This is a genomic window from Acinetobacter sp. YH12231 (genome assembly GCF_013417755.1).
Classification (GTDB): domain Bacteria; phylum Pseudomonadota; class Gammaproteobacteria; order Pseudomonadales; family Moraxellaceae; genus Acinetobacter; species Acinetobacter amyesii.
Genome location: NZ_VPDJ01000024.1, coordinates 1 through 42220 on the forward strand (window position 1 = coordinate 1; position 42220 = coordinate 42220).

36 protein-coding genes and 5 pseudogenes are annotated in these 42220 nt (G+C 40.8%); 23 read left to right on the top strand and 18 right to left on the bottom strand.

Annotation, left to right across the window (positions count from 1 at the left end):
* The first annotated feature begins 406 nt into the window (after window positions 1-406).
* The gene (locus FTV11_RS13900) at window positions 407-1495 is read left to right on the top strand and encodes an aldehyde reductase (RefSeq protein WP_257223262.1); all 1089 of its coding nucleotides are present in this window, start codon (window positions 407-409) and stop codon (window positions 1493-1495) included.
* Window positions 1496-1561: 66 nt separating this feature from the next.
* On the opposite strand, the pseudogene FTV11_RS13905 reads toward FTV11_RS13900, so the two are convergent.
* Together FTV11_RS13905 and omp38 are read right to left on the bottom strand one after the other, a co-directional pair.
* Window positions 1562-3684 (bottom strand): annotated as a pseudogene (locus tag FTV11_RS13905) (TonB-dependent receptor).
* A gap of 433 nt (window positions 3685-4117) precedes the next feature.
* Window positions 4118-5170, bottom strand: coding sequence for an outer membrane protein Omp38 (gene omp38 / locus FTV11_RS13910; RefSeq protein WP_180026712.1), 1053 nt, complete (start codon window positions 5168-5170; stop codon window positions 4118-4120).
* Between the two features lie 378 nt (window positions 5171-5548).
* On the opposite strand from omp38, the gene FTV11_RS13915 reads away from it, so the two are divergent.
* The 3 genes and pseudogenes from FTV11_RS13915 to FTV11_RS13925 all read left to right on the top strand — a co-directional run bounded on the left by FTV11_RS13915 (window position 5549) and on the right by FTV11_RS13925 (window position 8016).
* Window positions 5549-6070 carry a GspH/FimT family protein gene (locus FTV11_RS13915; protein ID WP_180026711.1) on the top strand — a complete coding sequence of 174 codons (522 nt, stop codon included), beginning with the start codon at window positions 5549-5551 and terminating at the stop codon, window positions 6068-6070.
* A gap of 113 nt (window positions 6071-6183) precedes the next feature.
* On the top strand, window positions 6184-7359 hold the full coding sequence (locus tag FTV11_RS13920; protein ID WP_180026710.1) for a thiolase family protein: 1176 nt from the start codon (window positions 6184-6186) through the stop codon (window positions 7357-7359).
* Between the two features lie 207 nt (window positions 7360-7566).
* A pseudogene (locus FTV11_RS13925) lies at window positions 7567-8016 on the top strand (VOC family protein).
* 69 nt (window positions 8017-8085) lie between these two features.
* On the opposite strand, the gene FTV11_RS13930 reads toward FTV11_RS13925, so the two are convergent.
* From FTV11_RS13930 to FTV11_RS13950, 5 genes are all read right to left on the bottom strand, one after another.
* Entirely contained in the window at window positions 8086-8571 is a 486-nt protein-coding gene (locus tag FTV11_RS13930) for a DUF934 domain-containing protein (protein ID WP_168379542.1), read from the bottom strand.
* Entirely contained in the window at window positions 8564-10207 is a 1644-nt protein-coding gene (locus FTV11_RS13935) for a nitrite/sulfite reductase (RefSeq protein ID WP_180074190.1), read from the bottom strand. Before FTV11_RS13935 ends, FTV11_RS13930 begins: the two co-directional genes overlap by 8 nt.
* Before the next feature lie 265 nt (window positions 10208-10472).
* Window positions 10473-12878, bottom strand: coding sequence for a glucose/quinate/shikimate family membrane-bound PQQ-dependent dehydrogenase (locus FTV11_RS13940; RefSeq protein WP_180074191.1), 2406 nt, complete (start codon window positions 12876-12878; stop codon window positions 10473-10475).
* Between the two features lie 170 nt (window positions 12879-13048).
* On the bottom strand, window positions 13049-14287 hold the full coding sequence (locus FTV11_RS13945) for a carbohydrate porin (RefSeq protein ID WP_257222677.1): 1239 nt from the start codon (window positions 14285-14287) through the stop codon (window positions 13049-13051).
* 216 nt (window positions 14288-14503) lie between these two features.
* Window positions 14504-15625: a CaiB/BaiF CoA-transferase family protein gene (locus tag FTV11_RS13950; RefSeq protein ID WP_180055237.1), complete on the bottom strand. Its 1122-nt coding sequence runs from the start codon at window positions 15623-15625 to the stop codon at window positions 14504-14506.
* A 210-nt stretch (window positions 15626-15835) separates the two neighbouring features.
* Here FTV11_RS13950 and FTV11_RS13955 point away from each other — a divergent pair, with 210 nt between their 5' ends.
* Window positions 15836-16846: an AraC family transcriptional regulator gene (locus FTV11_RS13955; RefSeq protein WP_078190094.1), complete on the top strand. Its 1011-nt coding sequence runs from the start codon at window positions 15836-15838 to the stop codon at window positions 16844-16846.
* Between the two features lie 49 nt (window positions 16847-16895).
* Here the strand turns inward: FTV11_RS13955 and FTV11_RS13960 are convergent, their stop codons facing one another.
* Window positions 16896-17165 carry a hypothetical protein gene (locus tag FTV11_RS13960; RefSeq protein WP_180022851.1) on the bottom strand — a complete coding sequence of 90 codons (270 nt, stop codon included), beginning with the start codon at window positions 17163-17165 and terminating at the stop codon, window positions 16896-16898.
* A gap of 206 nt (window positions 17166-17371) precedes the next feature.
* Between FTV11_RS13960 and FTV11_RS13965 the strand changes: the two genes are divergently transcribed.
* The 3 genes from FTV11_RS13965 to FTV11_RS13975 all read left to right on the top strand — a co-directional run bounded on the left by FTV11_RS13965 (window position 17372) and on the right by FTV11_RS13975 (window position 21540).
* Window positions 17372-18577: an acetyl-CoA C-acetyltransferase gene (locus FTV11_RS13965; RefSeq protein ID WP_180026706.1), complete on the top strand. Its 1206-nt coding sequence runs from the start codon at window positions 17372-17374 to the stop codon at window positions 18575-18577.
* 307 nt (window positions 18578-18884) lie between these two features.
* Window positions 18885-21017 carry a 3-hydroxyacyl-CoA dehydrogenase NAD-binding domain-containing protein gene (locus FTV11_RS13970; RefSeq protein ID WP_180026705.1) on the top strand — a complete coding sequence of 711 codons (2133 nt, stop codon included), beginning with the start codon at window positions 18885-18887 and terminating at the stop codon, window positions 21015-21017.
* A 184-nt stretch (window positions 21018-21201) separates the two neighbouring features.
* Complete coding sequence (locus FTV11_RS13975; protein ID WP_078190097.1) at window positions 21202-21540, top strand: hypothetical protein; 339 nt, start codon at window positions 21202-21204, stop codon at window positions 21538-21540.
* Between the two features lie 79 nt (window positions 21541-21619).
* Here the strand turns inward: FTV11_RS13975 and FTV11_RS13980 are convergent, their stop codons facing one another.
* Together FTV11_RS13980 and FTV11_RS13985 are read right to left on the bottom strand one after the other, a co-directional pair.
* Window positions 21620-22045 carry a GNAT family N-acetyltransferase gene (locus tag FTV11_RS13980; protein WP_257222638.1) on the bottom strand — a complete coding sequence of 142 codons (426 nt, stop codon included), beginning with the start codon at window positions 22043-22045 and terminating at the stop codon, window positions 21620-21622.
* An 11-nt stretch (window positions 22046-22056) separates the two neighbouring features.
* Window positions 22057-23280 (bottom strand): annotated as a pseudogene (locus tag FTV11_RS13985) (SAM-dependent methyltransferase).
* A 107-nt stretch (window positions 23281-23387) separates the two neighbouring features.
* On the opposite strand from FTV11_RS13985, the gene FTV11_RS13990 reads away from it, so the two are divergent.
* Together FTV11_RS13990 and FTV11_RS13995 are read left to right on the top strand one after the other, a co-directional pair.
* Window positions 23388-24029 carry a hemolysin III family protein gene (locus FTV11_RS13990; protein WP_180011623.1) on the top strand — a complete coding sequence of 214 codons (642 nt, stop codon included), beginning with the start codon at window positions 23388-23390 and terminating at the stop codon, window positions 24027-24029.
* A 145-nt stretch (window positions 24030-24174) separates the two neighbouring features.
* A complete protein-coding gene (locus FTV11_RS13995; protein ID WP_180026703.1) occupies window positions 24175-25488 on the top strand; it encodes an MFS transporter in 1314 nt (437 codons plus the stop codon).
* A gap of 300 nt (window positions 25489-25788) precedes the next feature.
* Here the strand turns inward: FTV11_RS13995 and FTV11_RS14000 are convergent, their stop codons facing one another.
* Complete coding sequence (locus tag FTV11_RS14000) at window positions 25789-26799, bottom strand: metallophosphoesterase (protein WP_180074192.1); 1011 nt, start codon at window positions 26797-26799, stop codon at window positions 25789-25791.
* A gap of 104 nt (window positions 26800-26903) precedes the next feature.
* Here FTV11_RS14000 and FTV11_RS14005 point away from each other — a divergent pair, with 104 nt between their 5' ends.
* Window positions 26904-28523 carry a phospholipase D family protein gene (locus FTV11_RS14005; RefSeq protein WP_257223263.1) on the top strand — a complete coding sequence of 540 codons (1620 nt, stop codon included), beginning with the start codon at window positions 26904-26906 and terminating at the stop codon, window positions 28521-28523.
* Window positions 28524-28571: 48 nt separating this feature from the next.
* Here the strand turns inward: FTV11_RS14005 and FTV11_RS14010 are convergent, their stop codons facing one another.
* Window positions 28572-29393 carry a 1-acyl-sn-glycerol-3-phosphate acyltransferase gene (locus tag FTV11_RS14010; RefSeq protein ID WP_180026730.1) on the bottom strand — a complete coding sequence of 274 codons (822 nt, stop codon included), beginning with the start codon at window positions 29391-29393 and terminating at the stop codon, window positions 28572-28574.
* Window positions 29394-29803: 410 nt separating this feature from the next.
* On the opposite strand from FTV11_RS14010, the gene hflX reads away from it, so the two are divergent.
* From hflX to FTV11_RS14040, 6 genes are all read left to right on the top strand, one after another.
* Window positions 29804-31138: a ribosome rescue GTPase HflX gene (hflX, locus tag FTV11_RS14015; protein ID WP_180026700.1), complete on the top strand. Its 1335-nt coding sequence runs from the start codon at window positions 29804-29806 to the stop codon at window positions 31136-31138.
* A 43-nt stretch (window positions 31139-31181) separates the two neighbouring features.
* On the top strand, window positions 31182-31553 hold the full coding sequence (locus FTV11_RS14020) for a hypothetical protein (RefSeq protein WP_180074194.1): 372 nt from the start codon (window positions 31182-31184) through the stop codon (window positions 31551-31553).
* An 11-nt stretch (window positions 31554-31564) separates the two neighbouring features.
* Window positions 31565-32239, top strand: a complete 675-nt coding sequence (locus tag FTV11_RS14025; protein WP_180074195.1) for an LrgB family protein — start codon at window positions 31565-31567, stop codon at window positions 32237-32239.
* A gap of 248 nt (window positions 32240-32487) precedes the next feature.
* Window positions 32488-32940, top strand: coding sequence for a DUF2147 domain-containing protein (locus FTV11_RS14030; protein WP_180055223.1), 453 nt, complete (start codon window positions 32488-32490; stop codon window positions 32938-32940).
* Window positions 32941-33000: 60 nt separating this feature from the next.
* Complete coding sequence (locus FTV11_RS14035) at window positions 33001-33450, top strand: DUF2147 domain-containing protein (RefSeq protein ID WP_168379558.1); 450 nt, start codon at window positions 33001-33003, stop codon at window positions 33448-33450.
* Between the two features lie 143 nt (window positions 33451-33593).
* Window positions 33594-34040 carry a DUF2147 domain-containing protein gene (locus FTV11_RS14040; protein ID WP_180005129.1) on the top strand — a complete coding sequence of 149 codons (447 nt, stop codon included), beginning with the start codon at window positions 33594-33596 and terminating at the stop codon, window positions 34038-34040.
* Between the two features lie 53 nt (window positions 34041-34093).
* Here the strand turns inward: FTV11_RS14040 and FTV11_RS14045 are convergent, their stop codons facing one another.
* From FTV11_RS14045 to pdxA, 4 genes are all read right to left on the bottom strand, one after another.
* Entirely contained in the window at window positions 34094-34939 is an 846-nt protein-coding gene (locus tag FTV11_RS14045; RefSeq protein WP_180050326.1) for a symmetrical bis(5'-nucleosyl)-tetraphosphatase, read from the bottom strand.
* A gap of 6 nt (window positions 34940-34945) precedes the next feature.
* Window positions 34946-35758 (bottom strand): 16S rRNA (adenine(1518)-N(6)/adenine(1519)-N(6))-dimethyltransferase RsmA, encoded by an 813-nt coding sequence (gene rsmA / locus FTV11_RS14050; protein WP_180011634.1) that lies wholly within the window; start codon window positions 35756-35758, stop codon window positions 34946-34948.
* A gap of 30 nt (window positions 35759-35788) precedes the next feature.
* A complete protein-coding gene (locus tag FTV11_RS14055) occupies window positions 35789-36598 on the bottom strand; it encodes a pilus assembly protein PilJ (protein WP_180026698.1) in 810 nt (269 codons plus the stop codon).
* Window positions 36599-36667: 69 nt separating this feature from the next.
* A complete protein-coding gene (gene pdxA / locus FTV11_RS14060; protein ID WP_180011638.1) occupies window positions 36668-37651 on the bottom strand; it encodes a 4-hydroxythreonine-4-phosphate dehydrogenase PdxA in 984 nt (327 codons plus the stop codon).
* 661 nt (window positions 37652-38312) lie between these two features.
* On the opposite strand from pdxA, the gene rplM reads away from it, so the two are divergent.
* Together rplM and rpsI are read left to right on the top strand one after the other, a co-directional pair.
* Window positions 38313-38741: a 50S ribosomal protein L13 gene (gene rplM / locus FTV11_RS14065; RefSeq protein WP_004722943.1), complete on the top strand. Its 429-nt coding sequence runs from the start codon at window positions 38313-38315 to the stop codon at window positions 38739-38741.
* 12 nt (window positions 38742-38753) lie between these two features.
* A complete protein-coding gene (gene rpsI / locus FTV11_RS14070) occupies window positions 38754-39140 on the top strand; it encodes a 30S ribosomal protein S9 (protein WP_078190115.1) in 387 nt (128 codons plus the stop codon).
* 62 nt (window positions 39141-39202) lie between these two features.
* Here the strand turns inward: rpsI and FTV11_RS14075 are convergent, their stop codons facing one another.
* Complete coding sequence (locus tag FTV11_RS14075) at window positions 39203-39448, bottom strand: hypothetical protein (RefSeq protein ID WP_180011640.1); 246 nt, start codon at window positions 39446-39448, stop codon at window positions 39203-39205.
* Window positions 39449-39612: 164 nt separating this feature from the next.
* Here FTV11_RS14075 and FTV11_RS14080 point away from each other — a divergent pair, with 164 nt between their 5' ends.
* The 3 genes from FTV11_RS14080 to FTV11_RS14090 are packed head-to-tail and all read left to right on the top strand — an operon-like array spanning window position 39613 to window position 41382.
* Window positions 39613-40266, top strand: coding sequence for a glutathione S-transferase N-terminal domain-containing protein (locus tag FTV11_RS14080; RefSeq protein ID WP_180026697.1), 654 nt, complete (start codon window positions 39613-39615; stop codon window positions 40264-40266).
* A 27-nt stretch (window positions 40267-40293) separates the two neighbouring features.
* Window positions 40294-40722, top strand: coding sequence for a ClpXP protease specificity-enhancing factor (locus tag FTV11_RS14085; RefSeq protein ID WP_180005136.1), 429 nt, complete (start codon window positions 40294-40296; stop codon window positions 40720-40722).
* Window positions 40723-40740: 18 nt separating this feature from the next.
* Window positions 40741-41382 (top strand): hypothetical protein, encoded by a 642-nt coding sequence (locus FTV11_RS14090; protein WP_180005137.1) that lies wholly within the window; start codon window positions 40741-40743, stop codon window positions 41380-41382.
* Between the two features lie 141 nt (window positions 41383-41523).
* Here the strand turns inward: FTV11_RS14090 and FTV11_RS14095 are convergent.
* A pseudogene (locus FTV11_RS14095) lies at window positions 41524-41864 on the bottom strand (IS3 family transposase); the annotation flags it as partial.
* A gap of 32 nt (window positions 41865-41896) precedes the next feature.
* Between FTV11_RS14095 and FTV11_RS17205 the strand changes: the two are divergent.
* Window positions 41897-42022: pseudogene (locus FTV11_RS17205) on the top strand (hypothetical protein); the annotation flags it as partial.
* Window positions 42023-42220 lie beyond the last annotated feature (198 nt).

The window sequence follows — 42220 nt, forward strand, 5'->3', positions numbered from 1 at the left end:
GCCGAGTCGTAAAGCTCAGAAAGCTGTTATTGAACAAAGATATTTAAATCCTGTTCTTGACTCTTGCAGTTAAAAACAGGACATTTTAAATGGTTTATCGCATAGACATTTTAATTGGTGAATAGCAGAAGAAGCTTAGACCGAAGATCTAGGCTTTAAATTAAAGCGTACTAGTTAGATATGACTCTTTGTCCATTTATTTGTGAGATTTTGCGTCCGTAATCATAAGAATATACATCTATCCAACATTCATCCCATATTCGCATTTTTAAAATCAATAAAAAATTACTTTTACAGCATTTAATGCATTCTCTGCTGAATTTAGAGCGTATTAAACCCAATCATCAACATATATTTTTTCAAATCAATCAAAGACAAAACCAAATATTCTCAATATGATAAAAAAATGCGTCAATTAAAGTTGAAGAATATGAATAGCAAGACAACAAGACAGATACTCGTCACAGGCGCGACAGGCTATATTGCCAGTTGGGTCATTAAAAACTTACTTGAATTAGAGCATACAGTACATGCCACTGTTCGCGATCTCAATAAAACATCAGGTTTTGCACACCTCGAAAAAATTGCAGCTGATACAACTGGCACTTTAAAACTGTTTCAAGCCAATTTATTGGATGAGGGTGCATTTGATTCAGCCATGCAAGGTTGTGACATTGTGATCCACATGGCATCTCCATTTGTAGTGACCAACTATAAAGACGCGATTAAAGATATTATTGAGCCGGCCATTTTAGGTACTGAAAATGTGCTCAACAGTGTCAATAAAACTGAATCAGTAAAACGTGTTGTCGTGACTTCAAGCATCGCATCAACCTATGGTGATGCCATTGATATTCTACAGACCGAGCATAATGAATTTGATGAGTCTCACTGGAATATCTCCAGTTCAGAAACTCATCAGCCTTATCCATATTCAAAAGTAATGGCAGAGCGCAAAGCGTGGGATATGCAAAAAGCACAAAACCGTTGGGATCTGGTTTGTGTCAATCCAGCATTGGTCATGGGGCCATCTTTAACTGCGTCAACACAGTCAGGAAGCGTTGAAGTGCTACAACAGTTTGCCAATGGTATAACTTTGGCCGGTGTTCCACCAATGTGGAATGGTATCGTCGATGTTCGCGATGTTGCCGATGCGCACGTACAAGCAGCTCTCAATCCCGCAGCAAGCGGACGTTATATTATTAGTGGTGGAACACTAAGCCTATTAGACATGGGCAAATTATTACGCGCACATTTTGGGAATAAATTTCCATTTCCGCGCAATACCTTACCGAAGTTTGCCTTTAAGACATTTGGCCCTCTTGCCGGCTTCCCACGTAAATTTGTTGAACTCAATATGGGTTACCCAATTTACTTTAATGCAGATAAGAGCAAGAAAGAATTAGGGATCGAATACCGTGATATTCAAAACAGTGTGGTTGAGCATTTCCAACAACTCCTCGATGATGGTGTGGTGAAGCAATATATGCCGTGAATCCCTCATCAACAAAAAAAGCCCCCTTAAATAGGTGGCTTTTTATATTAAAAAAACTAATCTAACTTAGAAATCAAAAGTCACACCAACTTTATAGGTACGGTCTGCACCAATCGTGGCAAAGTTTTCATTAAATACGCCCTCCCAATATTTTTTATTGGTCACATTGTCGACATTTGCCATAAATGTTGTAGATACACCACCTAAATTTGTTTTATAACGTGCACCTAAATCCACTGTCGTGAAATCAGGTAATTGTAAGGTATTTGCTGAATCAACATATTGTTCACCTACATAGTTTACTCGACCATTCACAGATAAACCGTCGAGTAAAGGTAACGCATAATCCAAACCAATTGTCGCTGTAAGATCTGGCATACCTAGAAGCTCATTGCCTTTATTGACTAATGCTTTGGTATATTCCGTATCAAGATAAGCCATGTTACCTAATATCGTTAAACCATCACGAACTTGTCCTGAGAAACTCCATTCAATGCCTCGAGCACGTGTTTCTGCACCATCAGTAGTCGCCCCATCAATTACCATAGTGTCAGGCTTTTTAATCTCATACAAAGCAAGTGTATTTAACCATGATCCATTTTGGTATTTAGCACCCACTTCATATTGTTCGGTTTTAAAAGGTGCAAAAGTTTTTCCAAAATTCAGATCACTTTCATCTGTAACTGTTTTACCTTGACTCAAACCCTCTACATAATTGGCATATAAAGAAAGATTTTCACCAAAAGGTTTAACTACAAGACCTAAACTAGGTGACCAAGCATTTTCTTCATAACGCCAATCAGCACTATTTTTACGTTGTGAACTAAAATTCTTCAAATCCATATCTTGGTAACGTAAACCGAGAATAAATTGAAGTTTGTCTTGAAGTAATGAAATTTGATCACTCAAAGTATAACTTGCAAACGTATTGTCATTTAATGGCATGACACTTGGTGCGACCGCCATTAATCCATTTTGACCGGGGTTATATAAGTTAGTTGAATATCCACTGGATGTAGCAGGGTTATGCTGATCTGTCTGAATATTAAGATAATCTGCTCGAAGACCTAATTTGTGTGAAACAATACCCGTATTAAATTTATAATCACCGCCAATATTTGCGGATGTATTTTTAAAGTGCGCGTATTGACCATAAGTCTGTGTAGTCGCATCACCTTGTTCATTATTCAGAACCATACGTGTGCCAAATACAAAGCCTTTATATTTTTTATCTGCATAACCAGCACCAGCAAAGATATTTGCATTCGGTGTTAATGCATATTTCGCTTTTAAACCAACAAACTTACTATCTATTTGAGTATCTGAATCATTAAAATAATTTAACCCACCTTCCGGTGCCGCAATCACTTTTTTAATCTTTGCAAACGAAACCATGGCTGGTGAACCATTTTCACGATCTTCATGTATTGCATAGGCATCAAAATTTACTTGTAATTGATCTGTAGTATAGTCTGCAGCAATTGAACCCAGTGCTTTAGTATCTTCTTCTCCATCAATATTACGTTTACCTTGGCCATAGACTAAATTCGTGCGAACACCAATTTTTTTTTTGTTCACCGAAACGGCGTGAAACATCAAGATGACTTTGGTAATAACCTTCATCTTCCAGAGTAGAAGTCAGTCTAGTTAAATCTTCATGTGCACGTTTAGGCGTAATATTAATCACACCACCAACCCCTCCATTAGGTGCCATCCCAGCGACCAAGGCATTTGGCCCCTTCAAGACCATTACAGCCTCTAAGGTTTCTGTGGGTACACGACTGACCGGTGCCATTCCGTATAAACCATCTAAAGCAATTTCATCACCATGCACACCAAATCCACGAATTTGGAAATTTTCATATAAATGCCCCCTGATTCGTGGTCATACGAATACTCGCATCATTTTTTAAAACTTGTGCTACAGTTGACGCTTGCTGTTCTTCAATCAGTTTTTCACTATATGCTGTTACGCTAAATGGCGTATCAACAATTTTTTGATTTCCCAAAGCACCTAGGTCTGTATTGGCTTTCAACTTACCATTTGCAAGTTGCTTTTCTGCAGGTACCTCAACCTCAATCGTCTCAAGTACCGTTGTATCCGCTGCAAACACAGATGTAGCCCCTCCAACACCGAGCAGCACCATAGTTATAGAACGTACTAAGTGTGTTTTTGCAAAATTATTCATCATTTCAAGATTAGTTTTACTTGAATAAGAATCATTATTATATTTAGAATAATTCTTAACTGCATCATGAATCCCGATGATTATATTTTTTTAATGAAAAATATAAATATTCATTTTTTATAAATTGTAGATAAGACAAATGTAAATAATTGTTTTTTTATTGCTTTTATAAAAAAATAAAAATACAACCTGGTTATGTTCAATTAAAGCTCTTAGGCAAACAGATGATTAATTAATATACAATAGTTTGAATTTTTACATGCTTAATTGCCACATGAATAGATAAATCCTTTTACATCCAACGATTATTTAAAAGTAAACAACGCTTTTGCGTTAGTGCCTTTTAGCCAAATTTAAATCTCCTTTTTTAAATTTTTAACAAAAAAAAGCGACTCAAAAGAGCCGCTTTTTTCTAACCGAAGTTAAACTCAAATTATTGAGCTTGACCAGGTTGAGCCACTACAGTACGGCTACCAGAAATCGTAGCGAATACGCGACGGTTCATAGCACGGCCTTCTTTAGTGTTGTTGTCAGCGATTGGTTGATCCCACGCGAAACCTTGAGTAGATAAACGAGCTGGGTCAACGTTGTATTCGTTAACAAGCGAAGATTTAACAGAGTTAGCACGAGCTAGTGATAAACGTTCGTTTAGAGCACGTGGACCAGTGTTATCTGTGTGACCTTCGATGTTCGCTGTAGCATTAGGGTATTCGCCTAATTTTTCAGCTACTTTAGCAATTTCAGGTTTGTATTGATCTTTGATGTTTGATTTGTTTGTATCAAAGAACACACGAAGTTCCATGTTAAGATCTTCAGTCAACTCTTGAGGAGCTGGAGCAACTGGAGCAACTGGAGTTACAGGAGCAACTTCAACTACAGGAGCAGCAGGTTTCAAGTGACCGCCAAGAACTACGTTAAGACCAGCCAAAGCTGTGTAGTTCCAGAAATCTTCATCGATGTTGTAAGTAGCACGAGCTTCAGTACGTAGAGATAAAGCATCGTTTAAGCGCCAGAAAGCACCTAGACCAGCGTTACCTAAAGTACCTTCTTCAGTAGTACCACGATCAGTACCGTTTACACCACGAGCAAGAGCTTCGTCAAATTTGTATTTATAGTGACCAGCACCTAACAATACATATGGCTTAACTTTGCTGTCATAGTTTTTAGTAATCAAATCAGAAGTAGCATAGAAGTTACCGTTGATTTGAGTTTGTTTGTATTCGCCGTGATCAACGTCTACATCACCTTTAACTTGGTTATATTCAGCTTCGAAACCTAACCATGGAGTTAATTCAACACCAAGTGCTGCACCAACAAACAAGTCGTCTTGTAGCTCTGGACCTTCAGTAAGGTTGCCACGGCTGTTGTTGTGTTGAGAATCTTGGAAAGTGTAACCAAGCATTAATGGAGTAACAGTTACGCCTGCGTTTGCAGCTGCTAAAGGAGCAGCTACGAGCATTGCTAATGCAATACGACTCATTTTCATGGATTTATCCTCCAGAGATAACAATTGTTGTTCAAGCTCAAGCCGAAAAATTGGCTATCCTGAGATAGGCTTTCTTAATACCCCAGTTTTTTTTTAAGCTATTTACGCTGAATCATACAAACACTTTATTCTTTTTCCAAGTGCTTGATTAATCTAATCAAGTAAATTATTGACAAAATTACTTACAATTTCCGTTGTAATTCGGTAAATTTTTACTCAATTTTGAGCAGTGAATCGCCTATTGTCACTTGCTATTTTCATTTTAACAGCTTTATCTAAAATTGAGTAATGAAATTCTATACTCAAAATTAATATCGCCATTAAAAACACATATAACACTAAACATATAAAAATAATATTAAATTTTGGATTAAATCAATGTCTTACAACAAAGAAACTGGCTTTACTTTATTTGAACTTTTAGTCTCAATTGCGATTATTGTCATTATCGTGACGATAGCTTTACCACATTTCAACAATTTAATGGCGCAGCGAGAAGCGAATAACATCAAATCGACTATTCAAAATCACAATGCATTCGCACGGGCTCATGCCACTATTTATCATTCCAATATTGTGATTTGTCCTAGTCTTGACTTTAAACTTTGCCAACCTAACAACTGGAACAGTGGTCTGATTATATTTATTGACAGTAATAAAAACCGTCAAGTTGATGCAAATGAAAAAATATTACTGCAAGACAAACTCAACTTAAAATATGGCGATCTGTCTTGGCGTGGGACTCTACACATTCCAAGTCTCACCTTTCAGGCTAGCTCCGGTTTACCCAATGGTTCAAATGGCAGTTTCTACTACTGTTCGAAATCAACGCTTCAACCGATCCGAGCAGTCTTAAGTCGAATGGGACATATCCGATTTGAAAACCCAACCAGTTGCTAATTTGAGAACCGGTGAGTCCAAAGCAGCCTTTTAAATTTGCTTTATTCCTGTTCAATTTTACTTATACTGCTGACGTATTCAAAAATTAATGTATAAGAAAATGGAGACATGTAATGACTGATATCGTCATCGTGAATGGTGCCCGTACAGCAATGGGTGGTTTTCAAGGGAGTTTAGCCGCTGTCACTGCACCAGAATTAGGCGCAGTTACGATTAAAGCAGCCATCGAACGCGCGGGTTTACAACCGACAGATGTTGAAGAAGTCATTATGGGCTGTGTGCTTCCGGCTGGCCTGAAACAAGGTCCTGCCCGTCAAGCGATGCGTAAAGCCGGTCTTCCAGATTCAACTGGTGCCGTAACCATCAACAAGCTGTGTGGTTCAGGTATGAAGGCCGTGATGCAAGCGGCAGATATGATTAAGGCAGGTTCGGCTCAAGTCGTGGTTGCAGGTGGTATGGAGTCAATGACCAATGCGCCGTATGTATTGACCAAAGCACGAGCTGGCTACCGTATGGGCCATGGTGATGTTAAAGATCATATGTTCTTAGATGGCCTAGAAGATGCAGAAACGGGCCGACTCATGGGGTCTTTTGCGCAGGATATGGCAAATACAAAAGGCTATACACGTGAACAAATGGATGACTTCGCCATTCGCTCGCTTAAACGTGCACAAACTGCAATTACTGAGGGTTATTTTGCTGACGAAATCGTGCCTGTCACTGTTTCGAGTCGTAAAGGTGATGTGATTATCGATAAAGACGAACAGCCTTTTAACGCTAATATCGAAAAAATTCCAACGTTACGCCCTGCTTTTGCTAAAGATGGAACGATTACCGCTGCCAATGCTAGTTCTATTTCTGATGGTGCGTCTGCTTTAGTTTTAACTTCAGCAGAGCAAGCTTCAGCAAAAGGTTTAAATCCGCTCGCGAAAATTGTGGCTTATGCATCAAATTCACAGCATCCTTCAGAATTTACTATTGCACCTGTAGGCGCAATTCAAAAAGTTCTAGATAAATCGGGTTGGAATGTTGCTGACGTAGATTTATGGGAAATCAATGAAGCCTTTGCTATGGTCACGATGTGCCCAATTGATGAATTTAAATTAGATGCTGAAAAAGTAAATATCAACGGCGGTGCTTGTGCACTAGGACATCCAGTTGGTTCTACCGGTTCACGCATTATTTTAACGTTGATCCATGCATTAAAACGTACAGGTGGTAAGCGTGGTATTGCAGCGCTATGTATCGGTGGTGGTGAAGCGACTGCTGTGGCGATTGAATTGCTTTAATCCTCTGCTGACTCCCTTCACAAAGGACGATTTAGAGGGAATATTCTTTAATCCTCCCCTAACCCCTCCTTTAATAAAGGAGGGAGACTGAAAATCCCTCTGTAAGAGGGATTTTTTATGCTTACATTTTAGACATAAATTGTTCCCATACTGCTCAGCAAGGGCTCATAAAAATAAATGTCGACATAATAAAAATGGATGACCTTTATGCAGCTCAATCAATACTTGAATTTTAAAGGCAATATCTAAGCAGCCTTTAATTTTTATCGCTCTGTACTTGGTGGAGAATTCCTCAATGTGATGCGTTATGGTGATATGCCTGCTGAGGAAGGCATTTCACTATCCGATGCAGATCAGCAAAAGATTATGCATATTTCCCTACCGATCAATGAATTTACCGTGCTGATGGCCTCAGATGTCAACGAACAATTCTGTGCGCAATCCAATCAACGCTTTACCTTAGGCAGCAATCATTATATTTCGATTAATTTAGACAGCAGTGAACAAGCTGAAGCCAAACGACTGTTTGATGGCTTGTCCAAAGGAGGCTCTATAGAAATGCCTCTCGAAAAGACCTTTTGGGGTGCGCTGTATGGCGCATTTACCGATCAGTTCGGTATTAAATGGATGGTCAATTGCCAGCTTGAAAACGAATAATCACTCATTAAAAGTATTTCGATAAATAAAAAAGCCTCCGAATGGAGGCTTTTTTATTTATCAAGGCACTTAAGCACCTGTTTGATAATGTGCTTGCGGTACAGCAGTTGAAGCTTGGTATGGATTGGTAAAATCACCTAAGCCAGCAGCAGCTTCAGCAATATCTTTACCTTCTTTCACTACAAAAGTATCGAAACCTGAACGCTTCATGTAGTTCAACACGTCTTTGAATACATCACCTGTCGCACGTAGTTCGCCTTGGAAACCTTGGCGACGTAACAATGCAGCAAATGAGTAACCTCGACCATCGTTAAAGCCGGCAAACTCGATAAAGATTGCATCCAACTGATCAAGCGGGAATTCATTGGTTTCAGGTGAAGCATCCACCGTTACAAAAAGTGCTTTTTTACCTGACACATTCGCAAGTTGATCTAACTGCTCAACCGTTAAAACTACGTCACCTTGTGGCAACACACCATCTTCACCAATCACTTGGTAAGTATTGTCTGCAATCGAGCCATCTTTAGAGAGGACTTGTAGTGCTGTATTAAGCATATGCACGCTCCTTAAATGGTTGGATGCCAACACGGCGGTAAGTATCAATAAACTCTTCGCCTTCAGCACGCAGGTCTAGATAAGTATTTAAGATCTCTTCGATGATGTCAGGTACAACTTCAGCTGCAAATGATGGGCCTAAGATGTCACCAATCGATGCATCATGGTTAGCATTACCCCCCAAAGTGATTTGATAAAACTCAGCACCCTTTTTGTCTACACCTAAAATACCGATGTTACCCACATGGTGGTGACCACACGCATTCATACAGCCAGAGATGTTTAGATCCAATTTACCCAAATTGTAAATGGTGTCTAAGTCATCAAAACGACGTGTAATGGCTTCAGAAATTGGAATCGATTTCGCATTTGCCAATGAACAGAAATCACCACCTGGGCAGCAAATGATGTCGGTTAAGAACCCAATATGCGCACGTGCAAGATTGTGTTGATCAAGGATTTTCCATAGATCAAACAAATCTTTTTGCGGTACATCTACAAGCGCAATGTTTTGCTCATGTGTGGTACGGAACTCACCAAAGGTATATTTGTCAGCCAAGTCAGCAATCAGGTTCATTTCTTCAACGGTCATATCGCCCGGTGCAATACCCGCACGTTTCAAAGAAATCGTAACGATGCGGTAACCTTTGACTTTATGTGCATTGGTGTTGATGTTGAACCATTGTTTAAATTTCGGCTCTGCGGCAAATTGCTCTGCGAAATCTTCATCTGCATAATCTTGGTAATCAAATGGTGTGAAGTTCTCATCCATTTTCGCCAAGGTATCAGCATCAATTTTTAAAGTTTTGATGGTATGTGCAAATTCAGCTTCCACTTTCTCTGCAAATACTTCTGGTGTTAATGCTTTCACCAAAATTTTGATACGTGCTTTATATTTGTTATCACGACGACCGTGTAAGTTGTATACACGAAGTACCGCTTCTAAATAAGCAATCAAATCTTCACGTGGCAAGAAGTCACGAATAAAGCTACCAATCACTGGGGTACGGCCTAAACCACCACCAACTTTGATTTTATAGCCAATCTCGCCTGCTTCATTTTTCACGATATACACACCGATATCATGGAAAGACGTTGCCGCACGATCAGTTTCTTCCAGTGCTGAAACTGCAATCTTGAACTTACGTGGCAAGAAAGCGAATTCTGGGTGGAAAGTTGACCATTGACGAATCAATTCACACGTTGGGCGTGGGTCAGCAATTTCACCCGCAACCACACCTGCATATTGGTCAGTGGTTGTGTTACGAATACAGTTACCCGAAGTTTGAATCGCATGCATTTGAACAGATGCGAGCTCTTGTAACATATCAGGCACATTTTCTAGTGCAGGCCAGTTAAACTGAATGTTTTGACGAGTAGATACGTGCGCATAACCACGGTCATAGTCCTGAGCCAATGACGCAATTTTACGTAATTGTTTAGAATTCATCAGGCCATAAGGTACTGCAATACGTAGCATCGGTGCATAACGTTGTACATAAAGGCCGTTTTGAAGACGCAGTGGACGGTATTCATCTTCCGTCAATTTACCTGCTAAATAACGTTCCGTTTGATCACGGAACTGTGCAACACGTTCATTAACCAGTTGCTGGTCAAAATCAGTATATAAATACATGGCGTACAGCTAGTAATTTCTATTATAACAATGCACAGCATAACGAGATTTTATCTATCAAGAAAATGCGTTTTTTACATATTTAATAGCGATTTTATTGATAAGACTGTCGCAATTTCACTGATATAGCGGATTTCGGTCCTTTACTTTTTATTTATTAATATATTGAATTATTTTTCTATTACTTAGCATAAATTTACATAAAGAATTTCAGCTAATAAAAAGCCCGATAAATCGGGCTTTTTATTTAGCGATGTAAAATCACTTATTTTTTATCTGGTAAAGCATACGCAACAAGGTAATCACCAAGTTTTGTACCAAATGAACCATGACCACCAGCCATGATCACAACATATTGTTTACCATTTGCTTCATAAGTCATTGGAGTCGCTTGACCACCTGCTGGTAGACGACCTTCCCACAAAGTATCACCATTCGTTACATTGATTGCACGGATATAGTTATCTTGTGTTGCGCCTACAAACATGACATTACCAGCAGTCGAGATTGATCCACCAAGACCCGGTACACCAATTTTCACAGCAGGTAATTGGAACAATTTCGGTAAACTATCACGAATTGTACCAATACGTTTTTTCCAGACCACTTCATGTGTATTTAAATCTACACCTGCAGTAAAGCCCCATGAAGGTTGTTTACAAGGTAAGCCAAGTGGTGACAAGAAGGCTTTGATTTCCACACCATAAGGTACGCCATACATCGGTTGCACGCCTTGTTCAGTACCCGCACCTTTCGCAGTTTGCTCACGGTTTGGATCTGTAGGAATCAACTTAGTCACAAATGGCAAGCCAATTGGGTTCATCACAGCAACTTGACGGTCTTGGTTCACCGACATACCACCCCATTCAAATACCCCAAGGTTACCTGGGAATACCAATGTGCCATTTTCAGAAGGTGGTGTATAAATACCGTCGTAGTTTAATGATTTGAAATACACACGACACATCAACTGGTCAAACATAGTGGCACCCCACATTTGTTTATCAGTCAATTTATCTTTTGGTGCTAAATCAAAATCAGAGAATGGTTGAGTTGCAGAATAATGCTCACCTTTAGTTTGTGGACCACGTTTTACAGTTTGTGGAACCGCTTTTTCAGTGATTGGCACAATCGCTTTACCGGTACGACGGTCAAGGACGAATGCATTACCTGTTTTGGTTAAGACATAGATCGCAGGAACAGTATTACCTGATTTATCTTTGATATCTGCCAATGAAGGTTGTGATGGTACATCCATATCCCACAAATCATGATGCGTGGTTTGGAAATTCCAAATTAATCTACCTGTTGATGCATTTAATGCCAACATTGAGTTTGCATAGCGTTCATCTAATGGCGTACGGTGACCACCAAAAATGTCTGGTGTGCCTACACCTGTTGGCACATAAACGATGTCAAGTTTTTCGTCATATGCTAAAGGTGCCCATGCATTCGGTGAGGCTACAGAGTATTTTTGACCTTCGCCTGGCATGGCATTTGGATCTTCCGCCCCTGTATCAAAGATCCACAATAATTCACCGGTATTGACATCATAACCACGGATGACACCAGATGGCTCTTTAGTCGAGAAGTTATCGGTAGTTGAACCGCCAATCACAATAGTTGTACCAGTAATCACTGGAGGTGAAGTTGGGATATAACCGCCCGGATACGGATAAGGCATATCTTTTTGTAGATCGACTTCGCCGTTATGACCAAAATCACTACATACTTTACCTGTGTCAGCATTGACTGCAACCAAACGACCATCATTTACAGGCAAGATCACTTTGCGCGGACATTCAGTTGAAGTCGAGCGTTTGTTCTCTAAGCTTTTTGCAAACTGAGTGGTATTTGCTGCGTCAAAATAAGACACACCACGACATGTTAAATGTTGATAGGTATTGTCCGCTTTAAGCTTAGGATCGAATGCCCATTTTTGTTTACCTGTCGCAGGATCAAGTGCAATTAAACGTTGGTGAGTTGTACACATAAACATGTCATTGCCGACTTTAATCGGAGTGACTTGGTTTGTGGTTTCACCTGAGTCATTTTCTGTTGGTAACTCACCTGTACGGAAAGTCCACGCTACTTCTAAATCTTTAACGTTGTCGCTATTGATTTGGGTGAGTGGAGAATAACGTACACCACCTTGTGTACGACCATAGGCAGGCCAATCTTCAGGAGCAATACCCTCAATCGCTTTGGCTGTTTGAGGTTGTGCATTTTTAATTTCACCGTGAATTTCTTGCGGATCATTAAAAATTGAATAGATCATCACGATAATCGCAATCACCAGTGTGCCTGATAATGTAATTTTCGCAGTTTTGCCATTTTCCATACCGCGTGTCACGGCAGGAATCAGTAACCAAAGGCCCAATAAGCCTAAAATATCAAAACGCGGTGCAAGTGCCCAAAAGTCAGAACCTGCCTCCCAAAGTCCCCAAATCACTGTACCCAGCATCAACGCTGCATAAATGTATAAAGAACTGTTTTGAATTTTTCTTAAGTATATTGCTGAAGCCAGCATTAACAGGCCGGCGATAATGTAGTACCAAGAACCGCCAAGGACTGCCAGCCAGATACCACCAATCAATAGAACTAAGGCGAAAATTGCCATCACAACGACGGTAAATGTTCGCATCCCAGTTCCAGTAGATGGGTTGCTCATGTTGACCACCTCTATTGTCGAATGTTGTATTTGGTGCGTGAAACACATTCAACACACCACCGTTTTTATGTCGCAAAGAGAAGTTGTTACAAAAACAATTCAAGGGAAAATATCGTAATTTTTCTCAGAATTACCGAATTGCTTTTATAAGAACTCTAATTTGACATCAATTAAAATGCTGTTTGAAATTTGATACCGCCGACCCACGCATTCTCACCATTTTTGTAAGCACCGACGTGACGGATATATTGAATATTTGGACGAATAGTCAGCCAGTTTGCTGCATGAATACCGTAGTAAATTTCTGCGTCATACTCTTCACTTTGTAGACCGCGTGCATCAACGCTGTTATTGGCAATATTGGCATCATTCACATCATCATTAATGCTGATACGACCTAAACCAATCGCAATTTCATCCTGAGGACGTGCATCAAATGCACCTTTGTAGACCAAGCCAATGTTTTGCATATCACTCACATTGTTGGTGTCTGAGTCATGCACAGTCACATTCACAAAACCGCTTAAGCCACGTGAGGCATCGTCTTTGTGTGCTGTCAGTTGTTGTTTCGCCACAATCCAACCACCTTGATGGTGATCTTTTTCATTTACTGGGCTATCAATGACATCGGCATCAGCGGTACTGTAGTAGTAACCTGCACGGTATTCACCCGGTAGCTTTTGTGTCCCCACTTTTGGAGTCCACACCACTTCAGCAGGAATAATCGCACCTTTAGAACCATCAGTACTCAAGTTCCAACCTTTACCACGTTTTAGATTTTCAGGGTTGTATTCATAAACCCCGACTTGTGCGTAGAGTTCAGGCTGAATGTTATATTTCACGCGAGCAGCCCATTGGCTAACTGGCCAGTTGTACCATTGGTCACCAACCCAGTTACCCACTTGTGAACCACAAAGTGCTAGGTTTTGAAAGTCACAGTCAAAGCTGTTGAAATCTTCACCTTCACCAAAACGACCGACTTTAATATCTAATTTTTGGTCTAAGAATTTTTTCTTGATCCAAAAATCAGTCAAACGCCAAGTTTGACCACGACCCCACACTTCTTGTGTTGCACTTAAATGACCATTTAATGCATCTGAAGTTTGAGACAATGAACGACCATTACGTTCAGTGATATTGATTTGTGCTTCGGTATCTTTCCAACCCGCAATTTTTTCTAAATCGAGATGTGCCCCGATCGCGAATTGGTCCGCATATTCAGTGCCATGACCAGAAGCATGCTTTGCATCTAACAAAGTGGCTAATTCGCCACCATAACTAAAACTAAAATCGTAACCTTTCTGTTGAAGCGCTGTTCGTTGACCGTTCCAATCACCGAACATCCATGGGCTTTCAGAACTGAAAGCATCTGCAGTAGTTGCCGCTTGGGTTGCTGAACCCGCAAGCATTATGCCGAGGCTAAGATATAAAGATCCAAGTTTACTCACAGCTATTTTCATTTGGAGACCTATATACCAATTGTGTTAATAGCTCATATAATACTCTCACATTTGTATAATTTATTTATTTTTTTGTTAACAACTCTCAATATTTACATAGATGTTTATCTAATTAAGAGATTTTAAAGGTTTTATTGTTTAACTTATCACCTTTTTTTATACCTTTCATAACCAATTATCCGCACCTAAAGTTTTACCCACATGGGTATAAATCAATGCTGATCTAGAAAATTTAATCGGACATGCCAGTTGAGTTTGTGTCATTGTGTCGCCTTCTTGTAGCGGAACTTCAACACACCAATGCCGCTCTTGGGCCAATTGTGAATTTAGAGCTTCGTCCAAACTTAAAACTGGTTCCACACAGACATCTTGAGAGGCAAAAATCTTTTTCCACTCAGCCCATGTTTTGGTTAGTATTTTTCGGGCAATAGCATGCTTAATTTCAGTCTGATCCTGTGGATCAAATGACATGCCTTGCGTCGCTAAAGCGGGTAAATCTAGAATTTGCGCTAATCCATGTAAAAACTGCGGCTCCAGACCACCAATTGACAGATAACGACCATCTTGGGTTCGATAATAGTCATAGAAACTGCCGCCATTCAGATGTGCCGTCTCTGCCGCGGTTACCGCATTGGCAGCCAATACGCCAGCTGCAGCCATATTGTTCAATGCGACAGCGCAATCGGTCATGGAAATATCAATATATTGTCCTAAACCGCTACGGTAACGCTCAATCACCGCAGCTAAGATGCCAGTAATTGCATGCATTGATCCGCCTGCTACATCGGCAATTTGAATCCCCATCGGTGGCGGGCCACTATCTTGGCGTCCGCTATGACCTGAAATGCCCGATAAAGCCAAGTAATTGATGTCATGCCCTGCACGGTCTTTGTAGTGCCCAGTTTGACCATAACCCGTAATCGAGCAGTAAATAAGACGCGGATTAATTTCGGCCAAATCTGCATAATCCAAACCCAAGCGTTGCATGACACCTGGACGAAATTGTTCTACCACAATATCAAAATCTGAAATTTTAGCTTTAATTAGTTCAATGCTTTTCGGGTCTTTTAAATCCAATGCGATGGATTGTTTATTGCGATTTAAATAACTATGCGCTGTGGCTTGCCCATTGGCATAAGGTGGCATCAAACGAACCAGATCGGGACGCGTCGGTGACTCAATATGCACAACTTCCGCACCCATATCAGCCAAATACAAGGTCGCAAATGGCCCTGGGAGTAATGTCGAAAAGTCGAGTACTTTCAATCCTTTTAAAGCAGCTTCCATGGATATTTTTCTCTAATTGTGTAGATTTTTTATCCATGGTAGAAATATAAAATGATTAAAACAATGTCATGTTCAGCCATTTACCTTGATAGTTTCGGCAATTTACCATGTAAAAATGGCAAAACCGCTGTTGTAAATTGCCATGATTTCTTTTTTTAGCGTCATTTAGGTCAAACATTTGTGAACATTAAAGAGACTGAAGGATTAAACATGAGTCGTGATACGATCAGTATCCATTTCGTCAACGCAGCCTTAACTGGTGTGAAACGTCTCGGCATGGATGTCGAAACTTTATTGTCTCATGTTGGCATTGAGGCTGAACTTCTACGCCAACCCAAAGCCCGTATTTCACCTGAACAATACACACGTTTTATTAAAATGTTGTGGATGGTGACCCAAGACGAACACGTCGGTTTTGATATTCAACCGCGCCGCTTGGGTACTTTTGCCATTATGTGCCAATTGATTATTCATGCAAAAACCCTTGGTGATGCACTTGAATTGTCTTCGCAGTTCTATAAACTGTTTGGTGATGAATGGTCTGTAACACTAGAACGTGATAAACATGAAGCACGTTTAGTCCCTCAAATTCCAAAATCTATGGACCCAGACCATTTCATTACTGAAAGTATGCTGATGATTTGGCATGGTCTCGCTTCTTGGTTGATTGAACGTCGTCTGCCTTTAGAACGCGTACACTTCGGTTATGAACGTCCTGAACATGCTGACGAATATGATGCCTTGTTTTTTGCACCTGTCATGCAGTTTGATACACCACGAACTGAGATTACGTTTGCAGCGGATTATTTAGATTTACCAATTCGTCAAAACGAAGAAACGCTTGAAGAATTCTTAAAAGCGGCTCCTGCACAGTTATTGGTTAAATTTAAAAATACCAATTCATTAACGTCTCGTATCCGTGATGTGCTGAAGAGTCAAATTGGCGAAGAAATGCCAACCTTGAACGATGTTGCTTCAATGCTGTATCTATCGCCGCAAACACTTCGTCGTCGTTTAGCCGCTGAAGGTAAGAGCTACCAAGGTGTGAAAGATGCCTTACGTCGTGATGCTGCAATTCACTTATTGCTTAATCCAGACTTAACGCTTGAAGATGTTGCACAGCAAGTCGGCTTCAGTGAAACCAGTACTTTCCACCGTGCCTTTAAAAAGTGGACCGGTGTAACACCAGGCCTATACCGCCAATTACATGGTTATCACTAAGCATCATTCAAAACTAGCATTCTCTAAAACCTGATCTCGATCAGGTTTTTTATTTCGGAAAATCTGCACGTTGTTTTTGACAAAGCAATGGATCGACGGGCGTGATCACGCGTTTGCCATCCTGTATCCGATACATTTCTGCCTTGGTTACATGATCATTTCGATCATACTCACAGGCTAAGCCGCCAGTCCCTTCATCTGAAGGATGAATGCCATAGATCATATAAATATAAAAACCGATCAAGCATACAAAACCTAAGCAGCCTGCAAAAACAAGCCAAGCCAGACCTTTCAACACTCGCTTCACATTTTTATGCATAAGCAGATCTTCAATATGTACTGAATCGATAGCAACTGATCTTAACCGATCCTCGCTTTCAATGTGCAGGTTGATTTTTATCTTATTCAGCAGCAAGCGTTGACCAAAAATATCAAACGACTCGCCCGTTCTCATCATTGCACCGGCTTGATTAATCCGTACACTCAAAAAACCAATAAAAATTTATAGATCATAGGGACAGGATTATGAGCGAGGCTTACATCATTGATGCCATTCGCACACCGCGCGGAAAAGGTAAAAAAGATGGTTCACTGCATGCCGTTAAACCCATCAGCCTACTGACCGGTTTATTGAACGAATTGCAAAACCGCCATCAATTTGACACCGCTGCAGTAGACGACATTGTACTGGGCTGTGTAACTCCAATTGGTGACCAAGGCGCAGACATTGCCAAAACCGCAGCCATTGCAGCAGGTTGGGACAATGATGTAGCAGGCGTTCAAATCAACCGTTTTTGTGCATCAGGTTTAGAAGCTGTGAATATGGCAGCGCAAAAGGTCCGCTCTGGCTGGGAAGACCTTGTGGTGGCTGGCGGTGTAGAGTCGATGTCTCGTGTGCCGATGGGCTCAGATGGCGGTCCTTGGGCGCTTGACCCTGAAACCAATATGGCCTGTGACTTTATTCCACAAGGCATTGGAGCCGATTTAATTGCCACCATTGACGGTTACAGCCGAGCAGATGTGGATGCCTTTGCAGCCAACTCTCAGCAAAAAGCCGCAGCAGCTCAAGCCAATGGTTATTTTGACCAATCTGTCGTTCCTGTTAAAGACAAAGCAGGCGTGACAGTTTTAGCCAAAGATGAATTTATTAAACCAACGACCACAGCAGAAGGCTTAGGCAAGCTCAACCCAAGTTTTGCCATGATGGGACAAATGGGCTTTGATGCCATTGCCTTGCAAAAATATCCTGAAGTCGGCGCAGTCAACCATGTACACCATGCAGGGAATTCATCGGGCATCGTTGATGGTGCTGCCGTAGTATTGCTTGCCTCTGAAAAAGCGATCAAAGAACAAGGCCTAAAACCGCGTGCCAAAGTGCTTGCCACTGCATTGGTGGGTGCAGACCCAACCATTATGCTGACTGGCCCTGCACCTGCTGCACGTAAAGCCTTAGCCAAAGCTAACTTAACCATTGATGATATTGACCTATTTGAAGTGAACGAAGCTTTTGCAGCAGTCGTGATGCGTTTTATTACCGAACTCAAGGTTGATCCTACCAAAGTCAATGTGAATGGCGGTGCAATTGCATTAGGACATCCGCTGGGTGCAACAGGCGCCATGATTTTAGGCACCCTGATGGATGAACTAGAACGCCAAGGTAAAAAACGCGGTTTAGCAACCTTGTGTGTGGGCGGTGGTATGGGCATCGCAACGATTATTGAGCTAGTTTAATTAACCGAACCGTACACAGCATTTGATACTTGGTATGTGTCATCCACAACCTGACCAAAAATTGAAAATAATGTTTCTGCGAACTTTTAGAAAAAAGACATTAGTTGACAGGTTTTGTGGATGACAAATGGTTTTGCCTACTTTTGCCGAAACAAAAGTAGGTCGAACCTGAATGAAGCTAAAGCACTGCTTTAGCTGAAATGAAAAAAACAGTAATAAACAAATTTGTAAAGACTCCGTAGTGACGATGAATAATTTAAATCTCAAAAATCACTAGCAAAGTCATAAAAATATTTGGATAAAATTTATGAGCGCAATTCAATTTGAAAAAAATGCCGACAATATCGTCATTTTAACTTTAGATTCTCCAAACCAATCTGCCAACACCATGAATGCAGACTTCCGCACGGCACTGGCTGAAACGGTAGACAAACTGCAAGCAGATGAAAATATTGTAGGGATTATTTTCCGTTCCGCAAAAAAAACCTTCTTTGCAGGCGGTGATTTAGACGAACTGATTCAAGCTACACCTGAGCATGCAACTGAATTCTTCAATATGATTGAAGAAATGAAAGCCAAACTGCGTTATATCGAAACACGCGGCATTCCTGTTGTTGCAGCCTTAAATGGCACAGCGCTGGGCGGTGGTTGGGAGTTAGCACTCGGTTGTCATTATCGAATCGCACTGAATGATGCTAAGGCGAAATTTGGCTTACCAGAAGTAACTTTAGGCTTACTACCGGGCGGTGGCGGTATTGTACGTATGGTACGTTTATTGGGTCTGCAAAATGCTTTTCCGCTCTTGATGGAAGGCAAACAAGTTGGTGTCGAAAAAGCCAAATCGCTCGGGCTGATTCAAGACACTGCAGATAGCCTTGAAGACCTGATGGACAAAGCGATTGCGTGGGTCAAAGCCAATCCAAAATCACAGCAGCCCTTTGATGTAAAAGGCTATAAAATTCCGGGCGGTACGCCATCGACTCCTGCTGTGGCGCAAATGCTCGCCATTGCCCCCGCTATGCTGCGTGACAAAACCAAGGGCTGTTACCCTGCGCCTGAAGCCATTATGTCGGCTGCTGTTGAAGGCGCTCAGGTCGATGTTGATACGGCGCTCACGATTGAATCACGTTACTTTACTTACCTTGCAACCGGTCAAATTTCTAAAAATATGATCGGCACCTTCTGGCATGGTCTCAACGCTATTAAGTCTGGTGCAAGCCGTCCAAAAGACGTCGCGAAATGGCAAGCCACCAAAGTTGGTATTTTAGGTGCAGGCATGATGGGTGCAGGCATCGCTTATGCCACAGCATCAAAAGGCATTGCAGTTGTACTCAAAGATGTTTCTGTTGAAGCTGCTGAAAAAGGCAAAGCCTATAGCCAAAAACTGCTAGATAAAAAAGTATCTCAAGGCCGTTTAAGTGCAGAAAAATGTGATCAAGTTTTAGGACTGATTCATGCCACTGCAGATGCTGCCGACTTACAAGGCTGCGACTTGATCATTGAAGCGGTATTTGAAAATGTCGAACTCAAAGCCAAAGTGACACAAGAAGCAGAAGCCTATTTGGCAGATGGCGGTATTTTTGCATCCAACACCTCAACCTTGCCGATTTCAGGCTTGGCCAATGCATCTCAAGATCAAGCTAAATTTATCGGTCTACATTTCTTTAGTCCTGTCGACAAAATGCAATTAGTGGAAATTATTAAAGGTAAAAACACTTCGGCTGAAACTTTGGCTAAAGCCTTTGACTTTGTGCAGCAAATTGGCAAAACGCCAATTGTAGTGAATGACAACCGTGGCTTCTTTACCAGCCGTGTCTTTGGCACCTTTGTGCAAGAAGGTTTACGTCTGCTGTCTGAAGGCGTACACCCTGCCCGCATTGAAATGGCTGCACTAAAAGCCGGCATGCCTGTAGGCCCATTGGCGATTCAAGATGAAGTGTCTTTAACGCTGTCTGAGCATGTTGCGGCCGAGACACGTAAAGCCTTGCAAGCCGAAGGCAAAGACCTACCACGTTCAGGTGCGGATGACGTTATTCAAACGATGATTCATGAGTTCGGACGTAAAGGTAAAGTAGCTGGTGCAGGTTTTTATGAATATCCTGAAGGCGGTAAAAAGCACCTTTGGGATGGCTTGAGCAAATGGCAGAAAGATAATGCTATTTCTGAACAGGAAATGATTGACCGCTTCCTGTTTGTACAGTCACTCGATACCTTACGCTGCCTAGAAGAAGGTGTTTTAGAATCGACTGTTGATGGCAATGTCGGATCAATCTTCGGGATTGGTTTTGCCCCTTGGACAGGTGGTGCACTTCAATTTTTAAACCAATATGGTTTGGAAAAAGCGCTATTACGTGCCAATACACTAGAAGCAAAATATGGCGAACGCTTCAAAGCACCGCAATTGCTGAAAGACAAAGTGGCGAAAGCTGAGCAGATTTAATTATTCATTTTGAGCATGCAAATTTTGCTGTTCAATCACATCAAAAGGAGCTTCGGCTCCTTTTTATTTTCCTTCTCAGTCGCGTGTTTGCAAACAAGCCTAGAATTTACGCGAACTCTCATCAGTTTTATGTTATAAAGTAACAAGTTTTTTGATTTCTTTTTATCCGATTGAGTAGCTTGTTATGACAGATCATACTTCTCCTGAAAAATCACCATGGGGCTGGAAAGCACTGATTATCTTCTGTATTTTAGGTGCGCTATTCATGGGTATTTTCTGGCTTGCTGTGACCAATGAACCAGACTATATGCCGAGCCAACAGAAAAAAGACAATACTCAACAGCATGCATTTAAAAATGCCCCTGTGATGTCAGAAGAAGCGTTGAAAAAGGCGCAAGCTGATCAAGCAGCTCGTGAAGCATCTGCACCGACTGCAGCAGACATGCATATGACCGAAGAACAACATGCACATATGGATGACATGAGCCCTGAACCTACTGCATCGAATGATCATGGTCACTAAGCTTTGACCCAATCTATGCAAATAAAAAACGCTTAAAATATTAAGCGTTTTTTATTTATAGCTGTCCAATTTTAAGTATTTAAGCCAAAGCCATATACATATCTTGATGCGGAATACCACAATCTAAATATTCATCACCTTCAACAACAAAACCCAACGCTGCATAAAAAGGGATAGCATGCACTTGTGAAGATAGTTTTAAATATTCACGTTGCTCTAATGTCGCTTGTTGAATGATGGCTTGCATCAAGATTTTACCAATCCCCTGACCGCGATGAGCCTTTAAAACAGCAACACGGCCTATACTGTTATTTTTCAACAAACGAGCAGTTGCAATAGCTTTCATCCCATCATGAACAATAAAATGCAGTGAAATCTCATCTTCTGCATCCCATTCATCTTCGGGCGATATCTGCTGTTCTAAAATAAAGACCTGTTCACGTATCGGCCGAGCTGCAGATGCCAGTTGCTCCCACGGACCGAATTGAATATTTAACTGCTGCATCCCGTCATCCTTTAGCATTTACAGCCAATATCTTGCTGGTCCCATTGATCATTTAACAATAATTCCAAGGAATGCTTTTGAATGCCATACATGTCTTTTAAAGCTTGAATCTGTACCAATACCGCTTGATCAGGCTCGACATAGTCTGCACGTTTGGTTGCCAAGATCATTTTATTTTTACTGGTATGCTCAAGTGCCACAAATTCAAAGACTTTGGTTTCATAACCATATGCTTTCAATAAAAGTGCACGAATCGTGTCAGTAAGCATCTCTGCTTGCTGGCCCGCATGAATGCCAAATTGCAACATCGGTGCAAGTACTTGCGGCGCTTTCAATTGCGGACGCTATTCTTTATGACAACACGGCGCACACATGATCATTTGCGCATTTAATCGAATGCCGGTATGAATCGCAAAGTCCGTTGCTACATCACAAGCGTGCAGTGCAATCATGACATCTAAGCGCTCAGGCGCATAGGTACGAACATCGCCTTGGAAAAAATCCAGTTGGCTGAAATTCGACTGCTGAGCAACGCTTTGGCAAAATTCCACCATTTTCGGATTTAGCTCAACCCCTGTCACTTTAGGCACTTGCTGGTGTTTTGCTAAATAATCATATAATGCAAAAGTCAGATAGCCTTTACCTGAACCAAAATCCACGACATGTAGAGATTGATCGGTCTCTTTGATCTGGCTTAAAGCGCCTGAAAAAATTTCTACAAATTTATTAATTTGTTTCCATTTACGTGCCATGCTCGGAATAATTTGTGCTTTTGCATCCGTAATACCGAGTGGCTGTAAGAAATAACTGTCTTGATCGACATAACGATGTTTCGCTCGATCATGTCCTTGCTGCTCCGTAGGATTTTTCCCTAAGGCTGCCTGCTTTTTGCTGATGCTTAGCATCGCTTTCTTTTTATTTTTTTTGAGCTGAATTTCTTCATCCAAGGTCATCAGGTTGGCTTGCTTACAACAACTCAATAAACTTTCGACTTGTTGATATGCAGCTGCCATTGGATAGTTTTTGGTGATGTCTTGGGTTCTATAACGATATAAACAACTAAGAAATGACTCACCTTGCAGCGAAATGACTCGCAAGGTCATTTTTTCTAATTGGTCTAATTCACCTTTATACTGACTCAAAATCATGCGATCAAAACGCTGTGTTTCAATGGCTTGCTGAAAGGCTGCTAAAAATTGCTGCTCTTGCGTAGAGGGAGAAGCCAAAGATGACATAATATAAACCTAGATAAATTTGCAAAACAATTTTAAATCTTCTTACACCAAAAGCAAAATTGAATTACTATACATGTGTATATTTAAATTATTATAAAAGATACGTTATGAATGCTCCCCATCTTTTAGCTTATGACCCAGCTGAAGAAAGACTGAATTTCTATACCCATGCTTTCGGTGCGGCTTTGTCTGCCATCGCAGGTATCCTACTGATTTTAAAAGGCTCCTACCTTCCAACTGGACAATGGCTTGCACTTTGGGTGTATGCATTCAGTATGCTGTTATTGTTTTCAGCATCGAGTCTATATCACTTCGCAGAGTCTCCTGAGCGCCGTGGTTGGTACAAAAAACTCGACCATACTGCAATCTATTATTTAATTGCAGGCACTTACACCCCGTTTCTGGCAATCGCACTGCCTACCGCAAAAGCGCATTATTTACTCATTGCACTGTGGGTCATTGCCGCAATTGGGACACTATTCAAATTAATTTTCATTCATCGTTTTCAAAAGATTTCGTTGATTGCCTATTTGGTGATGGGATGGCTTGCAGTACTGGTAATGGATGATATGCAACGCTTTTTATCTGATCAAGCTTTAACCTACCTGATCATTGGCGGGCTATCTTATACAATCGGTGCATTGTTTTATGCCTTAAAAAAGGTAAGATATACACACGCTATCTGGCATATTTTTGTATTGATAGGTGCAGGATCACATTTCCTGTCGATTTATCTCTACGTGATATAACCCACTAACACTGCATTCTTTAGTGACCCTAATTCCGCAGTTCGTAAGTTGGTATTTCGTATTTTTTTAAGAAATTACGCCTTTTTTAAAAAGATTACGCTTTTAAAACTAAGTTCAATTATTTTTAGTAAGTGTAAGGTCCACCATGGCGTCTTCAAGTGCTGCTGCCACTGAACAGCAACCAACAAATTCAAAATTCCGCGTACTTACAGCAAGTCTTGTAGGTACCACAATCGAGTTCTTCGATTTCTACATCTATGCAACTGCGGCTGTAATTATCTTCCCGCATCTGTTCTTCCCTGCAAGTACAGATCCAACAACCGCAACAATTCAATCTTTAGCAACGTTTGCGATTGCCTTTATTGCTCGCCCGATTGGCGCAGCATTCTTTGGCCATTTAGGTGACCGTATCGGTCGTAAAGCCACATTAGTTGCCGCTCTCCTCACCATGGGGATTTCGACAGTATGTATCGGCTTGCTTCCAACCTATGCTCAAATTGGTATCGCTGCTCCGCTCATGCTTGCACTTTGTCGCTTAGGTCAAGGTCTTGGTTTAGGTGGTGAATGGTCAGGTGCCGTGCTACTTGCAACTGAAAATGCGCCAGAAGGCAAACGTGCTTGGTATGGTATGTTCCCTCAATTGGGCGCGCCAATCGGCTTTATTCTTGCAACAGGCTCATTCTTGACCTTAGGTCACTTCATGTCTGAAGCTGAGTTTATGCAATGGGGTTGGCGTATTCCATTCATTGCAAGTGCGCTATTGGTTATTGTCGGTCTGTGGATTCGTCTAAAATTACATGAAACACCTGCGTTCCAAAAAGTTTTGGATAAGCAAAAAGAAGTTAACATTCCATTCAAAGAAGTGATCATCAAGCATTGGGGGATGTTAATTCTCGGTACGATTGCCGCGATTTGTACATTTGTAGTGTTCTACTTAACCACAGTATTCGCTTTACAATGGGGTACAACCCAGCTTGGTTACACACGTGAAGAATTTTTAAAACTTCAACTGGTTGCCACACTTTGTTTCGCTGCCTTCATTCCACTTTCTGCTGTATTTGCTGAAAAATTTGGTCGTAAAACGACTTCGATTGCGGTATGTGTTGTATCTGCATTGTTTGGCTTAGTCTTCTCAAGCATGCTTGAGTCTGGCAGTACTGCGATGGTGTTCTTATTCCTATGTATCGGTCTTGCGATCATGGGTTTAACCTATGGTCCAATTGGTACGGTATTGTCTGAAATCTTCCCAACGTCTGTACGTTACACAGGTTCAGCTTTAACCTTTAACATGGCTGGTATTTTTGGTGCATCTTTCGCGCCATTGATCGCAACTAAACTTGCAACTGGCTATGGTTTATATGCAGTAGGTTACTACCTAACTGCAGCATCAATCCTTTCATTGATCGCGTTCTTAATGATTCGCGAAACCAAAAATGATGATGTGAATAATCAGGTTTAATCTGCACATAATAAAAAAGCCAGCACATATTGCTGGCTTTTTTATGTCTCAAATTGAGTCAATGAACTGATGAATACTCTGTAGTTGACAGCATTTTAAATAATTAAATTCATGCATGCAGCTTAGATCCCACTGAGTAGCAATACACATCTTATGTTGCAAGACACGGTCATTCACTCAACTTCAAACTGCAAATGTCTGATGGCACGGTTCAATTTTATTAACAAAACAAGGTTTGTAGCTCTTCATCAAGAGGAACAATCACCAAAAATTTTATCAATCTTGAACGGTAGGATTTGATTAAACCAACTCGATAATATCAATGGTCGGTGGCACGAGAAAACGAAAAGGTACACCAACCATCCCCGTACCAACAGTGACAAAGACATCTGCATTATCATGCTGATATAGCCCTTTTTTGTGGCCTAAAATGGACACTTTTTTCATTACATAATCCGTCAACCATGGCAGTTGTACCTGCCCGCCATGCGTATGACCCGACAACATCAATGGTCGTCCCGGAAGTTTAGGTACCATATCGACGGTATCTGGATTATGCGACAAAATGATCCAAGGCTTATCCTGTGGCAATTCTGGCAAATAGCGCATATCGGCTTTACCAGCCCATAAGTCCCCAACGCCTAATAAACGAAACTCATTAAACTCAACCACTTGCCCTTCGATATCCACCACATGATTACTTTCTAATGCATGCTTTAACAACTCTTGAATAGGCGGACCGGGATATTGCTCATCATGATTACCATTCACCGAATAAATCGGAGCAATAATTTTTTTTAGTACGGCCAGTTCTTCAGCTAACTTATTTTCTGGCTCGTAAGTCCAATCCCCTGCAACCACGACCAAATCAGGATTTTGTGCATTGATCTTATCGACGATCATTTTTAACTGACGTTCATGGCCCGAAAATAAACCAATATGTAAATCACCAATTAAAGCAATGCGTACAGGCTTTAATAATTGTCGTGTTTCATGCAATTGATATTGACATTTTTTCACCTGAATCATGTGCGGCTCGATAAATCGGGCATAGCATAAAAGGCCCGTAACAGCACCGACAAAAATCGCTTCATGCAGTGAATAATAGCCACTCCAGCCTGCATAAAAGCTAAAGAAGAACAAAGGAATAAGTAAATACGAGAGATAAAATGCCAACAAATGTACGAAGGCTTTAAACGGATGAATCGTTTCCGTACGCGACTGACTTAACCAAGCTTGGGAAATTGCCCAAACACCTAGCACAGCCAACCCGATATAAAAATACATCACTACGGAATCTAATTCCCACATACATTTGCTCTACAATTTGCCTAACGAGAAAACTCGGTCACTATATTTATCTTTTCACAGCTGACACTTATACTCAAATCAAATTTTTTAGTATGTCTAACAGTATGAACTTAGCTACACCGAAACAGCAAAATTTGCCCTTCATACACAACCACACTAAGGCGGTTTTGCTGAGTTGTAGCCTTGTTTTGACTTTATCTGCATGTAGTACCTTGCCTAAACAGCAAACTCAACCTGTGGAATATGCCTTTAATACTCCCACTGACGATACTAGCCTTGCGAAAATTGTGCTGCCGCTACGTGAACAAAATCCAAATTTAACTGGTTACCACGTACTTTATGACCCATTAGAAGCCTTAGCGGCTCGAATCGAACTGATCAATAAAGCCGAAAAAAGTTTAGATCTACAATACTATATTTGGGATAACGACAAAATTGGTGCTTTGGCCCTGCATGCCATGATCAAAGCTGCAGATCGTGGGGTGAAAATTCGTTTATTGGTCGATGACAACAATGCAAAAAAGATGGAAGGGATTTATATGGCACTCGACCAGCATGCCAATATTGATGTCAAACTGTATAACCCATACCGCTTCCGACATTTCCGCCCTGTCGATATGGTGCTGGATCTAAAACGCATCAACCGCCGTATGCACAACAAAAGCTTTATTGCAGACAATCAAATCGCATTGATTGGTGGTCGCAATATGAGTAACCAATACTATAACGTCAGTGATAATTATCAATTTTCCGATGTTGACGTCATGCTGGTCGGTGCGGCATCCGATGAAATCATCCATTCTTTTGACGAATATTGGAATGATGATTATGCCTTTCCAGTACGTCAATTGGTCAATCCACGCCACTATAGTTTGCGCTTTGACAGTCTCAAACAACAACTCGATGACTATAATCAAGAAGCCACTGTGGTCAATTATTTGGACTTAGCTAACCGTTCACATGCCTTTGATGACTGGCTCAACAATAAAATCCAATTTGATTGGGTCAAAGCCGAAGTGGTCAAAGATTCCCCGAGCAAAATCAAATCTAAGGCTAAAAAAGAAGAGCATCTCAACTTTCAGCTCCTCAACCGTTTAGATAAACCGGAACAAAGTGTCGATATCGTTTCGGCCTACTTTGTCCCAGAAAAAAAAGGGGCTGAACGCCTAAAAAATCTTCGTGCAGATGGCGTAAAAGTCAGAGTCTTGACTAACTCATTCCAGGCCAATGACGTGCCATTGGTTCATGCTTTTTATAGCAAATATCGTCAAGATCTCTTGGAAAACGACGTTCAACTCTATGAATTTCTCTCTAGACCTGATGCAGAAAACCTCAACACCAATACCAAAGAGTTGGCGGAAAAATCTAAAGTTAGTCTAAAAGGTTTAAGCCGTTCAAGCCTACATGCCAAACTGATGGCAATTGATGAAAAACAAGTTTTTATTGGTTCATTTAACTTTGACCCTCGCTCAGCATATTTAAATACTGAAATTGGGGTATTACTGAATAGCCCACGCTTAGCCAAAGCAGTCCACTACACCATGGATGAAAATTTGAGTAAATATGCCTATAAGTTAGTACTCAATGCAGACCAACAGATCAATTGGAAAATTAAGCTGTCAAATGGTCAAACGCGTATTTATCCACGTGAACCGAAAATCAAGTGGTGGCAAAAAGCAGGGGTGAAATTTATCTCTTGGTTGCCGCTCGAAGGCTTTATGTAAGGATTGTGCTGCAAAGGCATCCCCCTTGCAGCATGTATCACTAATTCATTAAGCTTCAACTGGAACTGGCGCTTTAAGAACTTTAGCTTGAAGCTCTGCTAATCCCTGATTCATTTTTTGCTGCACTTCTTGTGTCAGACTGTCAACAGTATGACCTGCCGAATCAATTGCGGGCAATGTCATCAGATGCGCTGTGACTTTCGGCATTTCTAAGACATTTTTGACATGTCGATCAAAGCTAATGTCTCCGACATAGGGCGCAATATTATCGAGTTCACCGTCCTGATTCACATAGCAAATTAAGCAAATTTGGACTGGACGTTCGGCTTCAATTGCCGCACCTAAAATACGACCATGAATTTTTTTAATTTTGCTGCCATCTGAAGTGGTGGCTTCTGGGAAAAAGAGTACCGGCGTATCTTGTTTTAAGAAGCCCGTAATTTGTTCTTTAATTTTAATTGAGTCGCCAGAACCACGCTTAATAAATAAGGTGCCACCGCCTTTCGCCAAATTACCCAGTACCGGCCATTTTTCAATCTCAGCTTTCGCCAAAAAGAAAACACGTGCGCCAGAACCCAAAACTGCCACATCTAACCATGAAATATGATTACTTACCCAAAGGGCTGGTTGACGTGGAATTTCGCCATGCACTTTGACTTCAAGATTAAATACTTTGCATAACTTGCGACAAAAATACTGCACATAGCGGGTATTTTGCGGGTTATTCGGGTCTTTATACAATTGATGACGATAAACCAAATAAAAACCCTGCGTCACGGCAACAGCTGCTGCACCGACTTTTTTACAATACAAATAAAATTTTGAAAACACATTAATTTGCGGTGTATTGACGATTTGAGGTTGATTCATAAACGGTTCACTAAAAGGACACGGTGCCACAATTTGGCGTAAATTTTCATCATCATATACCGAAGACAGTTTTTTTGCATTGATCATAAAAACCGAAGTCGAAGATAATATTTCCCTATTTTAATCGTTTTTAAAAATCAAATATTATTTTTATATCGGTTTTAAAGGTTAAAATTATGAATCATTCATATTCAGACAATCCCCCTATTTCTTCATGGCAAGCGTTAAAAGCCATTGCTGGTTTTTCATTGATATATGTTTGTGTGCTTTTCTTATTGGCGCTGAGCTTTCGAAGCTTTCTCTAATTGAATAGCACGACATACAGAACTTAGCCATTAATCCCTCACTTAGATTAACCCTCGTACTGCATTTTCGCCTAAAATGAATCTTTAAACAGGAGTGTGTGCTGAGTGGAAAATTTAAATCAACATCAAGCGAGCGGTGAACGCGTAATTTTAGTCAGTGTGGCAGTACAAATGCTCGCAGACCTTGATGCCGAAGAATTCCACTTACTTGCTCAATCTGCAGGTGCCAATATTTTGCAACATGTGCATGCTCAGCGTATTAAGCCTGATGCCAAATTATTTATCGGCTCAGGGAAAGCTGAAGAAATTGCAGAAGTGGTTGCAGAGCATGAAGCCGAATTGGTCATTTTTGACCATGCCCTCACCCCTGCCCAAGCACGTAATCTTGAAAGCATCATGCGATGTCGTGTGGTCGATCGCACTGAATTAATTTTAGATATTTTTGCCCAACGCGCACGTACCTATGAAGGTAAATTGCAAGTTGAATTGGCCCAATTACAACATATGGCTTCACGGCTGATTCGTAGTCGTGGCGATCTCGATAGCCAAAAAGGTGGGATCGGCCTACGTGGACCGGGTGAAACGCTGCTGGAAACTGACCGTCGGCTACTCAAGCTCCGTATGGGACAACTCAAAGCGAAACTTGAGAAAGTCCGCCAAACACGTATGCAAGGTCGTGTGGCACGTCAAAAAGCTGCTGTTCCAACCGTGTCATTGGTGGGTTATACCAATGCTGGTAAATCGACCTTATTTAATAATTTAGCAAAAAGTGATGTCTATGCAGCAGACCAACTGTTTGCGACACTTGACCCAACTTTACGCCGTCTACATTGGGATGGTATCGGCAACTTAGTTCTCGCAGATACTGTAGGTTTTGTGCGTAATTTATCGCACTCACTGGTCGAGTCGTTTAAAGCCACCTTAGAAGAAACGTTGGAGGCGACCTTATTGTTACATGTCATTGACTCCAGCAGTCCTGACATGATGGAACAAATCGAGGCTGTCGAAAAAGTACTGAAAGAAATTGGTGTCGATGTTCCGATTCTGCGCGTTTATAACAAAATTGATGTCAGTGGCGAAGATCCTAAAATCATCTATGGCAAGCCACATCAGCCGGAACGTGTCTATGTCTCAGCACATAGTGGTAAAGGTCTACCCTTATTACGCCAAGCGGTTCAAGAATGCTTAATGGGTCAAATTCAAAGCTTTGAAGTCCATCTAAAACCGGCTTATGGTAAATTAAGAACACAACTATATGCGCTCAATGTGATCCAAAATGAAAGTTATGATGAACAAGGCAACTTAATTTTGCATGTCATCATTGCCCCACATAAGTTAGAACAACTGATTAAACAGGCGCATTTACCCATTGATGAAATTTTGGGAACACGTGCGCAACAATTCCAACATCCTCTTGAAGAATTTGAAATTAAAGATTAAATCGGTTAAAACTTGATTTGTATAATTTTAACGAAAGACAAAAATGGACTGGATCAAGCGCATCGACTGGAAAGCCTGGATAGGCACTCTTGCATTAATTATTCTTTTCCGTGAAGGTGCGGTCTGGGTCATGAAGCAATTCAGTCACCCAGAATTAGGTAATCTCGTCGGACTGATTAGCTTGCTGATCGTGCTTTCATTTTGGAGAAAATTCAACAAAATTCCAGCCAGTTTGGTCGATACCAATAATAAAATCATGAAAGAAAGTGCCTTTGCCTTCTTACCCATTAGTGCAGGCTCATTGCTGATGATGATGCATTTAGGTGATGAAATTCCAATGTTTTTGATTGTTCTCTTTGTCAGCACCCTCATACCGCTGTGGGTCTACGCAAAAATATCTAAGAAATGGCTATAAGGAGAATCAACATGCTTTCAATCATCTCTGGATTCATCATTACCCTGATCGCCTATCTTGTCGCAAAACCCATTAATAAAAAATTACCGCAAATCCCCGTGATTGTGATTGGGATGTTTTTCGTCATTGCTATGCTCTATCTTTTTGGCATTTCCTATGAAAGTTATATGGCACAGGTCAATCCACTGTTCAATAACTTACTCGGCTATGTCACAGTGGCCTTGGCCATTCCTTTAGCAGCAATGCGCTACGATGACTTGCCATTAAAAGCCGTGGGCGGGATTTTAGTCTTTGCCAGTATCAGTGCCGTTGCCCTCCCTATGGGGCTGGCTTATTTATTGCATTTGTCAGATCCAACCATTATGGCTTTTGCTACACGGGCAGTGACCACCCCAATTGCCATCAACATTGCGACGCTGCTGCATTCCCCGATTCCTTTGGTGATTTTGATTGTGATTTTATCAGGGGTGATTGGCGCAGCATTTTCACCCATCATACTCAAAAATATTCATGATGAACGTGCATCAGGACTCGCCTTAGGACTTGCTGCACATGCGATTGGCACAGCTCAAGCTTGGCAGCGCGGCAGCATTGCTGGGCGCTATGCAGCATTTGGCATGGCGGTAAATGCAGTCTTCACAGCAATCTGGTTGCCAACTTTCATACTCTATCTACAAAATATGTGACTGAGCAATCACTTTTAAATGATTGTTTTGTATAAAAAATAAACTTAATATAAATTCAAGGGTACGCCACAACACATTGAACGATGTGCTGTGGATGTTACATTTTTGGTAAAGTCACTTTTGTGCAACATGTCAACTTTCCCGAATAAAATGTAAATATTTAGGCTTAGAGTAGTTGCTCTAAGTCCAAATATTACCTAGTATGATCAATAAACCCTCACAAAGTGTATTGATAAAGGATTATTAATATGATCGAAAAAAGTTTGAAATTGGCTGCATTATTTGGTGCTGTAGTCACAAGCTCTGCACTCTATGCTCAAGATCTTACAGGGACTTGGCAACAAATTGACGATAAAACCGGTTCGCCTAAAGCACTGATCGAAATTCGAAAAGATGCCAAAGACACCTATACCGGCAAAATTGTGAAAGTGACGCCACGTCCGGGTTATACACCAAAGGAAAAATGTGTGAATTGCCCTGCACCTTATACCAACCAGCCTATTTTAGGGATGGATGTATTTAAGGGGCTGAAACTTGAAAGTGAAAATACCTACTCTCAAGGAAAAATTATTGATCCTTTAGCAGGCAAAATTTACAGCTTAAAAGGCAAAATTTCTGCCAATGGTAAGCGCTTACATTTACGTGGATATCTGGGGATTTCCGCGATTGGTCGTACACAGACATGGATTCGCGCTGAATAAATTTTAAATTTATTCAGTAAATTGATTTGACATAGGTGAACCACCTACAGGGAATATCTGATGAAAAAATTAAAAGTGAGCCTCTTATTCTTAGCTGCTGTAATGAGTGGTTCAGCTTTTGCTCAAGACCTTTCAGGGACTTGGCAACAAATTGATGATAAAACAGGTTCACAAAAAGCCATTATTGAAATCCGTAAAGAAAGTAATGGCACATTCGTGGGTAAAATCATCAAAGTGACGCCGCGTCCGGGCTATACACCACGCGACACCTGCGTAAACTGCCCTGCACCCTACAAAAACAAGCCAATCTTAGGCCTTGATATCTTAACAGGTTTAAAACATATTGAAGGCACTAATAACTACGACAAAGGCCGTATTATTGACCCTCTTTCAGGCAAAGTTTACGACACAAAAATCCGTTTAAATGCCAGTGGGAAACGCCTAACTTTACGGGGTTATATGGGTGTTTCTGCACTTGGTCGTAGCCAAACTTGGATTCGCCAAGAGTAACCCCAAACAAGTAAAAAAACCGCCGACATGGCGGTTTTTCTTATTCCGAATATCTTCAAATTATTTTTAAATTAAAGTTGACTATTCTCATAAACTTTCTAACATACGTGCTCATAAATCATGCTTCTCGGGGACAAGCGATCATGTTTAAAAAAATATTATTCAGCCTATGTACATTGGGTATGATGAATGTTGCATTTGCAAATGACATTGCTGGCACATGGCAACAAATTGACGATAAAACAGGAGCTGCAAAAGCAATTATTTCGATTCACAAAGAATCAAATAATACCTATACCGGTAAAATTATTAAAATTACACCACGTCCGGGCTATACACCGCAAAAAAACTGTAATAAGTGCCCTGCGCCTTATACCAACCAACCGATTCTCGGCATGGAAATTGTTAAAGGTTTAAAGCAAATTAATAATACGAATAATTATGAAAAAGGTCGTATTATCGACCCTCTTTCTGGCAAAGTTTATGATGCTAAAGTCCGCTTAAACAGCACAGGAAAACGTATTTCGATCCGTGCAAGTATTGGCGTTTCAGTCTTGGGTCGTAACCAAACTTGGATTCGTTTAGACTAATCCACACACCAATAAAAAAGCCGCACGAATGCGGCTTTTTTATTTTTAAATACTTACATTACAGGATTATCGACCGCAAACATGCACTGATCTTCTAAACGATAGGCCATCAACTGATTGCCCCAAACACATCCGCCATCCACATTTTGGATTTTTGCTGAAATGCTTTTTCCTTGTAAAGCAGCCCAATGACCAAAAAGAATTTGATGGGTCTGAGCTGCTTGTGACTCAAACTCAAACCATGGCTTAAAACCCTTCGGCATAGGGTCATCGAGTGAATCTTTAAAACTGAACTCTAATCGACCTTCTGCATCGGTTAAGCGCATGCGGGTCAAATAGTTGGTAATACAGCGTAAGCGCGCATGACCAGACAAATCATCCGACCATAGGTTCGGCTCTTTACCGTACATCACTTGAAGAAACGCATCGACCACATCAAAGTCGTCATGACCAATCACCGCTTCCACTTCCTTTGCCAAGTCTGCGGTTTGCTGCGCAGTCCAATTCAAAGGAATACCCGCATGAGTCAAAATGGTTTGCTCATTCGGAAATAGACACAGCGGCTGCTTGCGTAACCAATCAATCAAATCATCACTTTCTAAAGCGTGAATCACATCATCGATATTGTCTTTAGGATTGATATCCTTAATACCGCGAGCGCATGCCAGCAAAGTCAGATCATGATTGCCCAGTACCGTCGCCGCAACTTCACTATCCACTAATTTTTTGATGAACCGCAAAGCGCCTACCGAGTTTTCACCCCGTGCGACGAGATCACCGGCAAACCATATAAAATCTTGGTCTGCATCAAACTTAATCTCTTTCAGTAAAGCTTTTAATGCTTCAAAACAGCCTTGAACATCACCAATGACATAGTTATAGCGAATATTGCGAGTCATAATTATTTAAGCCACCATTTGATCTGCTAATGCGACAAATTCTGCAAGTGTTAGGGTTTCTGGACGCGCCATTGGATCAACCCCTGCATTTTCAAAACCATCTTCAACCAACATGCCTTTTAAGCTGTTACGCAAGGTCTTGCGGCGCTGAGTAAAGACATGTGAAACTAAACGCGCAAGCGCTTTTTCATCTTTCGCCATAATCGGTTTAACGGCATAAGGCTCTAAACGGAATACCGCAGAGGTGACTTTTGGCGGCGGATTAAATGAGCCCGGTGGCACTTCAAATAAAAACGTCGGTTTGCAGAAATATTGAATCATCACCGATAAACGACCATATTCTTTAGTATTCGGTGAAGCGGTAATACGGTCCACGACTTCTTTTTGCAGCATGAAGTGCATGTCTTTGACTTTGTCGCCAAACTCCAAGAGATGAAACAGCAGCGGAGTCGAGATGTTATACGGCAAGTTGCCAACCACGCGCAGAGGACGGCCTTCGGCAAACAGCTCGGTAAAGTCATATTTCAGCGCGTCGGTTTCAACAATGGTCAAGCGCTCAGGATGCGGCACACGGCCCGGCAAACCTGCAGCTAAGTCACGGTCCAGCTCAACCACAGTTAGAGCATCACATTCACCAATTAAAGGCGATGTAAGCGCGGCAAGACCGGGACCAATTTCGACAATATTGTCACCAGTACGCGGATTTACCGAACGTACAATTTTGGCAATAACACGTTGATCATGTAAGAAATTCTGTCCAAACCGCTTACGCGTGTGATGCCCTTCATCTTTTGGGTTTAGGGCATTAATTTGATACATAAAATTCTCCGCATAGGTTTATTACAACGATTACTGACTTGATTCAAATTCACTCAAGCGAGCAAAAATTTCTTCGGACTTGGCCACATTATCCCGAGCCGCGTTAATTACACTGAGCAATGGCTCTCTTTGTTTCAACAAAGCCATTGTTTCAGATTTCATCATTTCTTCAGTTTCAGCCTGAATGGAGAGCAAACTTTCACGCATTTCAGCATTGTTTACGCGCTCTACACCGAGTTCGGGATTACCATTCAGTTGAGCCTTCAAAAAAATATTGAAAGTTTCAAAATCTGCTAAAAAGTCATCTAAATCGTCTGGATGAATAGAATTTACATCAGTTAACTTCAGCAAAGAACTCAACATTCGTCCCGCAATATAGACTTGATTTTTGGCAATCATTGCTTGAATAGCTGAATTGTTTGCTCTAGCCATCATATCAGCCAGAATGTTATATTCAGCTTGAATACCTGGAATGGTTTCACTTACAAGAAGTTGATATTCATATAGCGCACTCAGGCTATTTTGATGCTGTACAAGCAGATCAATATTAGCATTGATTGCCTGTCCATCTTGAAGCATTTTATCAGCTCCATCACGATTCGCATATTTTTTATGCACCGCGGTCAGCGCTTGATTAAATTTTTGCTGATTATGTTTAAAGCCATCCACAGCACCCGGTAATGCAAAACGTATAAATCCTTCCGTCTGTTTTGGAATTTGCAGCGATAATACTTTTAATTCACAAAAATGATGATCTGTAGCGAGCGTTGAACATGCTGACAGCATCAACGCTAACGCAATCCCAAAAAATGGGCGAATGATCGATTTCGCCCTAAGCATCTTGTTATTTTCCTGTTTTATTTTTGATAATTTTTTACTATTATTCATATAAAATTCAAACCTTTATTATTAAGTTTCGTTATTTTTCGCACGTGCTAATTCTAAAGCCAAATCAACCGCCACCTGTAAACTCGAACTTTTAGCAAGACCAGTTCCAGCCAGTGACAGTGCTGTGCCGTGATCCACTGAAGTCCGAATAAACGGTAAGCCCAAAGTGATATTGATGGCTTCGCCAAAGCCCTGCGACTTTAACACAGGCAAGCCCTGATCGTGATACATCGCCAAAACCGCATCGGCATCTTTTAAATTTTCAGGGGTAAATAAGGTATCGGCAGGTAAGCTCAGGCTCATATTCACCCCTTGAGCGCGATAACGCTCTAGCACCGGATTGATCACTTCAATCTCCTCCATGCCCAAATAGCCATCTTCACCCGCATGTGGGTTTAGACCGCAGACTAAAATATGCGGATGATCTTTTTTAAATTTGGTTTTTAAGTCATGAATTAATATATCGATGACTTGATGCAAACGTTCTTGAGTAATGGCATCGGCTACATCACGAAGCGGTAAATGTGTAGTTGCCAATGCGACACGGAGCGTTTTGGTCGCAAGCATCATCACGACACGATCAACGCCTGCAAATTCTTGATAAAACTCCGTATGTCCGCTGAAATGGATACCGGCATCATTAATAATCGACTTTTGCACAGGTGCAGTTGCAACACCAACACTTTTGCCAGACATCGCATAATCTGCAGAACGCCGTAATTGCTCCAACACATAGGCTGCATTGTTCACATCTAACTGACCTGCGATGACAGATTTAGCCACAGGTACATGTTCCACATAAAGCTGACCTAGAGCTGCCGACGCTTCCTGCCCAACATAGTCAATCAGTTCAACTTCGAGCTTTAACTGTTGAGCACGCTTGATCAGCAAATCTTTATCAATAAGAACCACAATTGGCCTTTCATCTATTCGATTGGCTAAGCTCAAACAAATATCAGGTCCGATACCTGCGGGTTCACCGCTCGTGATATATAAAGGCAGCATGGGTCTATCCTGTGTGTGCAATAACATTATTATACTGTGTGATGCACATGACAGACCTAATTTTATTGACTAAAAATACCTGACAAAACTCAAAAATAAGCGCGTTGTACGACATTGTATGGAATGAAATCGAAAGCAAAACCTAAAATGTCAATGATCCAAATCAATGCAAATAAGAATCATAATGCCGCGCTGAACGACTGACACATGCTGCGGGTACTTCGTTATCAACCAAAAAGACATAACGCTCACAAGCAATAATCCAATCAACAGATAAACCAATAAATAACTAAGGAAAAATAAAGTGAGCATCATCAACAAAACGATGATCGCACCATCCGCCCCATGCAAATATACCAAATACAAAAAAGTTGGGCTTAAAATCAAGGTGCTACATAAGCCCATTAAATACCACCAATGTCGCAAAATAAGGGTTCAGATGTGTTTTTTAACAGATTAGAATTCGACATGATTTACTTTCATCCGCTTTTTTTATAATTTCTGGATTATCTACTGTTTATTGCTGAAGAAATATACTACAATACAGCGCTTGAAATTTTATATTTTCATTTGTGATTCTTCACGTATTCGTATAGAATCGCGTCTCCTTTTGTTTGGACAGCTTCCATAGTCCAAACCAACTATAATAGGTAGTGGTTTAATGAAAACTCTCAGCGCTAAGCCAGCTGAAGTTCAACACGACTGGTACGTTGTTGATGCTTCTGGCAAAACTTTAGGTCGCCTTGCGACTGAAATCGCTCGTCGTTTACGCGGTAAGCACAAAACTTCTTATACTCCTCACGTTGACACTGGTGACTACATCGTTGTTATCAATGCTGAGCAAGTTCAAGTGACTGGTAAAAAATCACTTGATAAGAAATATTATCGCCACACTGGTTTCCCTGGTGGTATTCGTGAAACTAATTTCGAAAAATTAGTTGCTCACAAACCAGAAGAAATCTTCGAACGTGCTGTAAAAGGCATGTTGCCAAAAGGTCCTCTTGGTTATGCAATGATCAAGAAAATGAAAGTGTACGCTGGTACTGAGCATCCACATACTGCTCAACAGCCACAAGTTTTGGACATCTAAGGGATACAGCACATGGCTACTAACTATGGTACAGGTCGCCGTAAGACCGCAACTGCACGTGTTTTCCTATCAGCTGGTACTGGTAAACTCGTAATCAACAACCGTTCTTTAGAACAATATTTCGGTCGTGAAACTGCTCGTATGGTTGTTAACCAACCACTTGAGCTTTTAGAAGCTACTGAGAAATATGACCTTTACATCACTGTTGCTGGTGGTGGTATCGGTGGTCAAGCAGGCGCTATCCGTCACGGTATTACTCGTGCATTGATCGCTTCTGACGAAACTCTTAAACCTGCTCTTCGTCAAGCTGGTTTCGTTACTCGTGATGCTCGTGAAGTTGAACGTAAGAAACTTGGTTTACGTAAAGCTCGTAAACGTCCTCAATTCTCTAAACGTTAATTCGTTTACCGAATCGGACAAAAAACCTTGGCTTATGCCAAGGTTTTTTTATGTCTTAATTTTTATGAAGATGATGCAAATAGAACAATGATCCGATAAACAAAGAGACTCAAACTCGCAATTAAGCATATAACCGACAGTGTTAGTGTAATTGTACAGATGGTCATTTTGCTTTTTTGTTCTGGGCTATCATCCTCTGCTCCATAATCAGAGGCATAACCTCCAGCGAGTGCCGTATAAAAGCCAATGCCCATAAAAATAACAGCAGCGAAAAATAATATTTTTTGTACAAGTGCAATGGTCATCATGCGGTGATGATCAGGTAAATGAATGACATGAAAATCTATCAGATAATATCAAATAAAACAAAACTGTAATTTTCGCTGTAGCGGCATTGATATTGCTAAAGTCTCCGTGATTTTACTGTCTAATTTTAGTATCCTATCTTATTCATTTCTCATCGTCTCGGATTATGTCAGTCGAAAATGCACCTCTCCAAGGGATTACGCTTTACAGTCATGCGGATGACTTTCGCTCACACTGGATACGCTATGTACTTGCAGAGAAGCAAATCAAACATAATTTAATTATTGCTGATGATGAAGACGAAGATCTTGCGAGTTTAAATCCCTACAATCAACTTCCGATGATGATTGAAAATGGCCTAAAACTCTATAACAGCAGTATTATTGCCGAATATCTGGATGACCGTTATCGTCAAAATAAACTGTATGCAGATGCACCTATGCCTCGTGCAGAGCAACGTCAATATGTATGGCGCTTCGAACAAGATTGGTTAAGACTGGCTGATATTATGCTTCGCCATCCCGATACCCTCGATGAAAAAGCCAAGCAAAACGCACAAAAACAATTACGTGATACACTCATTTCACTAACCCCCTTGTTTCAGCATTATCCTTATTTTATGTCTGAACAATTTAGCATGTTAGACTGTATGCTCGCGCCTATATTTCTGCGCCTAAAAGCCATGGGTATTGAGCTTCCCAAACAGCAATGCCGCCCTATATTTCTCTATTGCCAACGCATCTTTAGCCGTCCAGCATTTATCAAATCAATGACATTGCAGGAAAAAAATCGCTATAGCGAGCTTTTAGTAAAAAATTAATTTTCCATAAATATTCGAGTAAGCATTATGTCTGAACAGGAACTACAATTCACTCCAACACGTCCATACTTAACACGGGCACTTTATGAATGGATTTGTGAAAACCAACTTACCCCCTACCTACTTGTCGATGCGACACAGAATGGTACGATGGTGCCAGTTCAATATATTCAAGATGGCCAAATTGTCCTGAATATCGCACCTCATGCAACGCATGCGCTACACATGAGTAATGAGACGATTACTTTCTCTGCACGCTTTGGTGGCGTTTCGCAAAACCTCTATATCCCCTTTTCTGCTGTTCTAGGCATCTATGCACGTGAAAATGGTCAAGGAATGTTCTTCGATCCTCAAGAATATGAAGGTATTCAGAATGATCAAAATGCTTTAAAATCAAACGACCAAGAACAACAAGAGCAACCGAAGAAAAAACCGGGTTTAAGGTTGCTCGATTAAAGAATAAGGAAGCGAATAATGGCTTTTGATTTAGTACAATATTTTGTCGAACAAATAGAATCTCAAAAGCCTACGCTTTTAAGTCATTTAAATCGTGAAGAAAAACGACAACATTTACGTGAAATTAATGCTTTAACCTTAGGTGAATTGATTCATCAGCTCCGCAATAATGCTCAAAAGGTTTATCAAGAAATTACTCATCCTGATGAACTCTATATTCAAGAAGTTTCACGCCATCTGACCACCAATCCATCGAATGCATCAATATTAGAGCGCTCTGAACTTGAACACCTAACAACTGAAATTTTTCATTTACAATTAAATGAATTAAAGCAACTTCATGATACCGGCTCACACTCACCACAAAGCATTCAAGAATTACTCAACGGCCAAATTGAACACCTTTCTGGTCAAGCGGATGATTGGGTTTGGTCAACAAACAACCTAACAGAGCTCCTTGGTTCTAAACCAAATCTGCAAGAAGAGATATCATTAGAAGCATCAATGAAGGAGTTCAATCAAATGGTTAATCAACAACATACACAAGAAGACGTAACAACTGAAGTACAAGTACCGACTTGGTCAAAAATTGTAGAGCCAGTAGTTGCAGTGGTGATTCTATGGATTTTGGCATCTGCAGCATGTAATATTTTTGCTTAATTGACTTCATTTCTCTAAATCTATGACCTGCTTTTTAAGCAGGTTTTTTTTAATCGAATATTTAGGATATTGATATTTTAAATATAAAATTTACCCGATAAAGGTAGCCAAATAATGATCCCAGGCAGTATCGTGGACAACCTATCCCTCTAAATTCTTAAAATATTTCTGCTCAAAGGCTTCTGGGCTTAACCAACCATTTGCAGAGTGCCTTCTCACTCGATTGTAGTAAATCTCAATATAGTCAAACAAGACAACATTGGCTTCTTTTCGGGTCAAAAATACACTGCCATGTACCACATGACCTTTAAATGTGTGAAAGAAGCTTTCTGTTACTGCATTATCCCATGAGCAATATACTGCGCAAGGCCTCGTCTAGACATGCTTTGGATGCAGTTGTTCATCAATAATAGCGCTCTAAAATCACGACTACAGTGCTGTGAGCCTTGGTCAGAATGGACCATGATATTCGTTGGATACCCGCCCACAATTCAAATTATGCAGTCATTGGCTTATGTTAGCTTGGATGATTTCAGAAGAACGAACCATTCATGAAATTTTAAATAAACCCTTTTATCATCCAACTTTAGAAGAAGGGTTAAGAACTGCATTAAAGCATGCACGACGTCAGTTAAAATAATTTTATCGTTTTAGGTCGATTTATAGCGTTGGATTTCCAACGCTTTATTTTCGCCCCCTTTTATCTTTTTTCCACGCATAAAAAAACACCCCCTGAGATATCAGGGGGTGTTTCGAATAATGAGCTGGCGATGACTTACTCTCACATGGGTAACCCCACACTACCATCAGCGCTAAGAGGTTTCACTTCTGAGTTCGG

Excerpts from the sequence above, each read along its gene's own strand:
- FTV11_RS13900 (WP_257223262.1), top strand. The coding sequence starts at position 407 with ATGCGTCAATTAAAGTTGAAGAATATGAATAGCAAGACAACAAGACAG.
- FTV11_RS14045 (WP_180050326.1), bottom strand. The coding sequence starts at position 34,939 with ATGACTCGCAATATTCGCTATAACTATGTCATTGGTGATGTTCAAGGC.
- FTV11_RS13915 (WP_180026711.1), top strand. The coding sequence starts at position 5,549 with ATGTCTTACAACAAAGAAACTGGCTTTACTTTATTTGAACTTTTAGTC.
- FTV11_RS14085 (WP_180005136.1), top strand. The coding sequence starts at position 40,294 with ATGTCTGAACAGGAACTACAATTCACTCCAACACGTCCATACTTAACA.
- FTV11_RS13940 (WP_180074191.1), bottom strand. The coding sequence starts at position 12,878 with ATGAGCAACCCATCTACTGGAACTGGGATGCGAACATTTACCGTCGTT.
- FTV11_RS14000 (WP_180074192.1), bottom strand. The coding sequence starts at position 26,799 with ATGTGGGAATTAGATTCCGTAGTGATGTATTTTTATATCGGGTTGGCT.
- FTV11_RS14010 (WP_180026730.1), bottom strand. The coding sequence starts at position 29,393 with ATGAATCAACCTCAAATCGTCAATACACCGCAAATTAATGTGTTTTCA.
- FTV11_RS13990 (WP_180011623.1), top strand. The coding sequence starts at position 23,388 with ATGAATGCTCCCCATCTTTTAGCTTATGACCCAGCTGAAGAAAGACTG.
- rsmA (WP_180011634.1), bottom strand. The coding sequence starts at position 35,758 with ATGTATCAAATTAATGCCCTAAACCCAAAAGATGAAGGGCATCACACG.
- FTV11_RS13965 (WP_180026706.1), top strand. The coding sequence starts at position 17,372 with ATGAGCGAGGCTTACATCATTGATGCCATTCGCACACCGCGCGGAAAA.
- FTV11_RS13995 (WP_180026703.1), top strand. The coding sequence starts at position 24,175 with ATGGCGTCTTCAAGTGCTGCTGCCACTGAACAGCAACCAACAAATTCA.
- FTV11_RS14090 (WP_180005137.1), top strand. The coding sequence starts at position 40,741 with ATGGCTTTTGATTTAGTACAATATTTTGTCGAACAAATAGAATCTCAA.
- FTV11_RS14075 (WP_180011640.1), bottom strand. The coding sequence starts at position 39,448 with ATGATGACCATTGCACTTGTACAAAAAATATTATTTTTCGCTGCTGTT.
- FTV11_RS14030 (WP_180055223.1), top strand. The coding sequence starts at position 32,488 with ATGATCGAAAAAAGTTTGAAATTGGCTGCATTATTTGGTGCTGTAGTC.
- FTV11_RS13920 (WP_180026710.1), top strand. The coding sequence starts at position 6,184 with ATGACTGATATCGTCATCGTGAATGGTGCCCGTACAGCAATGGGTGGT.
- FTV11_RS14025 (WP_180074195.1), top strand. The coding sequence starts at position 31,565 with ATGCTTTCAATCATCTCTGGATTCATCATTACCCTGATCGCCTATCTT.
- FTV11_RS13945 (WP_257222677.1), bottom strand. The coding sequence starts at position 14,287 with ATGCTTGCGGGTTCAGCAACCCAAGCGGCAACTACTGCAGATGCTTTC.
- omp38 (WP_180026712.1), bottom strand. The coding sequence starts at position 5,170 with ATGAAAATGAGTCGTATTGCATTAGCAATGCTCGTAGCTGCTCCTTTA.
- rplM (WP_004722943.1), top strand. The coding sequence starts at position 38,313 with ATGAAAACTCTCAGCGCTAAGCCAGCTGAAGTTCAACACGACTGGTAC.
- FTV11_RS13955 (WP_078190094.1), top strand. The coding sequence starts at position 15,836 with ATGAGTCGTGATACGATCAGTATCCATTTCGTCAACGCAGCCTTAACT.
- FTV11_RS14055 (WP_180026698.1), bottom strand. The coding sequence starts at position 36,598 with ATGCTTAGGGCGAAATCGATCATTCGCCCATTTTTTGGGATTGCGTTA.
- FTV11_RS13960 (WP_180022851.1), bottom strand. The coding sequence starts at position 17,165 with ATGCATAAAAATGTGAAGCGAGTGTTGAAAGGTCTGGCTTGGCTTGTT.
- rpsI (WP_078190115.1), top strand. The coding sequence starts at position 38,754 with ATGGCTACTAACTATGGTACAGGTCGCCGTAAGACCGCAACTGCACGT.
- FTV11_RS13930 (WP_168379542.1), bottom strand. The coding sequence starts at position 8,571 with ATGCTTAATACAGCACTACAAGTCCTCTCTAAAGATGGCTCGATTGCA.
- FTV11_RS14035 (WP_168379558.1), top strand. The coding sequence starts at position 33,001 with ATGAAAAAATTAAAAGTGAGCCTCTTATTCTTAGCTGCTGTAATGAGT.
- FTV11_RS14005 (WP_257223263.1), top strand. The coding sequence starts at position 26,904 with ATGAACTTAGCTACACCGAAACAGCAAAATTTGCCCTTCATACACAAC.
- FTV11_RS14080 (WP_180026697.1), top strand. The coding sequence starts at position 39,613 with ATGTCAGTCGAAAATGCACCTCTCCAAGGGATTACGCTTTACAGTCAT.
- FTV11_RS13970 (WP_180026705.1), top strand. The coding sequence starts at position 18,885 with ATGAGCGCAATTCAATTTGAAAAAAATGCCGACAATATCGTCATTTTA.
- FTV11_RS13950 (WP_180055237.1), bottom strand. The coding sequence starts at position 15,625 with ATGGAAGCTGCTTTAAAAGGATTGAAAGTACTCGACTTTTCGACATTA.
- FTV11_RS13975 (WP_078190097.1), top strand. The coding sequence starts at position 21,202 with ATGACAGATCATACTTCTCCTGAAAAATCACCATGGGGCTGGAAAGCA.
- pdxA (WP_180011638.1), bottom strand. The coding sequence starts at position 37,651 with ATGCTGCCTTTATATATCACGAGCGGTGAACCCGCAGGTATCGGACCT.
- FTV11_RS13980 (WP_257222638.1), bottom strand. The coding sequence starts at position 22,045 with ATGCAGCAGTTAAATATTCAATTCGGTCCGTGGGAGCAACTGGCATCT.
- FTV11_RS13935 (WP_180074190.1), bottom strand. The coding sequence starts at position 10,207 with ATGTATTTATATACTGATTTTGACCAGCAACTGGTTAATGAACGTGTT.
- FTV11_RS14040 (WP_180005129.1), top strand. The coding sequence starts at position 33,594 with ATGTTTAAAAAAATATTATTCAGCCTATGTACATTGGGTATGATGAAT.
- FTV11_RS14020 (WP_180074194.1), top strand. The coding sequence starts at position 31,182 with ATGGACTGGATCAAGCGCATCGACTGGAAAGCCTGGATAGGCACTCTT.